The 56,144-nt window shown below is 73.4% G+C and carries 54 protein-coding genes and 1 pseudogene (1 of these 55 running past the window's edge); 29 read left to right on the forward strand and 26 right to left on the reverse strand.

Annotated features, from left to right (window positions below; all coding sequences use genetic code 11):
- Positions 1-212 precede the first annotated feature (212 nt).
- Positions 213-1,019: an MBL fold metallo-hydrolase gene (locus ABZ807_RS16045; RefSeq protein WP_357157542.1), complete on the reverse strand. Its 807-nt coding sequence runs from the start codon at positions 1,017-1,019 to the stop codon at positions 213-215.
- A 137-nt stretch (positions 1,020-1,156) separates the two neighbouring features.
- Between ABZ807_RS16045 and ABZ807_RS16050 the strand changes: the two genes are divergently transcribed.
- The gene (locus tag ABZ807_RS16050; protein ID WP_357157545.1) at positions 1,157-2,374 is read left to right on the forward strand and encodes an NADP-dependent isocitrate dehydrogenase; all 1,218 of its coding nucleotides are present in this window, start codon (positions 1,157-1,159) and stop codon (positions 2,372-2,374) included.
- Positions 2,375-2,781: 407 nt separating this feature from the next.
- On the opposite strand, the gene galT is transcribed toward ABZ807_RS16050, so the two are convergent.
- The 3 genes from galT to cysC all read right to left on the reverse strand — a co-directional run bounded on the left by galT (position 2,782) and on the right by cysC (position 6,345).
- The gene (gene galT / locus ABZ807_RS16055) at positions 2,782-3,855 is read right to left on the reverse strand and encodes a galactose-1-phosphate uridylyltransferase (RefSeq protein ID WP_357157548.1); all 1,074 of its coding nucleotides are present in this window, start codon (positions 3,853-3,855) and stop codon (positions 2,782-2,784) included.
- Positions 3,852-4,658 carry a DeoR/GlpR family DNA-binding transcription regulator gene (locus tag ABZ807_RS16060; protein ID WP_357157551.1) on the reverse strand — a complete coding sequence of 269 codons (807 nt, stop codon included), beginning with the start codon at positions 4,656-4,658 and terminating at the stop codon, positions 3,852-3,854. The genes galT and ABZ807_RS16060 overlap by 4 nt, the downstream gene beginning before the upstream one ends.
- Before the next feature lie 157 nt (positions 4,659-4,815).
- Entirely contained in the window at positions 4,816-6,345 is a 1,530-nt protein-coding gene (gene cysC / locus ABZ807_RS16065) for an adenylyl-sulfate kinase (protein ID WP_357157556.1), read from the reverse strand.
- Between the two features lie 210 nt (positions 6,346-6,555).
- Here cysC and ABZ807_RS16070 point away from each other — a divergent pair, with 210 nt between their 5' ends.
- The 4 genes from ABZ807_RS16070 to ABZ807_RS16085 are packed head-to-tail and all read left to right on the forward strand — an operon-like array spanning position 6,556 to position 10,010.
- Positions 6,556-7,470, forward strand: coding sequence for an ABC transporter ATP-binding protein (locus tag ABZ807_RS16070; RefSeq protein ID WP_357157559.1), 915 nt, complete (start codon positions 6,556-6,558; stop codon positions 7,468-7,470).
- The gene (locus ABZ807_RS16075; protein ID WP_357157562.1) at positions 7,463-8,344 is read left to right on the forward strand and encodes an ABC transporter permease subunit; all 882 of its coding nucleotides are present in this window, start codon (positions 7,463-7,465) and stop codon (positions 8,342-8,344) included. The genes ABZ807_RS16070 and ABZ807_RS16075 overlap by 8 nt, the downstream gene beginning before the upstream one ends.
- Positions 8,341-9,300 carry an ABC transporter ATP-binding protein gene (locus ABZ807_RS16080; protein WP_357157566.1) on the forward strand — a complete coding sequence of 320 codons (960 nt, stop codon included), beginning with the start codon at positions 8,341-8,343 and terminating at the stop codon, positions 9,298-9,300. Before ABZ807_RS16075 ends, ABZ807_RS16080 begins: the two co-directional genes overlap by 4 nt.
- Complete coding sequence (locus tag ABZ807_RS16085; protein WP_357157569.1) at positions 9,300-10,010, forward strand: ABC transporter permease subunit; 711 nt, start codon at positions 9,300-9,302, stop codon at positions 10,008-10,010. Before ABZ807_RS16080 ends, ABZ807_RS16085 begins: the two co-directional genes overlap by 1 nt.
- Before the next feature lie 127 nt (positions 10,011-10,137).
- Here the strand turns inward: ABZ807_RS16085 and valS are convergent, their stop codons facing one another.
- Both valS and ABZ807_RS16095 read right to left on the reverse strand, forming a co-directional pair.
- Positions 10,138-12,702 carry a valine--tRNA ligase gene (gene valS, locus ABZ807_RS16090; RefSeq protein WP_357157572.1) on the reverse strand — a complete coding sequence of 855 codons (2,565 nt, stop codon included), beginning with the start codon at positions 12,700-12,702 and terminating at the stop codon, positions 10,138-10,140.
- Positions 12,703-12,781: 79 nt separating this feature from the next.
- Positions 12,782-14,368, reverse strand: coding sequence for a trypsin-like serine protease (locus tag ABZ807_RS16095; RefSeq protein ID WP_357157575.1), 1,587 nt, complete (start codon positions 14,366-14,368; stop codon positions 12,782-12,784).
- A gap of 215 nt (positions 14,369-14,583) precedes the next feature.
- On the opposite strand from ABZ807_RS16095, the gene ABZ807_RS16100 reads away from it, so the two are divergent.
- Complete coding sequence (locus ABZ807_RS16100; protein WP_357157578.1) at positions 14,584-16,050, forward strand: hypothetical protein; 1,467 nt, start codon at positions 14,584-14,586, stop codon at positions 16,048-16,050.
- Here ABZ807_RS16100 and ABZ807_RS16105 read toward each other — a convergent pair.
- From ABZ807_RS16105 to ABZ807_RS16130, 6 genes are all read right to left on the reverse strand, one after another.
- The gene (locus tag ABZ807_RS16105) at positions 16,047-17,921 is read right to left on the reverse strand and encodes an ABC transporter ATP-binding protein (protein WP_357157581.1); all 1,875 of its coding nucleotides are present in this window, start codon (positions 17,919-17,921) and stop codon (positions 16,047-16,049) included. The genes ABZ807_RS16100 and ABZ807_RS16105 overlap by 4 nt on opposite strands.
- The gene (locus tag ABZ807_RS16110) at positions 17,918-19,723 is read right to left on the reverse strand and encodes an ABC transporter ATP-binding protein (protein ID WP_357157584.1); all 1,806 of its coding nucleotides are present in this window, start codon (positions 19,721-19,723) and stop codon (positions 17,918-17,920) included. Before ABZ807_RS16110 ends, ABZ807_RS16105 begins: the two co-directional genes overlap by 4 nt.
- A gap of 37 nt (positions 19,724-19,760) precedes the next feature.
- On the reverse strand, positions 19,761-20,270 hold the full coding sequence (locus ABZ807_RS16115; RefSeq protein WP_357157588.1) for a methylated-DNA--[protein]-cysteine S-methyltransferase: 510 nt from the start codon (positions 20,268-20,270) through the stop codon (positions 19,761-19,763).
- Positions 20,267-21,763, reverse strand: coding sequence for an AlkA N-terminal domain-containing protein (locus ABZ807_RS16120; RefSeq protein ID WP_357157591.1), 1,497 nt, complete (start codon positions 21,761-21,763; stop codon positions 20,267-20,269). Before ABZ807_RS16120 ends, ABZ807_RS16115 begins: the two co-directional genes overlap by 4 nt.
- Before the next feature lie 165 nt (positions 21,764-21,928).
- Positions 21,929-22,471, reverse strand: coding sequence for a hypothetical protein (locus ABZ807_RS16125; RefSeq protein WP_357157594.1), 543 nt, complete (start codon positions 22,469-22,471; stop codon positions 21,929-21,931).
- Positions 22,468-22,977 carry a SigE family RNA polymerase sigma factor gene (locus tag ABZ807_RS16130; RefSeq protein WP_357157597.1) on the reverse strand — a complete coding sequence of 170 codons (510 nt, stop codon included), beginning with the start codon at positions 22,975-22,977 and terminating at the stop codon, positions 22,468-22,470. Before ABZ807_RS16130 ends, ABZ807_RS16125 begins: the two co-directional genes overlap by 4 nt.
- 176 nt (positions 22,978-23,153) lie before the next feature.
- Between ABZ807_RS16130 and ABZ807_RS16135 the strand changes: the two genes are divergently transcribed.
- Complete coding sequence (locus ABZ807_RS16135; protein WP_357157600.1) at positions 23,154-23,603, forward strand: hypothetical protein; 450 nt, start codon at positions 23,154-23,156, stop codon at positions 23,601-23,603.
- A gap of 41 nt (positions 23,604-23,644) precedes the next feature.
- Here the strand turns inward: ABZ807_RS16135 and ABZ807_RS16140 are convergent.
- Positions 23,645-24,466 (reverse strand): annotated as a pseudogene (locus tag ABZ807_RS16140) (EamA family transporter); the annotation flags it as partial.
- A gap of 93 nt (positions 24,467-24,559) precedes the next feature.
- On the opposite strand from ABZ807_RS16140, the gene ABZ807_RS16145 reads away from it, so the two are divergent.
- The 3 genes from ABZ807_RS16145 to ychF all read left to right on the forward strand — a co-directional run bounded on the left by ABZ807_RS16145 (position 24,560) and on the right by ychF (position 27,075).
- A complete protein-coding gene (locus tag ABZ807_RS16145; protein ID WP_357157603.1) occupies positions 24,560-25,057 on the forward strand; it encodes a MarR family transcriptional regulator in 498 nt (165 codons plus the stop codon).
- Between the two features lie 69 nt (positions 25,058-25,126).
- Entirely contained in the window at positions 25,127-25,861 is a 735-nt protein-coding gene (locus ABZ807_RS16150) for a peptidase E (protein ID WP_357157606.1), read from the forward strand.
- Positions 25,862-25,989: 128 nt separating this feature from the next.
- Complete coding sequence (ychF, locus tag ABZ807_RS16155; protein ID WP_357157610.1) at positions 25,990-27,075, forward strand: redox-regulated ATPase YchF; 1,086 nt, start codon at positions 25,990-25,992, stop codon at positions 27,073-27,075.
- Positions 27,076-27,331: 256 nt separating this feature from the next.
- Here ychF and ABZ807_RS16160 read toward each other — a convergent pair whose 3' ends face one another.
- Together ABZ807_RS16160 and ABZ807_RS16165 are read right to left on the reverse strand one after the other, a co-directional pair.
- A complete protein-coding gene (locus ABZ807_RS16160) occupies positions 27,332-28,060 on the reverse strand; it encodes a DUF981 family protein (RefSeq protein ID WP_357157613.1) in 729 nt (242 codons plus the stop codon).
- Between the two features lie 234 nt (positions 28,061-28,294).
- Entirely contained in the window at positions 28,295-28,642 is a 348-nt protein-coding gene (locus ABZ807_RS16165) for a putative immunity protein (RefSeq protein WP_357157616.1), read from the reverse strand.
- A 189-nt stretch (positions 28,643-28,831) separates the two neighbouring features.
- Between ABZ807_RS16165 and ABZ807_RS16170 the strand changes: the two genes are divergently transcribed.
- Entirely contained in the window at positions 28,832-28,957 is a 126-nt protein-coding gene (locus tag ABZ807_RS16170; RefSeq protein ID WP_357157619.1) for a hypothetical protein, read from the forward strand.
- Positions 28,958-29,001: 44 nt separating this feature from the next.
- Here ABZ807_RS16170 and ABZ807_RS16175 read toward each other — a convergent pair whose 3' ends face one another.
- Entirely contained in the window at positions 29,002-29,415 is a 414-nt protein-coding gene (locus ABZ807_RS16175) for a GntR family transcriptional regulator (RefSeq protein WP_357157623.1), read from the reverse strand.
- Positions 29,416-29,771: 356 nt separating this feature from the next.
- Here ABZ807_RS16175 and ABZ807_RS16180 point away from each other — a divergent pair, with 356 nt between their 5' ends.
- Complete coding sequence (locus ABZ807_RS16180; protein WP_357157877.1) at positions 29,772-30,002, forward strand: DivIVA domain-containing protein; 231 nt, start codon at positions 29,772-29,774, stop codon at positions 30,000-30,002.
- Positions 30,002-30,262: a hypothetical protein gene (locus tag ABZ807_RS16185; RefSeq protein ID WP_357157627.1), complete on the forward strand. Its 261-nt coding sequence runs from the start codon at positions 30,002-30,004 to the stop codon at positions 30,260-30,262. Before ABZ807_RS16180 ends, ABZ807_RS16185 begins: the two co-directional genes overlap by 1 nt.
- A 96-nt stretch (positions 30,263-30,358) precedes the next feature.
- On the opposite strand, the gene ABZ807_RS16190 is transcribed toward ABZ807_RS16185, so the two are convergent.
- The 3 genes from ABZ807_RS16190 to ABZ807_RS16200 form a co-directional block, all read right to left on the reverse strand.
- Positions 30,359-30,883 (reverse strand): SMI1/KNR4 family protein, encoded by a 525-nt coding sequence (locus ABZ807_RS16190; protein WP_357157630.1) that lies wholly within the window; start codon positions 30,881-30,883, stop codon positions 30,359-30,361.
- Between the two features lie 68 nt (positions 30,884-30,951).
- On the reverse strand, positions 30,952-31,329 hold the full coding sequence (locus tag ABZ807_RS16195) for a DUF1801 domain-containing protein (RefSeq protein WP_357157633.1): 378 nt from the start codon (positions 31,327-31,329) through the stop codon (positions 30,952-30,954).
- Positions 31,330-31,348: 19 nt separating this feature from the next.
- On the reverse strand, positions 31,349-31,711 hold the full coding sequence (locus ABZ807_RS16200; protein ID WP_357157636.1) for a PH domain-containing protein: 363 nt from the start codon (positions 31,709-31,711) through the stop codon (positions 31,349-31,351).
- A gap of 88 nt (positions 31,712-31,799) precedes the next feature.
- Between ABZ807_RS16200 and ABZ807_RS16205 the strand changes: the two genes are divergently transcribed.
- Positions 31,800-32,879: a DUF4190 domain-containing protein gene (locus ABZ807_RS16205; protein WP_357157639.1), complete on the forward strand. Its 1,080-nt coding sequence runs from the start codon at positions 31,800-31,802 to the stop codon at positions 32,877-32,879.
- Between the two features lie 219 nt (positions 32,880-33,098).
- On the opposite strand, the gene ABZ807_RS16210 is transcribed toward ABZ807_RS16205, so the two are convergent.
- Complete coding sequence (locus ABZ807_RS16210; RefSeq protein WP_357157642.1) at positions 33,099-33,407, reverse strand: 4a-hydroxytetrahydrobiopterin dehydratase; 309 nt, start codon at positions 33,405-33,407, stop codon at positions 33,099-33,101.
- A gap of 183 nt (positions 33,408-33,590) precedes the next feature.
- Here ABZ807_RS16210 and ABZ807_RS16215 point away from each other — a divergent pair, with 183 nt between their 5' ends.
- Positions 33,591-34,037 (forward strand): (deoxy)nucleoside triphosphate pyrophosphohydrolase, encoded by a 447-nt coding sequence (locus ABZ807_RS16215; RefSeq protein ID WP_357157645.1) that lies wholly within the window; start codon positions 33,591-33,593, stop codon positions 34,035-34,037.
- Positions 34,038-34,218: 181 nt separating this feature from the next.
- Here ABZ807_RS16215 and ABZ807_RS16220 read toward each other — a convergent pair whose 3' ends face one another.
- From ABZ807_RS16220 to ABZ807_RS16230, 3 genes are read right to left on the reverse strand one after another with little or no spacing between them, the layout of a single operon-like run.
- Positions 34,219-35,286, reverse strand: coding sequence for a succinate dehydrogenase/fumarate reductase iron-sulfur subunit (locus ABZ807_RS16220; RefSeq protein ID WP_357157648.1), 1,068 nt, complete (start codon positions 35,284-35,286; stop codon positions 34,219-34,221).
- On the reverse strand, positions 35,286-37,202 hold the full coding sequence (locus ABZ807_RS16225; RefSeq protein ID WP_357157651.1) for a fumarate reductase/succinate dehydrogenase flavoprotein subunit: 1,917 nt from the start codon (positions 37,200-37,202) through the stop codon (positions 35,286-35,288). The genes ABZ807_RS16220 and ABZ807_RS16225 overlap by 1 nt, the downstream gene beginning before the upstream one ends.
- Positions 37,203-37,215: 13 nt before the next feature.
- Positions 37,216-38,016 (reverse strand): hypothetical protein, encoded by an 801-nt coding sequence (locus tag ABZ807_RS16230; RefSeq protein ID WP_357157654.1) that lies wholly within the window; start codon positions 38,014-38,016, stop codon positions 37,216-37,218.
- A 475-nt stretch (positions 38,017-38,491) separates the two neighbouring features.
- Between ABZ807_RS16230 and ABZ807_RS16235 the strand changes: the two genes are divergently transcribed.
- From ABZ807_RS16235 to ABZ807_RS16255, 5 genes are all read left to right on the forward strand, one after another.
- The gene (locus ABZ807_RS16235) at positions 38,492-39,547 is read left to right on the forward strand and encodes an ABC transporter ATP-binding protein (RefSeq protein ID WP_357157880.1); all 1,056 of its coding nucleotides are present in this window, start codon (positions 38,492-38,494) and stop codon (positions 39,545-39,547) included.
- Positions 39,544-40,698, forward strand: a complete 1,155-nt coding sequence (locus ABZ807_RS16240) for a dipeptide ABC transporter ATP-binding protein (protein ID WP_357157657.1) — start codon at positions 39,544-39,546, stop codon at positions 40,696-40,698. The genes ABZ807_RS16235 and ABZ807_RS16240 overlap by 4 nt, the downstream gene beginning before the upstream one ends.
- A complete protein-coding gene (locus ABZ807_RS16245) occupies positions 40,695-41,705 on the forward strand; it encodes an ABC transporter permease (protein ID WP_357157660.1) in 1,011 nt (336 codons plus the stop codon). Before ABZ807_RS16240 ends, ABZ807_RS16245 begins: the two co-directional genes overlap by 4 nt.
- An 11-nt stretch (positions 41,706-41,716) precedes the next feature.
- Entirely contained in the window at positions 41,717-42,703 is a 987-nt protein-coding gene (locus ABZ807_RS16250) for an ABC transporter permease (protein WP_357157663.1), read from the forward strand.
- Positions 42,704-42,859: 156 nt separating this feature from the next.
- On the forward strand, positions 42,860-44,602 hold the full coding sequence (locus tag ABZ807_RS16255; protein WP_357157666.1) for an ABC transporter substrate-binding protein: 1,743 nt from the start codon (positions 42,860-42,862) through the stop codon (positions 44,600-44,602).
- Between the two features lie 56 nt (positions 44,603-44,658).
- Here ABZ807_RS16255 and ABZ807_RS16260 read toward each other — a convergent pair whose 3' ends face one another.
- Positions 44,659-46,800, reverse strand: coding sequence for a prolyl oligopeptidase family serine peptidase (locus ABZ807_RS16260; RefSeq protein ID WP_357157669.1), 2,142 nt, complete (start codon positions 46,798-46,800; stop codon positions 44,659-44,661).
- Between the two features lie 87 nt (positions 46,801-46,887).
- Between ABZ807_RS16260 and mshB the strand changes: the two genes are divergently transcribed.
- From mshB to ABZ807_RS16275, 3 genes are all read left to right on the forward strand, one after another.
- Positions 46,888-47,811, forward strand: a complete 924-nt coding sequence (gene mshB / locus ABZ807_RS16265; RefSeq protein ID WP_357157672.1) for an N-acetyl-1-D-myo-inositol-2-amino-2-deoxy-alpha-D-glucopyranoside deacetylase — start codon at positions 46,888-46,890, stop codon at positions 47,809-47,811.
- A gap of 17 nt (positions 47,812-47,828) precedes the next feature.
- Complete coding sequence (locus ABZ807_RS16270; protein ID WP_357157883.1) at positions 47,829-48,269, forward strand: hypothetical protein; 441 nt, start codon at positions 47,829-47,831, stop codon at positions 48,267-48,269.
- Positions 48,270-48,350: 81 nt separating this feature from the next.
- On the forward strand, positions 48,351-48,815 hold the full coding sequence (locus ABZ807_RS16275) for a hypothetical protein (RefSeq protein WP_357157675.1): 465 nt from the start codon (positions 48,351-48,353) through the stop codon (positions 48,813-48,815).
- A 25-nt stretch (positions 48,816-48,840) separates the two neighbouring features.
- Here ABZ807_RS16275 and ABZ807_RS16280 read toward each other — a convergent pair whose 3' ends face one another.
- A complete protein-coding gene (locus ABZ807_RS16280; protein WP_357157678.1) occupies positions 48,841-49,803 on the reverse strand; it encodes a GNAT family N-acetyltransferase in 963 nt (320 codons plus the stop codon).
- A 79-nt stretch (positions 49,804-49,882) separates the two neighbouring features.
- Between ABZ807_RS16280 and fdxA the strand changes: the two genes are divergently transcribed.
- The 5 genes from fdxA to ABZ807_RS16305 are packed head-to-tail and all read left to right on the forward strand — an operon-like array spanning position 49,883 to position 53,482.
- Complete coding sequence (gene fdxA / locus ABZ807_RS16285) at positions 49,883-50,209, forward strand: ferredoxin (RefSeq protein ID WP_007464872.1); 327 nt, start codon at positions 49,883-49,885, stop codon at positions 50,207-50,209.
- Complete coding sequence (gene dapC, locus ABZ807_RS16290) at positions 50,206-51,321, forward strand: succinyldiaminopimelate transaminase (RefSeq protein WP_357157886.1); 1,116 nt, start codon at positions 50,206-50,208, stop codon at positions 51,319-51,321. The genes fdxA and dapC overlap by 4 nt, the downstream gene beginning before the upstream one ends.
- A 7-nt stretch (positions 51,322-51,328) precedes the next feature.
- Positions 51,329-52,375, forward strand: coding sequence for a prephenate dehydrogenase/arogenate dehydrogenase family protein (locus ABZ807_RS16295; RefSeq protein WP_357157681.1), 1,047 nt, complete (start codon positions 51,329-51,331; stop codon positions 52,373-52,375).
- 4 nt (positions 52,376-52,379) lie between these two features.
- Complete coding sequence (locus ABZ807_RS16300) at positions 52,380-52,829, forward strand: SIMPL domain-containing protein (RefSeq protein WP_357157684.1); 450 nt, start codon at positions 52,380-52,382, stop codon at positions 52,827-52,829.
- Positions 52,829-53,482, forward strand: a complete 654-nt coding sequence (locus ABZ807_RS16305) for a nucleoside/nucleotide kinase family protein (protein ID WP_357157687.1) — start codon at positions 52,829-52,831, stop codon at positions 53,480-53,482. The genes ABZ807_RS16300 and ABZ807_RS16305 overlap by 1 nt, the downstream gene beginning before the upstream one ends.
- A 106-nt stretch (positions 53,483-53,588) precedes the next feature.
- On the opposite strand, the gene ABZ807_RS16310 is transcribed toward ABZ807_RS16305, so the two are convergent.
- Positions 53,589-54,155, reverse strand: a complete 567-nt coding sequence (locus ABZ807_RS16310; protein WP_357157690.1) for a sugar O-acetyltransferase — start codon at positions 54,153-54,155, stop codon at positions 53,589-53,591.
- Between the two features lie 139 nt (positions 54,156-54,294).
- Here ABZ807_RS16310 and ABZ807_RS16315 point away from each other — a divergent pair, with 139 nt between their 5' ends.
- On the forward strand, positions 54,295-56,144 hold the 5' portion of the coding sequence (locus tag ABZ807_RS16315) for a S8 family serine peptidase (RefSeq protein WP_357157693.1). 1,522 nt of this gene lie beyond the right edge of the window; the window shows 1,850 of its 3,372 coding nt (coding positions 1-1,850); its start codon is at positions 54,295-54,297; its stop codon lies off the right edge, out of view.

A 56,144-nucleotide genomic window follows, 5' to 3' on the forward strand; every position in this document is an offset into this window, starting at 1 on the left:
ATACCTCAAGGCCCCCGGAGTGCCCCGCGGCCAAATTCAGGGCAAAACCCCCATTTGTTGACCCCCCGCACTCAGTTCGGGGCCCGCCGGCCCCGCCGGCGCGCCCCTTCGCGTTCCCCCCACCCCCTGCGCGTTGATCAAGAAGTTTGCGTCAGGACATCGTCCCGGGGATGACGCAAACCTCTTGATCAACTAGGCGGGGTGGGCGCGGGTCAGAGGGGGGTGAAGGGGGTGGGGAGGTGGGGGGTGGCCAGGGTGGTCGGGCCGGCGGTGGACAGGGCGCGGAGGAGGGTGGTGCGGGAGGTGCGGGCCGTGGCCGGGTCCTCCTCGTGGGCGTACGCGAGGTCGGGGTCGACCAGTTGCACGGCGTGCACCAGCAGGTCGCCGGTGAGCAGCAGCCGCTCGTCGCCGGAGTCGACCAGCACCGACTGGTGGCCGGGGGTGTGCCCGGGCGTGCTCAGCAGGCGTACCCCCGCAGTGAGCGGGGTGTCGCCGTCGACCACCCGGAGCTGGCCGGCGGCGCGCAACGGCGCGACCAGGCCGGCCGGCAACCCGGGGTTGATCGTCTCCATCGCCGCCAGCTCGGCCCGCTGCACCAGGTAGTCGGCGCGCGGAAAGTACGGGCGGCCGGGCGTGCCGGTGACCGCCCACCCGATGTGGTCACTGTGCAGGTGGGTGAGGACCACGGTGCCGACGTCGGCGGGATCGATGCCGGCGGCGGCCAGCTCGGCGGGGAGCCGCCCCGGCACCGGGGCCCAGCTCGCGGCGGGGGAGCCGGCCGGCCCGATGCCGGCGTCGACCAGCGTGACCGGTCCGTCCCCGCGGCGCAGCGCGAAGCTGCGGAACTGCAGCCACCAGCGGCCGTCGGCGGTGACCGAGGCGGGGGCGCGCTGGTCGGCCTCGCGCCAGTGCGCCGCGGTGGCGTCGGGGAACGCCTCGGCGCGGGGCTGGAAGAACGGCCCCTCGCCGTCGGTGAGCGCCGTGACCGTGATAGACCCGAGGGTGCGGCTCAGTGGCATCCGGTGATGATGCCAGCGATCTCCTGCGCCGTGCACCCCCGTTGTCCCGGCCAACCGAGGCCGGCTGGGGACTGCCGGCCAGTTTCCAGTACGCTCGTACTGCTTGAGCACGTGTCCCCCGAGAGGAGCGCCGGCCGATGGCGAAGATCAAGGTAAACAACCCGGTCGTGGAAATCGACGGCGACGAGATGACCCGGATCATCTGGAAGCAGATCCGGGAGCAGCTGATCCTGCCCTACCTCGACGTCGACCTGCACTACTACGACCTGTCGATCCAGCACCGCGACGAGACCGACGACCAGGTCACCGTCGACGCCGCCAACGCCATCAAGCAGCACGGCGTGGGCGTCAAGTGCGCGACCATCACCCCGGACGAGGCCCGGGTGGAGGAGTTCGGCCTGAAGAAGATGTGGCGGTCGCCGAACGGCACCATCCGCAACATCCTCGGCGGCGTCGTCTTCCGCGAGCCGATCATCATGTCCAACGTGCCGCGGTTGGTCCCCGGCTGGACCAAGCCGATCATCATCGGCCGGCACGCCCACGGTGACCAGTACAAGGCCACCGACTTCGTCGTCCCCGGCCCGGGCACGGTGACCATCACCTACACCCCGGCCGACGGCGGCGCCCCGATGGAGATGGAGGTCGCCAACTTCCCCGGCGGCGGCATCGCCATGGGCATGTACAACTTCGACGAGTCGATCCGGGACTTCGCCCGGGCCTCGTTCCGCTACGGCCTGGACCGCAACTACCCGGTCTACCTGTCCACCAAGAACACCATCCTCAAGGCGTACGACGGCCGGTTCAAGGACATCTTCGCCGAGGTCTTCGAGGCGGAGTTCAAGGCCGAGTTCGCCGCCGCCGGCATCACCTACGAGCACCGGCTGATCGACGACATGGTCGCCGCCGCGCTCAAGTGGGAGGGCGGCTACGTCTGGGCCTGCAAGAACTACGACGGTGACGTGCAGTCCGACACCGTCGCGCAGGGCTTCGGCTCGCTCGGCCTGATGACCTCCGTCCTGCTCTCCCCGGACGGCCGTACGGTCGAGGCCGAGGCCGCGCACGGCACGGTCACCCGGCACTACCGGCAGTGGCAGAAGGGCGAGAAGACCTCGACGAACCCGATCGCCTCGATCTACGCCTGGACCCGGGGCCTGGCCCACCGGGGCAAGCTGGACGGCACCCCGGCGGTCACCGAGTTCGCCAGCACGCTGGAGCGGGTCATCGTCGACACCGTCGAGGGTGGCCAGATGACCAAGGACCTCGCGCTGCTCATCTCGCGCGACGCCCCGTGGCTGACCACCGACGAGTTCATGAACGCGCTCGACGAGAACCTGGCCCGCAAGCTCGCCGCCTGATCCTCGTACCGCGTCACCGACCGAGCCCGCCGGCACCGCGCCGGCGGGCTCCGTCGTACCCGGGGGCGGCCCATGATCCACGCCGTTTGCGGCGTGTCGCGGTGTTCGGGCGACAGGGAGACCGCGACACGCCGCAAACCGCGTGGATCAAGCCGTGGCCCCCGGGGCGCGCGTCACCGGTGGGGGTGTGGGTCGTTGAAGTGGGTGGACGTGATGCCAGTCGCGTCCAGGAAGGTTGACCGCGGTCGCCTCGCGGCACGAGTGCCGATCAGCCAGCCTTCCCGGCTGTCGTGCACAGCCAGCCGTCCCTTCCCAGCGGGGGGCCCTGTCCCGGGCCCCCCGCGCCCTGTTCCCCGGCGGGCGTGTCCCTCCGCCAGGCGGCGGGCCGGGTCAGGCGGCGGGCCGGGTCAGGCGGCGCGGAGCAGCTCCGCGGCCCGCTCGGGCGCGATGTCGTTGATGAAGACCCCCATGCCCGACTCCGAGCCCGCCAGGTACTTCAGCTTGTCCTTCGCCCGCCGGATGCTGAACAGCTGAAGGTGCAGGTGGCCCAGCTCCCGGTCGATCCGCACCGGCGCCTGGTGCCAGGCCGCGATGTACGGCATGGGCAGGTCGAAGAGCCTGTCGAGGCGGCGCAGCACGTCCAGGTAGAGCGGGCCGAACGAGTCCCGCTCGGCACCGGTCAACGCCGGGATGTCGGGCACCGGCCGGTGCGGGGCCACGTGCACCTCGAACGGCCAGCGGGCCGCCGCCGGGACGTACGCCGTCCAGTGCGCGTTGCTGGTGACCACCCGATCCCCGGCGGCCCGCTCGGCGCCGAGCACGTCGGCGTAGAGGTTGCCGCCGGTGCGCTCGGCGTGCCGGCGGGCGGCGGCCAGCAGCGACCGGGTCCGCGGCGTCACGAACGGGTACGCGTAGATCTGCCCGTGCGGGTGGTGCAGGGTGACGCCGATCTCCACGCCCCGGTTCTCGAAGCAGAACACCTGCTCGACGCCGGGCAGCTCGGCCAGCGCCACGGTCCGGTCGGCGAGCGCGTCCAGCACGGTGCGCACCCGGCGCGGCGGCAGGCTGGCGAACGAGGCGGTGTGGTCGTCGGTGAAGCAGACCACCTCGCAGCGCCCCCGGCCGGGGCGTACCGGGGTGAACGGGGTGATCCCGGCCGGCTCGTCGGCCACCCGCTGGCTCAGCGAGGGGAAGCGGTTCTCGAACACGGCAACGTCGTAGTCGGGGGCCGGGATCTCGCTGAGCCGGCCGCCCCGGGAGGGGCAGAGCGGGCACTGGTCGACCGGGGGGAGGAAGGTGCGGGTCTGCCGGTGCACCGCCACCGCCACCCACTCGTCGGTCAGCGGGTCGTACCGCAGCTGGGAGGCGTGCGGGGGAGGGGGCAGCTCGCGCCGGTCCGGCTGGTCGCGGAGCGCGTCGTCCCGCTCGTCGAAGTAGATCAGCTCTCGGCCGTCTGCCAGCTCGATCGCCGTACGCTTCACCGCGCCGTCCCCTCCGCCGCCGTCCGGCCCGTGCTCGCCACCACCACCAGCTCGCCCACCTTCTCGTCGAGCACCCGGCGCGCCTCGGGCACCAGCCGGTCGTCGGTGACCAGCACGTCGGCGGCGTTGAGGCCGACGATCGAGGAGATGCCCACGGTGCCCCACTTGGTGTGGTCGGCCAGCACCACCAGCCGGTCGGCCGCAGCCACCAGGGCCCGGTCGGTCTCCGCCTCCATCAGGTTCGGGGTGGTGAAGCCCGCCCGCTCGGTGATCCCGTGCACGCCGAGGAAGAGCAGGTCCAGGTGGAGCGAGCGGATCGCCTCCACGGCCAGCGGGCCGACCAGCGCGTCGGACGGGGTGCGCATCCCGCCGGTGAGCACCACGGTCTGGTCGGGGCGGCCCTGCGCGTGCAGGATCTCGGCCACCGGCAGCGAGTTGGTCACCACGGTCAGCCCGGGCACGTCGACCAGCCGGCGGGCCAGCTCGGCGGTGGTGGTGCCGGCGGAGAGCGCGACCGCCGCACCGGGGTGGACCAGCTCGGCGGCCCGGCCTGCGATGGCGGCCTTCTCCGCGAGCTGCCGCACCGACTTGGCGTGGAATCCCGGCTCGTCGGTGGAGCCGGGGCCGGTGACCGTGGCGCCGCCGTGCACCTTGGCCAGCAGGCCCTGCTCGTGCAGCGTCTCCAGGTCACGGCGGATGGTCATGTCGGAGACGCCGAACTCGGCGGCCATTTCCGTGACGCGTACCCCACCGGCCGTGCGGACCCGGTCGAGGATGGCCGCCTGCCGTTGCCGCACCAGCATCCGCCCGCACCTCCGGCTCCCGCGTACTCTCACGCGCTCGAACGTGTTCCAACAAAGACGAACACTAGCGCGCAGGGGGCAACGACGGAAGGCGGCGCCGCAGGATCAGGCCGTGGGATCAGGCCGCAGGATCAGGCCGTGGGATCAGGCCGCGGGATCAGGTGGACTGGAGGCGGGGCTCCACCCAGCCGGTCTCGGTGAGGTGGTTCATCACCGACTGCACCGCCTCCTCGATGCTCAGGTCGGTGGTGTCGACCACGAACTCGGCGTCGGCCGGCTCCTCGTACGGGTCGTCGACGCCGGTCATCCCGGTGAGCAGGCCGGCGCGGGCCCGGGCGTACAGGCCCTTGCGGTCGCGCCGCTCGCAGACCTCCAGCGGGGTGGCCACGTGTACCAGCACGAAACCGGCCCCCGTCGCCAGCGCCATCTCCCGGGCGGCCGCCCGCGCCTGGGCGTACGGGGCGATCGGGCAGCAGATCCCCACCCCCCGGTGCCGGGCGATCTCGGCGGCCACCCAGCCGATCCGACGGACGTTGGCGTCCCGGTCGGCCCTGCTGAAGCCCAGCCCCGCGGACAGTTCCCGGCGCACCACGTCGCCGTCGAGCAGGGTCACCGTCCGGTCGCCCTGCTCGCGCAGCACGTCCGCCAGCCCCCCGGCGATGGTCGACTTGCCGGAGCCGGAGAGGCCGGTCAGGAAGACCACCAGGCCCCGGTGCCGACGCGGCGGGCGGGCCCGGCTCAGCTCCTTGGCCACCGCCGGCGGGGTGTGCCACTCGGGCAGCGGGAAGCCCCGGTCCAGCAGGTCGTCGATCTCCTCCTGGCTCAGCGCCAACCGCCGGTTGCGCGGCGGGATGTCCTCCCGCCAGCGCCACTGCCCGTCCCGGTTGTCGTAGGCCAGCTCGCGGGGGACCAGCACCCGCAGGCCGGCGCCGGAGAGCATCTCGCCGGTGGAGAGCAGGTGGGTCACCCCGTACGCGGCGGAGATCCGGGCCCGCAGCAGGGCGTCGCTGATCTCGTCGCGGCGGCGCGGCATCGGCACGGCGATCAGGGTCGCCGGGGGCATCCGGTCGCGGGCGGCGAATACGCTGCGCACCAGGGCCTCCGGCGGCAGCCCGCCGGTGCCGTCCTCACCGACCGGGATCATCACCAGCAGGTGCGCGCCGAGGGTGCGGGCGGCGTGCGCGATCTGGGCCAGCTGCGGCCGGTGCAGTGGCCGGTCGGCGATCACGCCCAGCACCCGGCCCGGCGGCAGCAGCGCGCGGACCTCCTCCGGGGTGCGGCGTAGCCGCTGGAACGGGCCGCGCCCGCCGTCGCCGAGCCGGCGGACCGGGCCACCCACCCCGGCCACGCCCTCGCGGGCCGCCCAGACGTCGACGACCTCCAGCGCGGCCACCGGCGCGCCCTCGCCGTCGCTGAGCACCAGCGTGCGGCGCCCCGGGTCGGCCGGGTCCAGCGCGTCGGCCAGCGTCGCCGGCACCTGGAGGGTCACCGGCACCGGCCACGGCGTGCCGTCGGCCAGCCGGCCGCGACGTTGCCGCGAGACCAGGTCGGCGCGGGTCATGAAGCCGGTCAGCGGCGCGTACGACCCGGTCAGCAACAGCTCCAGATCGGCCAGCTCACCCGGGCGCGGCGTGTACGCCGGCGCGTCCCGGAGCACCTCGTCGGGCAGCACCCACCCGTTGCTCATCCGTACCCCTTACTCGCTGGCCGGCACACAGTTTCGCAGCCGACCGGCGATCGGTCGAGAGCGCCACTCCACTGCCGCCCGCGAGGGTGGGGACGGGTCACCCTGTCGGCGTCAGTCTTACGGCCGTGCCGTCCCCCGGACGGGTTCTCAGGGGCGAGCCCGGGCGATTCCCGATACCCGTACGTGCGTCCCCTTCCTACGCTGACGGACGTGACACTGATAGCGACCGAGTCGCTGACCAAGACGTACGGAGGTCGGGTCACCGCGTTGGCCGACCTGACCGTGGCGGTGGAGCCCGGGATCATCGGCCTGGTCGGCGCGAACGGCGCCGGCAAGTCGACCCTGATCAAGATCCTGCTGGGCCTGCTCGCTCCGACCAGCGGCCGGGTCGCCGTGCTCGGCCTCGACCCGACCACCGACCCGGCGGCGGTGCGCGCCCGGGTCGGTTACATGCCCGAGCACGACGCGCTGCCGCCCGACCTCTCCGCCGCCGAGCTGGTCACCCACCTGGGCCGGATCAGCGGCCTGCCCGGCACGACGGCCCGCGAGCGGGCGTCGGAGGCGCTGCGGCACGTCGGCCTCTACGAGGAGCGCTACCGGCCCGTCGGCGGCTACTCCACCGGCATGAAGCAGCGGGTCAAGCTGGCCCAGGCCCTGGTGCACGACCCGGACCTGCTCCTCCTCGACGAGCCGACCAACGGCCTCGACCCGGCCGGCCGGGACGACATGCTGGCGCTGGTGCACCGGATCGGCACCGAGTTCGGCATCTCCGTGCTGGTCTGCTCGCACCTGCTCGGCGAGGTGGAGCGGATCTGCGACACCCTGGTCGCCATCGACGGCGGCCGGCTGCTCCGCGCCGGCCCGATCGCCGCGATGACCTCGGCCACCGACGTGCTCGCCGTCGAGGTCAGCGAGGGTACGGAGGAACTGGCCACCCGGCTCGCCGCGCTCGACCTGCCGGTCACCCGGGACGGCCGGATGCTGCTCGTCCCGCTCGCCGACGAGGCCACCTATGACCTGATTCTCGGCGCGGTCGCCGAGCTGGACCTGCCGCTGCACCGGCTCGACCAGCGGCGGCACCGGGTGGCCGAACTCTTCGCCACGAGGGAGCCCAGCCATGTCTGAGCCGACCGGCGTCATCCACGACATCGGCTACCAGCGCTACACCGGCCCCCGGCTCGGTCGCTGGCACGTCTTCGGTGCGCTCTACCTGCACGGCCTGCGGACCGCCTTCGGGTTGGGCCGCAGCGCCAAGGCCAAGATCTTCCCCTGGCTGGTGGTCGGCATCGTCACGCTGGTGGCCGCCGGCGCCACCGCGGTCCGCAGCCAGATCGGCGAGGTGGTGATGACGTACGCCCAGTTCGCCGACGCGATGAGCTGGCTGGTCATCTTCTTCGCCGCGGTGGCCGCGCCGGAGCTGGTCTCCCGCGACCTGCGCAGCGGCGTGCTGCCGCTGTACTTCTCCCGGCCGCTGCCGCGCGGCGACTACGCCCTGGCCAAGCTGCTGGCTCTGGTGAGCGCGCTCTGGCTGCTGCTCGGTGCGCCGCAGCTGGTGATGTTCCTCGGCGCGGCGTTCACCACCGGCGACGGGATGCGCGGCGTCTGGAACGAACTGCTCGACCTGCTGCCGGGGCTGCTCTACGCGGGCCTCTGGGCGGTCGTCTTCGCCTCGGTCGGGCTGCTGGTCGCCTCGCTCACCGGCAAGCGGGCGTTCGCGGCCGGCGGGATCGTGGCGGTCTTCCTGATGACCACCCCGATCGTCGCCACCCTGTCCATCCTGCCCTCCCGCACGGTCAACGAGCTGGCCGGACTCGGCTCGCCGTCCACCATCGTGCAGGGGATCGGCATGTGGTCGCTGGGCGACCTGCTGGTCACCGAGGAACAGGGCGGGCCGGGCATCGGCGACTTCGGCCCGGTCTACGCCCTCGCCGCCGTGCTGCTGGTGGCCGGCTGCGTCGCCCTGCTGCTGCTGCGATACCGGAAGGTGGCCGCCCGATGACCACGATCAGCGCCGAACCCACGGCGGGCGCCCCGACCGCCGCCGCCAGCACCCTCGACCTGGCCGGCGTGTCCCGTTGGTACGGCAACGTGGTGGCGGTCAACGACGTCACCATGCGGCTGGGCCCCGGGGTGACCGGCCTGCTCGGCCCGAACGGCGCCGGCAAGACCACCCTGCTGCACATGATGGCCGGCTTCCTCGCCCCGTCGCGGGGCGCGGTGACCCTGGACGGCGAGCCGACCTGGCGCCACCCGCAGGTCTACCGCCGGCTCGGGCTGGTCAGCGAGCGGGAGGCGGTGCACACCTTCCTCACCGCGTACGAGTTCGTGCTGGCCAGCGCGAAGCTGCACCGGCTGCCCGACCCGGCCGCGGCAGCCCGGCGGGCGATCTCCCTGGTCGAGCTGGAGGGGGCGCAGGACCGGCGGATCGGGACGTACTCCAAGGGCATGCGGCAGCGCGCCCGGGTCGCCGCGGCGCTGGTGCACGACCCGCAGGTGCTGCTGCTCGACGAGCCGTTCAACGGGATGGACCCGCGCCAGCGGCTGCACATGATGGGGCTGCTGCACTCCCTCGGCGACGCCGGCCGGACGGTCCTGTTCAGCTCGCACATCCTGGAGGAGGTCGAACAGGTCTCCGGCACCGTGCAGGTGATGGTGGCCGGCCGCCTCGCCGCGTCCGGGGACTTCCGGACCATCCGCCGGCTGATGACCAACCGGCCGCACATGTTCGCCGTCCGCTCCACCGACGACCGGGCGTTGGCCGTCGCGCTGATGGCTGAGCCCTCGGTCACCGGCGTCGAGCTGGACCGCACCGGCCTGACCGTCAAGGCCGGCGACTACGGTGCCTTCACCCGGGCGCTGCCGAAGATCGCGCTGGCCCACGGCGTCCGGGTCCGGCAGTTGCTGCCCGAGGACGAGTCCCTGGAGAGCGTCTTCTCCTACCTGGTGGAGGCCTGATGTCGACCATTTCCTGGATCACCGCGCGCGGACTGTTCGGCCGGCGTCGGTTCCTGATCCTGCTGCCGTTGCCGGTCCTGCTGCTGGGGCTGGCCCTGCTCTGCCGGTCGCTGGGGGTGGAGCCGGGTGACTGGGGGCCGCCGGTGCTGGTCGGCCTCGGCCTGGCCGTGGTGCTGCCGGTGGTCGCCCTGATCGTGGGCACCGGCGTGCTGGGAGCCGAGATCGACGACGGCACGGTGGTGCACATCCTCACCAAGCCGCTGCCGCGCTGGCAGATCGTGTTGCCGAAGCTCGCGGTGGCCACCGCGGTCAGCGCGGCCACCGTCGCCGTGCCGCTCTTCGTCGCGGGTGTGCTCGCCGATTCGGTACGCCTCGGACTGGCCCTCGCCGCCGCCTCGACGCTCGGCGCGCTGGCGTACTCGGCGCTGTTCCTGGCGCTCAGCCTGCTCACCCGGCGTCCGGTCCTGCTCGGACTGGTCTACGTGCTGATCTGGGAGGGGCTGCTGGGCAACTTCGTCGGCGGCACCAAGGTGCTCTCGGTGCAGCAGTGGGTGATCGCCCTCGCCGACCGGATGGCCCCCACCGAGCTGCTGTCGACCACGGTGTCGGTGTCGGTCGCGGCGGTGCTGACCGCCGTCGTCGCCATCGGCTTCACCGCCCTGGCGATCGACCGCCTCCGCTCCCTCTCCCTCACCGGCGAAACGAGCTGACCCCCCACCCCCACCCCCTCCCCGCCGAGACCGCACTTTCAGAGAACGAGTGGCCTCGACGGCGCGGACAGCCACTCTTTCGCTGAAAGTGTGCGGATCTCGCGGCGGGGTGGGGTGGGGGCGGGGGTCAGAAGGCGCAGGCTATGACCAGGTCGGGGGCGCGGTTGGGGAGGAGGTCGAGCTTGGCGATGCGGCCCGCCGCCCGGACGTCGTCGGCGATCACGGTGAGCTGCTCCAGCAGGGCGGCCGGGCCGAGCGCCTCGGCCAGCGGCACCTCCGCCTTCATGGACAGCTTCCGCTCCGACTTGGCCCGGCGCACCTGGCCCAGCGCGTCCCCGGCCAGTCGCAGCAGTGCCGGGTCACCCGTGCCGGTGATCGCCCCGCCCACCTCGTACGTGGTGGGCCAGGTGGCCCGGTGCACCGAGCCGTACCGCCACCAGGACCAGACCTCCTCGGCCACGTACGGCAGGACCGGGGCGAAGAGCCGCAACTGCACCGACAGCGCGGTGGCCAACGCCGCCCGCGCCGAGTCGGCCCCCGGCCCGGAGCCGTAGGCGCGCTCCTTCACCAGCTCGATGTAGTCGTCGCAGAACCGCCAGAAGAACGCCTCGGTGGCCTGCAACGCCGCCGTGTGGTCGTACCCGTCGAAGGCGGACGTCGCGGTGGCGACCACGCCGGAGAGTTCGGTGAGCATGGCGGTGTCCAGCGGCTCGGTCGCCGGGGCGCGCAACGCGTCCGCGGCACCCAGCCCCAGGGCGAACCGGGAGGCGTTGAGCAGCTTGGTGGCGAGCCGCCGGCCCACCTTGATCTGGGCCGGGTCGAAGGCCAGGTCCATGCCGGGCTTGCCGTTGGCCGCCCAGTACCGCACCGCGTCGGAGCCGTGCTGCTCCAGCAGCCCCATCGGGGTGACCACGTTCCCCTTGGACTTGGACATCTTCTTCCGGTCCGGGTCGAGGATCCAGCCGGAGAGGACCGCGTCGCGCCAGGGCAGCACGCCGTGCTCCAGGTGGGCGCGGACCACGCTGGCGAAGAGCCAGGTCCGGATGATCTCCTGCCCCTGCGGACGCAGGTCCATCGGGAAGACCCGGCGGAACAGGTCCGGGTCGGTCTCCCAACCGCCGACGATCTGCGGGGTCAGCGAGGAGGTGGCCCAGGTGTCCAGCACGTCCGGGTCGCCGACGAAGCCACCAGGCACCCCGCGCTGCGACTCGGAGAACCCGGGCGCCGGATCGCTGGACGGATCGACCGGCAGCATCGACTCATCCGGTGTGAGAGGGTGGGACCAGTCCGGCTCGCCAACGTCGTCGAGCCGGTACCACACCGGCACCGGCACGCCGAAGAAGCGCTGCCGACTGACCAGCCAGTCACCGGTCAGCCCGCCCACCCAGTGGTCGTACCGGTGCTTCATGTGCTCCGGCACCCAGCGCAGCTCCGCGCCGCGGGCCAGCAGCGCCTCCCGCAGGCGTGCGTCCCGTCCCCCGTTGCGCAGGTACCACTGCCGGGTCGAGACGATCTCCAGTGGCCGGTCGCCGCGCTCGTAGAACTTCACCGGGTGGGTGATCTCGCGCGGCTCGCCGACCAGGTCGCCGGCGTCGGCGAGCATGCCGACCAGCGTCCGCCGGGCGCCGCCGACGGTCTGCCCGGCCAGCGCCGCGTAGGGCTCCGCCGGCACCCCGGCCGGCGGCTCCGGCAGCAGCCGACCGTCCCGGCCGATCACCACCCGGGTGTCCAGCTGGAGCTCCCGCCACCAGGTCACGTCCGTCAGGTCGCCGAAGGTGCAGACCATCGCGATGCCGGTGCCCTTGGCCGGGTCCGCCAGCGGGTGCGCGCGCACTGGCACCTCGACCCCGAAGACCGGGGTACGCACCGACGCGCCGACCAGGTCCGCATACCGCTCGTCGTCGGGGTGGCAGACCAGCGCCACGCAGGCCGGCAGCAGCTCCGGTCGAGTGGTGTCGATCAGCACCTCGCGCCCGGCCGGACCGGTGAACCGCAGCCGGTGGTACGCCCCCGGCCGCTCCCGGTCCTCCAGCTCGGCCTGGGCCACCGCGGTGGCGAAGCCGACGTCCCAGAGCGTCGGCGCCTCCGCCTGGTACGCCTCACCCCGGGCCAGGTTGCGCAGGAACGCCCGCTGGCTGGTCGCCCGCGCCACCCGCCCGATCGTGGTGTACGTCAGGGACCAGTCCACCGACAGCCCGAGCCGCCGCCACAGCGCCTCGAAGACCTGCTCGTCGGAGGCGGTCAGCTGCTCGCACAGCGCCACGAAGCTGCGCCGGGAGATCGGCGTCGGGTCCTTCCGGGCCGCCTCGGTGACCGGGGTGGCCGGCGGCCGCCAGTCCGGGTCGTACGGCAGGGACGGGTCGCAGCGCACGCCGTACACGTTCTGCACCCGACGCTCGGTGGGCAGGCCGTTGTCGTCCCAGCCCATCGGGTAGAAGACCGTCCGGCCGCGCATCCGCTGGAACCGGGCCACCAGGTCGGTGTGGGTGTACGAGAAGACGTGCCCCATGTGCAGCTCGCCCGATACGGTCGGCGGCGGGGTGTCGATCGCGTACACGTCCGACCGCTGCTTCGAGCGGTCGAACGCGTACGTGCCCTCCTCCTGCCAGCGGTGCGCCCAGGTCTCCTCGAGCCCGTCCAGGGTCGGACGCTCGGGGACGCCGGCGCGGGCCGTCCTCGCCGTATCAGTCATCCGTCGATCGTAGGCAGCCCGCGTGGCCGTGACCACGGCTTATCCGGGTGGCCGTGACCACGGCTCATCCGGGTGTCGCCTAACGGGTCGAGGATCCGATCGGGTCGAGCGTCGGGCCGCGGGTGGCGATCTGGATGCCGAGGCCGGTGCGGGAGTTCACCCGGTCCAGGATGGTGGAGACCGGGGTGTAGGTGTTCTTCTCGTTCGGGCTGGTGCACGCGCCCGTGCCCGGGTCGCCGTCGTGCAGGATGCCCAGCGCCCGGCCGTCGGACTCGGTGAAGAGTGGCCCTCCGCTGTCGCCCGGTCGGGCGCAGATCCGCACGTCGATGCCGCCGCTGGCCTTCCCGATGACCTCGCCGCAGCGGGTGCCCGGGACGTAGCCGACGCCGGCGCCCGAGTCGACGTACTGTTCGCCGGCCTTCGGCGTGTACGCCGAGCCGGTGGCGCAGACGACCCAGCCGGCCTGCACCGCGCTGTACGCCGTGTACCCGGTGACCTTCACGTCGTGGCTGCCCTTCGTGGCGCACGCCGGGTTGTCCGCCACGCACCAGTAGTTGACCAGGCTGGCCTGGTCGCCGCCGCCCCGCCGCGGGTACGCCCACCGGTCGATCGCGCGGTCCTGGTACGGCATCACCGCGTAGTCGTACGGGAACGCGTTCTCGGCCAGCACCGGGCTGGTCGACTCGACCCCCACCGGCACCTTCGGTCCGAGGTACTGGTGCCAGGTCCGGTCCACCAGCTGGTGCCGCCCGCCGACCACGCAGTGCCCGGCGGTCAGCACGTAGTAGCGCCCGGACTTCGCCCGCAGGTTGAACCCGGTGGTGCAGCCGCCGACCGTGCCGTCGTCGCGGGGCACGTCCAGCCGGATACCGCCGCGCATCGGCGCGGTGGGGCAGTAGCGCGGGTCGCACGCCTTGAGGATCGAGGAGCCCGACTTCCGGGCCTGTGCCCGGGCCGGCGCCCCGGCCGTGTCGAGCGCCCCCGCCAGCCGGGCGTCGTCCGCGGCGACCACGTCGCCGGTGAGCACCACGACCTCGTTGGCCTGCTCGTCGACCACCACGTCGGTGCCGACGGTCACGCCGAGGGCGCCGGCCACCCGGGCCGCCGCCTCGGTGAGCTGGCGCAGCGAGTGGCGTACCGGCACGACCTTGACGTGCGTGGCGTCGGGCACCCCGGCCACCGCCGGGCGCAGCGTCTCCGGGCTGGTCGCCGCGATGGTCAGGATGCCGCCGGCGGCCTGGTCCAGCCACATGCCGGCGTACTCGGCGGGGTACTTCGCGGCGAGCGTCTCGGCCAGCGGCGCGGAGAGTTCCTGGAGGGCGACCCGGCGGGCGGCCTCGCTCTGCGGCACCTGATAGCGGTCGCTCAGGTACGTCACCGAGGCGGGAGCGTCCTGCGCCACCTGCCCGGCGGGCCGGCCGGTGACCGCGACCGGGCGGGCGTCCACCGTGGATCCACGCGCGCCGGTGGGGCTGCCGATGCCGCTGGCCGTGCCGGGCGGCGCGTCCGCCGGGGCCGGTGGCGCGTCGGCCGACCAGTCTCCGCCGGTCGTCGCGGCGGCCGGCACCGGATCGGCGTCGACCTCCCAGGTCAGGGCGACCGTCGCCGCGCCGACCGTGCTGACCACCAACGCTGCCGCGACAACCACTCGTCGTCGGATCCGCACGCCGCAACCTCCCCGTGTATTCGGCTGTGCCCGACCGGCCGGACGTCGCGTGAGGCGACGGGCCGAGGCCGATCGACGAGCGGCAGTCTAGTCGGACGGATGATCCGGATGGTGCCCGTGCCGGGGCAGCGCGCCGGCCGGTGCCCGTGACAGCATCGACCACCACGCATGGGGAGGTCAGGATCTCCGGGTCCTGGCGGCGGGGGAGGCGGTCGATGGACGAGGCGGACGTACGCCGGGCGTGGTGGGACTGGCCCGCGCTGGTGGAGGCGGTGGCGGCGTTGGCCGTCGGCATGGCCTTCGTGTTCCCCGGGTTGGAGCTCCCGGCACTGGTCGGGTTCGCCGACCTGGTCCATGGCCCACCGATCGAACCGGCCGCGCTCGCCTGCGCACTGCTGGTGCTCGGGGTGTCGACGGTTGCGTTGCTCCCGCGCCTGCCGGCGTGGCCGTTGGTCGTCGCGGCCCTGCTGGTAGCCTTGGCCACCGACGGGATCGCCCGGGGTGCCGAGCTGGTGCTCACCGACGACCGTCCCCTGTGGCGGGTCGTCACGGCGGTGCTCGCCGCCGTCGCGGTCGGGTTGGCGCTGGGCGGCGTGCTGCTGGCCGTCGCGCAGGCCCCCCGGTCGGTCCGCTGGCTGCTCAGCGGCGGGCTGGCCGCCGGTCTGGTGCTGCAACCGGCGAGCGTGGAAATGGTCCGTGGCCTGGTGCGCGGTCGCGAGTCCGGGTCGCCGGTGACGGCGCAGCTCGGGTTCGCCGCGCTCGCGGCGGTCGTCGCGGCCATTTCCGCGCACCGGCGGGTTCGGGACGCGTCGCTGCCCGCGCCGGGTCGACCGGCGGTCGCCCCGGTGGTCGTGGTGTGCGCGGCGGGTGGGCTGGTCGTGGCCGTCCTGGCCGTCCGGTCCTCGCTGGTGCGGGAGTACCGGTTCAGCCCCGACAGCCTGTCCGACCACCCCGAACGGCATGCGGTGCAGGGGTTCGGGCACTGGTCCCTGGTGCTGCTGGCGGTGGCCGTCGGCGTGGTGCTCCTCGGCCACGCGTACCGGGTCGGTGGGGTGGTCGCCGCCCGCTGGGTGCTGCTCTGCCTCGGCGCCGGCCCGGTCGCCCTCTTCGCGGAGCAGACGATCAGGGCTCCGCAGGCCGAGCCCCGGTACCCGATCGTCCTCGCGGTGGTCGCCGCCGTCGCCGCGGGCGCCGCGTTCGGCCGGTACGCCGCGGGCCGGGCCGTGCCGTGGGACGTCCTCGGCCTGCTGGTGGCCGCGGTCGCCGTGACACTGGCCACCCTGGCGGTCCGAACCGGGTCGCCGTCCCTGCATCCCGTTCCGCAGCTGCTGACCGTCGCCGGTCTCGGCCTCGCCCTCGCGTTCGGGCTGAGTCAGGCCGCTTGCGGGCTGCCCGGGCCGGACACCGACACCGGCGTGGTGCTCCGGCTCCTGCTCACCGGTCCGGCCGCTCTCGTGCTCTCCGCGCTGGCGCTGGCGCCGATCGTGACCTGGTCGATCTCGGGCGCTTCCGATGCCGAGCCGGTGCTCACGATCCCGGGTTTCGTGGCGGCGACGGCGGTGCTGCTGGTGCTGCTCCTCGGGTTCAGCCGGGCGGTGGAGCGGTTCGGTCGCGACCTGGCTGCCGGTCCGACGTCGTCCCCACCGCTCTCCCCGGGCGACGCCGACGGACCGACCCCCTAGACCAGCGAGTCGCGCCACTGCCGGTGCAGGGCGGCGTACCGGCCGCCGGTGGCGGCGAGGCGCGCGGGCGGCCCGTCCTCCACCACCCGGCCGCCGTCGAGGACCAGCACCCGGTCGGCGGTCTCCACGGTGGAGAGCCGGTGCGCGATCACCAGCGCGGTCCGGTCCCGCAGCACGGTGGCGAGGGCCCGCTGCACCAGCCGCTCGGTCGGCACGTCCAGCGACGAGGTCGCCTCGTCGAGGATCAGCACCCGTGGGTCGGCCAGGAACGCCCGGGCGAACGCGACGAGCTGCCGCTGCCCGGCGGAGAGCCGGCCGCCGCGCCGGTGCACCTCGGTGGCGTACCCGTCGGGGAGCGCGGCGATGAAGTCGTGCGCGCCGATCGCCCGTGCGGCGGCCTCCACCGCCGCGTCGTCGGCGCCGGGCCGGCCGAACCGGATGTTCTCCGCCACCGTGCCGCTGAACAGGTGGTTCTCCTGGGTCACCAGCACCACCGCCCGGCGCAGCTCCGGGTCGGCCAGGTCGCGCAGGTCGACCCCGTCCAGCTCGACCCTGCCGCTGTTTGGGTCGTGGAAGCGGGCCAGCAGCTTGGCGACGGTGGACTTGCCGGCCCCGGTCGGCCCGATCAGCGCGACTGTCTGCCCGGCCGGCACGGACAGGTCCAGCGCGACCAGGATCGGGCTGGTCGGCCGGTAGCCGAAGGAGACCGACCGGAACGCCACCGCCCCGCGCCCCGGCCCGGCGGGCAGCGGCACCGGCTGCGCCGGCTCGGGCACGCCGGGCCGCTCGTCGAGCACCCCGGCGAGCTTCTCCAGGGCCGCCGTCGCCGACTGCAACGAGTTGTAGAACTGGCTCAGCTCCTGCATCGGCTCGAAGAAGCGGCGCAGGTAGAGCAGGAACGCGGCGAGTACGCCCACCTCCGTCGCGCCGCCGAGCACCCGCCAGCCGCCGTAGCCGAGCACCACCGCCACGGTGACGTTGCCGATCACCTTGATCCCCGGCGAGTACGTCGCGATCAGCCGGAACGCCCGCAGGTTGGCCCGCCGGTACCCGTCGTTGACCGCCCCGAAGATCTGCTGGTTGCGCGGCTCGCGCCGGTACGCCTGCACGGCGCGGATGCCGCGCAGCGACTCCACGAAGTGGACGATGACCAGGGCCACCGCCTCCCGGCTGCGCCGGTACGCCTCGCCCGAGGCGCGGGCGAACCAGCGGGACAGCAGGTAGAGGAACGGGAAGGCCAGCAGGGTCACCGCGGCCAGCGGCAGGTCCAGCCAGAGCAGGATGGCGGCCACGGAGAGGACCGACAGCGCGGCGGTCACCAGGCTGTCGACGCCCCCGTCGACCAGTTCGGCGATGGAGTCCAGGTCGCTGGTGAGCCGGGCGACCACCCGACCGGAGGTGTAGCGCTCGTGGAAGCCGACGCAGAGACGGAGGAAGTGGCCGTACACCCGCCGGCGCAGCTCCAGCAGGACGGCCTGCCCGATCCGCGCGGAGAGGGTGAGGAAGCCGCGCCGGGCCGCGTACTCGGTGCCGGCCGCGACGGCGAAGGCGCCGGCGACGGCGGCCAGCGGGCGCGGGTCGCCGGCCCGCAGCGGCGCGATGGCCCGGTCGATGCCGAGCATGACCAGGTACGGCCCGGACATGGCGGCGGCGTTCTGGGCGAGCAGCAGGGCCACGGCCAGGCCCAGCCGACCCCGGTGTGGGCGCAGCAGCTCGCGGAGCAGCACCCGGCTGCGGGCGCGCAGCCGGGCCACCGCCTCGGGTGAGGTGTCCTCGGCGCGGCTGCGGTCGGCGTCCGGGTCGGTGGCCTGTCCCCGCCAGCGCGACAGGTCGGGCGGCTCCGTCCGCTGCCGGGGCAGGTGAGGTCTCACGAGTGCACCAGGCCGGGCGCGGCCGCCGGCTCGGCGGAGAGCACCGCCCGGTACGCCGGCACCGTGGCCAGCAGGTCGGAGTGCCGCCCCACCGCGACGATCCGGCCGCCGTCGAGCAGCGCCACCCGGTCGGCCAGCGCGACGGTCGACGGCCGGTGCACCACCAGCAGCGTCGTGCTGCCCCGCAGCACCCGTTTGAGTGCCGTCTCGACCAGCGCCTCGGTGTGCACGTCCAGGGCGGAGAGCGGGTCGTCCAGCACGAGCAGCGCGGGCCGGCCGAGCACCGCCCGGGCCAGCGCCAGCCGCTGCCGCTGCCCACCGGAGAGCGACAGCCCCTGCTCGCCGACCCGGGTGGCCAGCCCCCACGGCAGGTCGTACGCGAAGTCGGCCTGGGCCAGCGCCAGCGCGGCCCGGATCTCCTGCTCGTCCGCGTCCGGCCGGCCCAGGGTGAGGTTCTCCCAGACCGACATGGAGAACAGCGTCGGCTCCTCGAAGGCAACCCCGACCAGCCGGCGCAGCGAGGCCAGCCGCAGGTCGCGCAGGTCGTGCCCGTCCAGGGTGATCCGCCCGCGGGTCACCTCGTGCAGCCGGGGCACCAGGGCGAGCAGCGTGCTCTTGCCGGCGCCGGTCGCGCCCACCAGCGCCAGCGTCTCGCCCGGCTCGACGGTCAGCTCGATCTCCCGCAGCACTGGCGCGGGGGCGCCGGGGTAGCGGAACGAGACGCCCTCGAAGCGCAGCCGGCCGCGTACCGCCGCCGGGGCGAGCGCAACCGCGTGCGGGGCGTCCACGATCGACGGCGGAGTGTCCAGGACCTCCTGGATCCGGTCGGCCGCGGTCGCCGCCTCCTGGGCGTTGGCGATGATCCAGCCCAGCGACTGCACCGGCCAGATCAGCATCAGTTGCAGGCTGACGAAGGCGACCAGCTCGCCGATGGTGAGGGTGCCCCGGGCGGCGAGCGCCGCCCCGCAGACCAGCACCACGCCGAGGGTCAGGTTGGGCACCAGGTCGAAGAGCGCGGAGGTGCGGGCGAGCAGCCGGGCCTTGTCGACGCCGGTGTCGTGCAGCGCCCGGGCCCGCTCGCCGAACCGGGCGGCCAGCTCCGGTCCCCGCCCGTACGCCTTCATGGTGCGCAGGCCCTGGGCGGTCTCCTCGACCAGGGTGGCCACGTCGCCCTGCTGGTCCTGCATGCGGCGGGACGCGGCGTGGTAGTGCCGGGCGAACCGGCGGCTGATCAGGAACAGCGGCACCGCGCTGGCCGCCACCAGCAGGCCCAGCGGGCCGTGCAGCCGGATCAGCAGCGCCACCACCGCGAGGTAGGTGACCAGGTTGAGCACCAGGAAGAGCAGGCCGAAGGAGAGGAACCGGCGGATCACCGACAGATCGCTGGTGACCCGGGAGAGCAGCTGGCCGGACTGCCACCGGTCGTGGAAGCCGGCCGGCAGCCGTTGCAGGTGGGCGTAGATGTCGGCGCGGATGGCCGCCTCCATGCCCACCGAGGAGGAGGACTGGGTCCACCGCCGGATGAAGATCAGCACCGCCTCGGCGAGCCCGAGCACCAGGGCCAGTCCGCCGAGGCGGAGCAGGCCGTCCGCGTCGTGCCGGGCGATCGGGCCGTCGACCACCCGCTGCACGACCAGCGGCACCGCCAGGCCAGCCGCGGTGGCAGCCAGCGCCGCGAGCAGCAGCCAGCAGTACTCGCCCGCGTACGGGCGTAGGTAGGGGCGCAGCCGCCGGAGGTTGTGCAGCGGGCGCGGCTGGTCGTCCGCCCGGTGGGGCGGGTCGCCGTCGCGCTGCGCGGGCACTATCCGACGGTAGCGGCAGATGACGGCCGCGCCGGTGTCAGCTTGCTGTCAGTGGCCGCTCGTGACCGAGGAGCCACTCCTTCACGGGCAGCCCCCAGCGGTAGCCGCCGAGAGTCCCGTCGGTGCGCAGCACCCGGTGGCAGGGGACGAAGAGGGCGGCGGCGTTGCGGGCGCAGGCGGCGGCGGCCGCCCGTACGGCGGCGGGCCGCCCGGCCAGCCCGGCGAACCCGGTGTACGTCACCGGCTCGCCCGGCTTCACCTCGCGCAGCACCTCCCAGGCGTGGGTCATGAACGCCCCGCCGCTGTGCTGCCGCACCGGTACGCCGTCGATGGCCGTCAGGTCGCCGTCCAGGTAGGACCGGACGGCGACGGTGACCGGGCCGAGGTCGGCGCGGTGCCGCAGCGTCCCGCGCAGGCTCGGGTGCACCAGCGGGAGCAGGGTCTCCGGTGCGGGGGTGAAGCCGGCCGCCCGGACGGCCCCGTCCGGGCCGGCCAGGACGCTCAACGGGCCGACGGGGGTGTCGATGACGGTGCTGTCGATGCTCATGCTGCTCTCCAGAGTCGGATCACCGCGTACGAGCGCCAGGGGCGCCAGCGCTCGGCGTGCGTTTCGAGGGTCTTCGGGTCGGTGGGCAGGCCGAGGGCGGCGGCGCCCCGGCGGACCGCGAGGTCGGTGGGGAGCAGGACGTCCGGGTCGCCGAGGGCGCGCATGGCCACGTAGCCGGCGGTCCACGCCCCGATCCCGGGCACCGCCGTCAGCCGCCGGACGACCTCCTCCCGGTCCCCACCCGGGTCGAGGTCGATCTCGCCCGCGGCGACGGCCCGTGCCAGCGCCCGCACCGTCTCCCGCCGTCCGGCCGGCATCCCGAACGCCGAATCCGCCAACCCCGCCACCACCTCCGCACTCGGAAACCCCCGCAACCCGTCGCGTCGATCATGAAGTTGACGGCAGTCATGGAGATCCACATCGCCGTCACCTTCATGATCGACGGGGGCCTGCGGGGTGGAGGTGGACTGGAGGAGGCGGGTGAGGGTGGTGCGGGCGGAGCGGACGGAGATCTGCTGGCCGACCACGGCGCGCAGGGCCGCCTCGAAGCCGTCCACGGCGCGGGGGAGGCGGATGCCGGGTTCGGCCGCGACCGTGGGGGCCAGGGCGGGATCGGCGGCAAGGGTCTCGTCGATGGCCTGCGGGTCCGCGTCGAGGTCGAGCAGGCGGCGGCAGCGGGCCACCGCGGGGGCCAGGTCGCGCATGTCGGCCAGGCGCAGGGTCGCCGAGACGTGGCCGTCCGCCGGGGTCAGCGCCACCTCCGCGGCGCCGTGCGGCAGCCGCAACCCCCGGCGGTACGTCCCGTCGCGTACCTCCTCCACGCCCGGCAGCGCGCGGACGGCGAGGAAGTCCAGCAGCGCGGCGGCGTGCAACGGCGGCCGGTACGCCAGCCGTAGCGTGATCGTCCCCGCGCCGCCGGGCGCCGGCCGGCCGCCTCGCGCCGTCCGCAGCTCGGACGGGGCGGTGCCGTAGACCTCCCGGACCGTGTCGTTGAACTGCCGGACGCTGCCGAAGCCGGCCGCGAAGGCGATCTCGGCCATGCCCAGCCCGGTGGTCTCGATCAGCGTGCGGGCGGTCTGCGCCCGCTGGGCCCGGGCCAGCGCGAGCGGGCCGGCACCCAGCTCGGCACGGAGCATCCGGTGCAGGTGCCGCTCGGTGTAGCCGAGCCGGGTGGCCAGCCCCGGTACGCCGTCCCGGTCGACCACCCCGTCGGCGATCAGCCGGACGGCCCGGCCCACCACGTCGGCCCGTACGTCCCACTGGGGCGAGCCGGGCGCGGCGTCCGGGCGGCAGCGGCGGCAGGCGCGCAGCCCGGCGCCCTGCGCGGCGGCGGCCGACGGGAAGAACCGGACGTTCTGCCGCTTCGGCGTCATCGCCGGGCAGGACGGCCGGCAGTAGATCCCGGTCGACGTCACGCCGGTGTAGAACCAGCCGTCGAAGCGCTGGTCACGGCTGTCCACGGCCCGGTAGCACCGTTCGAAGTCCAACTCCACGCCACCGATGATGCCCGCTGGTCAGGGCCGGTGGCTCGCGGGAATCGGACCTGAGCGTGGTGACGCCCGGCGCCCCGGACGGGAGTCGTCCTGGGCGCCGGGCGCGGGTCGCCTGAGCGCGGGACGCAGGTCGTCCGGGCCGCCGGGCGCGGGATCAGCGCGGGATCAGCGCGGGGACGGGCTGGGCCGCGGCGGCCGGGGCCAGACCGTGGAGTCGGGGGTGGAAGAGTGGGCCGGGCCGGGGCTGGGTACCACCGGCGGGCACGTCTCCGGGGCGGACGGGCTGGCCCTGACCGTGGTGTCGGGGGTGGAAGAGTGGGCCGGGCCGGGGCTGGGTACCACCGGCGGGCACGTCTCCGGGGCGGACGGGCTGGGCCGCGGCGGCCGGGGCTTGACCGTGGAGTCGGGGGTGGAAGAGGGGCCCGGGCCGGGGGTGGAAGAGGGGGGCGGCCCGTCCGGGCTCGCCGACGGGGTCGGCGGCGCGGTGGGGGCGGCCGGACGCGGGGCGTCCGAGCCGGTCTGGGCGATCGCGAGCGGGGCGGCGATCAGGACGGCGGCGAGCGTGCCCACCGCGCCCATCGTCATCGTGGCGCGGCGTCGGGTCCGGGCCCGTCGTTCCGCCGGCTGCAACTGGTCCTGCACTGTCGGTGCCTCCTCGGCCAGGTCGGTCAGGGTGGTGCGGATCAGGTTTTCGAGGGGGGACGTCATCGCCGCACCTCCAGGAGTTCGACGTCCGGCAGGAGCTCGCGCAGCCGGACGACGGCGCGATGGGTCCGGCTGCGGACCGTGCCGATGGAGCAGCCCAGCGCCTGGGCGACCTGGGTCTCGGTGAGGTCCTCGTAGTAGCGCAGGACCACCACGGTCCGCTGTGCCGGCGGCAGGTGATGCAGCGCCGCCCGCATGGCCAGCCGCAGGTCGGTGCCGCCGCTCGGATCGGCGCCGGCCACCTCGTGCGCGCCGGTGAGCAGCGACTCCCGGTACCGGCGCAGCCGCCGCCACCAGCTGACCTGCTCCCGGTACATGACCGCGCGCAGGTAGCCCTCCGGGTCCGCGTTGCGCAGCGTCCGCCAGCGCGGGATCGTCCGCGCCAGCGCCGACTGGAACAGGTCCTCCGCGGCGTGCCGGTCGCCGGTGAGCAGGTACGCGACCCGCATCAGCGCCGGCGTACGGCTGGCCACGAACTCGGCCAGCCGGGCCCGTTCGTCCTCGTCCACCCACCCTCCCCGTTCCGCTTCTCACCAATACAGACGCCGCAGGTCGGGCCAGCTATCCCCGATGCGGCAAGGAATTCGGACGCGAGAAAGTGTCGGTAGTGGTCGGTACGGTCCCGCCACCAACTCAAGAAGGGTGCGGGGGCGATGGCGAGCGTGGCCGGGCGAGGTGCCCGCTGATGCGGTCGGGGCGGGCACGGCTCGGCCGCGCGGTGGTGCAGGGCTTCTACGACCGGATGCGGGCGGTCGCGCCGGCGGCGTACGGGGCGATCGAGCGGGACCGGGTCGGTGAGCCGGGGCGTCCCTTCGGGGAGACCGCGTGCGGCCGGCTCGCCGCGTCGCTGGATCCGGCCGGCCTGCGTGCGCTGGGCATGTGGGCGCACCACTGGTGCATGCGCTTCTACGACGACGACACCCGGCCCGGCCTGCGGCTGGTCCGCGAGATCGCCGGCCGGCGTGGGCTGGGCTGGACGGTCGACGAGGTGCGCTGGATGCTCGGCGAGTCGTACGCGTCGGGCCCGGCCGCCGCGCACCGGTTCACCCTGCCGCTCGCCGCGGCGGCCGAACTGCCCGCCGGGGCGCTGCCGGAGGCCGACGCGCTCGGGGCGGACTGGCGGCTGGCCGGCTGACCCTCACCCGGTCGGGCGGGCAGCTGCGCCACCACCATCGCCGCCACGGCCAGGGCGAAGCCGGCGAGCTGGGTCGGGCTGAGCGCCTGGTCCAGCACGATCCAGCCGAGCGCGGCGGCGGTCAGCGGGCTCAGCGCGCCGAGCACCGAGACCTGCGTCAACGGCAGCCGGCCCGCGCCCCGGAACCACAGCACGTACGCCAGCGCGGTGCCGACCAGCCCGAGCCAGGCGTACCCGAGCAGGGCCGGGGCGTCCGGTACCGGCGGCGTGCCCTCGACCACGACCGCGAGCGGCGTGACCAGCAGGCCGCCGGCGGTGAGCTGCCAGCTCGTCGCGGCGAGGGTGCTGACCCCGGCCGGGCGGCCCCAGCGGCGGGTGAGCACCAGGCCGGTGGCCATCGCGGCGGTGCCGGCGAGCCCGGCGGCCACGCCGAGCGGGTCGGTGCCGGCGTCCGGCCGGAGCACGACCAGCGTGACGCCGAGCGGGGCGGTCGCGGCGGCCAGCAGGGCGAGCCGGTGTGGCCGGTCCCGCAGCACCAGCACGGTGAGGCCGGCGACGAGCAGTGGCTGCGCGGCGCCGAGCACGGCGGCGGTGCCGCCCGGCAGCCGGTACGCCGCGAGGAAGAGCAGCGGGAAGAACGCGCCGATGTTCAGCGCGCCGAGCAGGGTGGCCCGCCACCACCAGGAGCCGTGCGGCCGGTGGCGGGTCAGCGCGAGCAGCAGCAGCCCGGCGGGCAGCGCCCGTAGCGCACCGGACCACAGTGGCCGATCGGGTGGCAGCAGCTCGGAGGTGACCAGGTAGGTGGTGCCCCAGACGGTGGGCGCGAGGGCGGTCAGCGCGATGTCGGTGCGGCGACGGCTCATCGGGCACTCGATTCTCTTAGCAGTAAGTAGATTAGTGCTAAGCTAATCATCCGTGAGGAAAAAGGGGAAGGCGACGTGGGGCACAATCCGGGGGTGACCGAGCGGGACGATGTCGACCTCATCGTCGAGCAGTGGCGACGCGAGCGCGCCGGGATGCGGCCCGAGCCGATGGCGGTCTTCGGCCGGATCTACCGGCTGGCCCGGATCGTCGGCGACGCGCAGGAGAAGGTGTACGCGGACTGGGGCATCGGCCGTGGCGAGTTCGACGTGCTGGCCGCGCTGCGGCGCAGCGGCGAGCCGTACACGCTGGCGCCGAAGGAACTGAGCGCCGCGCTGATGCTCACCTCCGGCGGGATGACCGGCCGGCTCGACCGGCTGGAACGGGCGGGGCTGGTCCGCCGCGCCCCCGACCCGGCCGACCGGCGGGGCCTGCGGGTGACGCTGACCGACGCCGGCCGCCGCGCGGTCGAGGAGGCCGCCGAGGCGGGCCTGGCGGTGCAGCGACGGATCCTCGACGCCCTGCCCCCGGCGGACCAGACCCGCCTGGGCGACCTGCTCCGCGCGCTGCTCGCCGCCGCCGAAGTGGGCTGACCGGGTCGGCGGCCGGGCCGGCGATGGCGCAGGATGGGGACGCCACCCCGTCCGACGGAAGGATCTGCCGTGCCCGCCAGCGAACCCACCATCGTCGCGACCAGCATGGGCTTCACCCGTCGCGACCGCGGCCCGTGGGACGCGAAGCCCGGCCCGGTCTTCGACCTGATGGCCGAGCTGGCTGGGGCCGACGAGCCGCGGATCTGCTACCTCAACCAGGCGGTCGGCGACCAGCCCACGTCGTTCACCCTCTTCTACGGCGCCTTCGCCGGCACCCGGTTCCGCCCGTCCCACCTGGCCCTGTTCCCGATGCCGACCGTCGAGGACATCCGCGCCCACCTGCTCGCCCAGGACGTCATCTGGGTCGGCGGCGGCAGCGTCGCCAACCTCTGCGCGGTCTGGCGGGTGCACGGCCTGCCAGAGATCCTGCGCGAGTGCTGGGAGGCCGGCGTGGTGCTCGGCGGCGTCTCCGCCGGCTCGATCTGCTGGCACCTCGGCGGCGCCACCGACAGCTTCGGCCGCACCCTGCGCGGCTTCACCGACGGCCTGGGCTGGCTGCCGTACGGCAACGGGGTGCACTACGACAGCGAGGAGCAGCGCCGCCCGCTGATGCACCGGCTGGTCGGCGACGGCACGCTGCCGGTCAGCCACTGCACCGACGACGGGGTCGGACTCGTCTACCGGGGCACCCGGCTGGCCGAGGCGGTCGCCGACCGCGCGGGAGTCGCCGCGTACGAGGTCGCCCCGGACGGCGCGGGCGGTGCCCGGGAGACCCGGATCGAGCCCCGGCTGCTCACGGCCTGATCGTCGGCCGCCCGACCCTTCGGGTACGCGGACGGCGCGGCCCGGTGACGCGTACCCCGCTGCCTTTTCGCCCGGCGGTCGGGCCTGCCTGCCGGGTGCCGGCGGGCAGCGGCGTAAGCTGGCTCGTCGTGAGTCTCTCCATCGGCATCGTCGGCCTGCCCAACGTCGGCAAGAGCACCCTGTTCAACGCGCTCACCAAGAACGACGTGCTCGCCGCGAACTACCCGTTCGCCACGATCGAGCCCAACGTCGGCGTGGTCGGGCTGCCGGACGAGCGGCTGGACAAGCTCGCCGAGATCTTCTCCTCGCAGAAGCTGCTGCCGGCGCCGGTGTCGTTCGTCGACATCGCCGGCCTGGTGCGGGGCGCCTCCAAGGGGCAGGGCCGGGGCAACGCGTTCCTGGCCAACATCCGCGACGCCTCGGCGATCTGCCAGGTGGTGCGCGCGTTCTCCGACCCGAACGTGGTGCACGTCGACGGCAAGGTCTCCCCGGCCGACGACATCGAGACGATCAACACCGAGCTGATCCTCGCCGACCTCCAGACCCTGGAGAAGGCGTTGCCGCGGCTGGAGAAGGAGGCCAAGCTCCGCAAGGACCGGGCCGCCGCGGTCGCCGCTGCCAAAGCCGCCGTCGAGGTGCTCGACGGCGGCATCACGCTCTACGCCGGCGCCGCCGCCGCGAAGATCGAGCTGGAGCACCTGCGCGAGCTGCACCTGCTCACCACCAAGCCCTTCCTGTACGTCTTCAACGTCGACGAGGCCGAGCTGGCCAACGCCGAGTTCCTCGACGAGCTGCGCGCACTGGTCGCGCCCGCCGAGGCGGTCTTCATGGACGCCAAGATCGAGTCCGAGCTGGTGGACCTGCCCGAGGAGGAGGCCCGCGAGCTGCTGGAGTCGATCGGGCAGAACGAGCCGGGCCTCAACCAGCTCGTCCGGGTCGGCTTCCGCACGCTCGGGCTCCAGACGTACCTGACGGCGGGCCCCAAGGAGGCGCGCGCCTGGACCGTCCCGGTCGGCGCGACCGCGCCGGAGGCCGCGGGCGTCATCCACAGCGACTTCCAGCGCGGCTTCATCAAGGCCGAGGTCGTCTCCTACGCCGACCTGGTCGAGGCCGGATCGATGGCGGCGGCCAAGGCCGCCGGCAAGGTCCGGATCGAGGGCAAGGAGTACGTCATGCAGGACGGCGACGTGGTGGAGTTCCGCTTCAACGTCTGAGTCAGGGCTTTCCCGCAGCACAGGCGGTTGCGCCTTCGTTCTGGGGCACCCGGGGGGCACAACCCGGGGCGTCGCCGACGGGGCGATCTCCGGTGTCGTACCCTGGCCAACTTTGATTCCTTCGGAGGTTGAGTTGGAGCACCACCCGCATCACCGCTGAGGCGCCGACGGGCTTCGTCGACCAGTCGGCGGTAGTGCGGCCTGCGTCGAAGTGTCCAGGTGAGTGGGTAGTGGAGCCACGCCAGGTCCACCCGCCTCACATCGTGTTGACGATCAGCCCGATGTGGGTGAAGTAGTTCAGCGCTCCGAAGAGCGTGAAGACGGCACCGGCGATCGCCCACGCCACGCCGATGATCCACAGCAGCGCGCGGTTCAGCCTGAGCAGGGCGAACGGGGTGAGGACCGAGCCGATCCCCACCAGGACGTACAGGCCGGAGATGAAGGTGGCCTCGATCTTCGGGTACTCCGCGAACGCCCCCGAGATCGGCTCCTGGGGTGGTGCCGCGAAGAGCGTGTACGTCCAGCCGGCCGCCGCGATGCCGAAACAGGCCAGGCCGAGCGCGAACACGAAGATCGAGATCGGCCAGAGCAACCGTCGCGCCTGCTCCGTCCGGAGGCCGCCGTTCTCCGGCGACGCCGCCGCGAAAAGATGGCTCCGCCGCCACAGGACGATCGCCGCGCCGAGCATCAGCACCCCGAAGGCCAGGGACGGCTCGCCGAAGATGATGTTGTCGAAGGCGAAACCCCCGGGTGCCAGCGGCCACGTCAGCGTCATGTGCAGACCCGTGACGGCCAGGATCGCACCCAGGATCCCGAAGGCGACCGCCCATCCTTCGGTGGCGATCGGTTTGTCCGTCACCATCTGCCAGCCGAGGGCCACGACGAGCAGCAGGCCGACGCCTGCGGCGAGCGCCATGATGGTGTTGTAGGTCGGCATCTGCGCCCAGTCGATCTTCAGGTCCCCTTGGGCCAATACCTCGGACATGGCGCCTCCATCCGTTCGCCGGCCCTGGGCGGGTCGGCACGACCGCACGGGCCGAGCGGCGCGGCTGCGTTCCCCTTGTCGGCGCACAGAAACATCACGGCGGAGGTCGCGGACAACGGCGGTAGCCGGGTGCCGCCGTCATCGTCTCCGTACGCCGCGACATCACCTGACCGGGCCCGGCAGCGGCCGGCCCCCGATGGCGTGGACAGCGTGTGCGACGCCGGGTGGGTCCGATCAGCCGAGCGCAACCGCCAGCAGCTCGTCGAACTCGGCCGGGCCGGTGGCCTCGGAGTTGCTGAACAGCACGACCCGTCGGTCGGACCCGGGTAGGCAGGCGTCGAACGCGCGGAATCGTCCCCGGGTGGCGGCGTGACCCGCCGCAGCGAGCTGGCGCGCGGCGCCGACGCGCAGTTCGCCACGGGCGAAGGCCAGCCCGCCGGTGAGCGCCTCGCGTGGCCGGGGGTCGTCGGGTGCCGCCGCTGCGAACACGGGCAGCACCTGCTCGGCGCAGGCGACCGTCCAGGCGATGAGGGCCCGCCGGTCGTCCTCGCTGCGGGTCAGCGGGCTCCGCTCGGTGGCCATGGCGGGAGCCTACGTGCCCGCCACCCCTGCCGTCGGGCCGACAGTGGGCGGTCCCGAGGTGATCCACTCCGTTTGCGGCATGTCGCGGTGTCCGTGGTACTGCGACACCGCGACATGCCGCAAACCGGGTCGAGCCGCAGCTCAGAGGGTGCAGCGGCGGGCCGGCGTGGGCGCCTTCTCGACGGCTGCGTGCCTACCGTCGACCCGTCGGTCCTGGTGGACGCGACGTCATGGCTGGCCGACCCGGTGATCTGGCCGGCGCTGTTCGGAGAGGAGGCCGGGAACTGCCATCCCGGCAGGTTACTGCTCCTGTGACGCGACGGTGGGTGGGCGGGAGGAGGTGGGCGCGGGTTGGTCGGTCAGGTCGGCGGACGGGTCAGCTCGACCTCGTCGCCCGCCAGGATCTCGACGTCGCCTTGATGGCCACGGATCTCCAGGACGGGTACGCCTTCGTCGAGCTGCATCGTGCGGCGCTCGGTCCCGCTCGGCATCCGCGCGATCACCGTGGCCCCGGGAGACAGCTCCACCGGTCGGCGCTGAGGCGTCTCACGAACGCGGGTGCCTTGGCTGCGGCTGGTCGAGACGAGTCCCTCGGATCGCAGGAGCGAGATCGCCATGCGGACGGCATCCCGCCCGATGCCGTACTCCTGCATCAGCCGGGTCTCGCTACCCACGGTCGAGCCAGCGGGCAGGGCCCCCGACTCGATCCGCTCGCGCAGCAGGTCGGCGAGCTGCACGTAGACGGGTGTGTGCGAGCGCGGATCGAGGGTCATGGTGTCAGCGTGGTGGCCTCGTGGCCAGGGCCCATCGTGGCTATATGGCTACAAGGCCTTGTTGCCTTGTTGCCCTGTTGGTATGGTTTCAGTCACGGTCGGTGCGCGGGCGGAAACGCTGATCTGCGCCGACTCTGCTGAGCGGCCCTGCTGCCGTACCGCTGATCTGAGCTGCGGTGGTGGGGCGGGGTGGTCCGCCCGTGCGCGGCGGGCGGGTGCGGCCACCCCTTCCATTCCTCGTGCACAGCGAGCAGAGAGGTGAGGCGATCGTGCGTGCCTTCTTCCGGCGGCCCGGCCACAACGAGCGACCTGCGCGGACGCGCGGGCCGGGCGCCAACTACCGCTCCTCGGCGTACCTGCCGTTGCTGCCCTGGCAGGTGCGCGAGCGGCGGTTCCGGCCGACCCGGTTCGGCCGGCGGGGCCTCGACCCGGACGAGGTGCAGCTCTTCCTCGACCGCGTGGCCAGCGACCTCGACGTGGCCTACCGGGCGCTGCGGGAGAGCCGGTCGGAAACGGCCCGGATCAAGGACGCGCTGCGCCGCTGGCAGTCCGAGCAGGCGCAGCGGGCCGACGCCGGCCGGCACTGATGGCGGATCGGGAGCGCTTCGTCGTACACCTGCCGGTGCTCGCCGCCGACCTGGCCGGCGCGGTCCGACTGGCCCGGGTGGTGGCCCGGTGGGCGAGCCTGCTCTCCCCGGCCGACCAGGGGGAGACCACCGTGTCCGCCGAGGACGAGCAGGGCGTACGCCATCGGGTCTTCTGCGACCTGCGAATGCCGGGCGGCCGGCGCTGCCTGCTCCGGGCCGGCCACGACGGGCCCTGCGCCCGGCGGCTGACCCGGCGTTGACCGCCGGCCACCGTCAGCAGGACGCGAGGGCCTCCTGCGTCCGGTGCTCGGGCAGCTGCTGGGCCACGCCCGGGTACGCCTACCGGGCTGACCCGGTCAGTTGCAGAGGGAGTCGATGAACGGCTCGAAGTCGGGGAACTCGGCGCGTGCCGCCTCGATCACCTCGGGCGGGGCCTGTCGCGCCTGCGGCGCGTATCGCCCGGCGATCGCGGTGCGGTGGGCGTCTGGGCGGGGCCGGTGCTCGTGGCGCGGCCACATGGTCGCCTCCACCGGGCCGAAACCGCCCGCGAGCAGCCAGAGGTAGGCCGCCAGGTTGCGGGCGACCACGGACATCTCACCCTCGGAGCCGAGGAACACCACCGGTTGGTGCTCGACCGGCTCGCCGGGGCGGACCAGCCAGAAGGCCGCCAGCCCGCCCGTGCCGTCCTGGCCGAAAATCCGGAAGTCCACCCCGTCCATCGTGCGGCTGCCGCTCCACGCCTGCCACCACTCGGCGGTCTCGGCGAGGGTGAGGAAGGCGTCGTACGGCTCGAAGTCGATGCCGTCGCCGCCGTCGTAGTCGAAGCCGCCGTCCTGGGCCTCCCGCAGCGGGGCGGGAAGCGTGAGCTGTCCTCCGGTCACCGGCGCACTCTAACCAGGCCCCACGACAGCCCGGTCAGCGCCGGGAAACCTGGTCGACCGCCGAGCTGTCAGGTCGGACAGGTCAGCCGGATGAGTTCGCGGACCACCCGCTCCAGCTCCGCCCGCTTGGCCTCGACGTCGGCCAGGTCGGTGAGGTACGCCATCCGCCGGTCCGGGTAGTCACCGGCCAGCAGCGGGCTGGCGACCCGGGCGACGTGCGGGTTGTGGAAGACGAGGTGCACGTGCTGCGTGGCGCGCAGGTTGAAGGTGACCAGGTAGTCCCCGCAGCTGAACGACGGCGCCTTCCGCTTGACCTGCTCGGTGATCCGGTCGTCCACGCCGAGGATGACGGCCCGCAGTGCCGCCACCTCGGCGGCGAGCGGATGGTCGAGGTCGGCCATGAAACGGTCGACGTCCTGCGGCCGGTGCGGGTGCAAGTTCGCCACGAAGGACCAGGTTAGATGGTCAGGAGATGTAGTGCAGGATCACGTTGTGCACGTGGTGGCTCTTCTGTGCACCCCGGAACTCCACCTCGTAGGTGTGCGTGCCGACGTGGATGGCGATCGAGCCGGTGGAGAAGAACGACCCGCCCCAGGACTTGTTGCTCACCACGCTCACGCTGGTGATCTTCGAGTACGGGATGCTGGTGATGGCGTACCGCTTGCCGATGAACGAGCGGTCCTGGATGATCACGCGGCGGTCGGTGAGGCCGATGAACCCGGTGCCGGTGCCGACGGCGTCGTAGACGGCGATGATCTGCTCTCCGTCGAGCAGTCCACTCTGGACCTGTTGGAACTGCTCCTTGCGGTCGTACGTCGCATTGGCCATGGACCACACGGTAGAAAGCGGACGCCAGCCGCCCGGTCGACTAGTCTGCACGCCACGCGGCACGGGGGAACGCGGGAGGGAACAGGACATGACCACGGACGACACCAGGTCGAGGCGACCGGCGCCGCCCGGCCTCCCCGAGGTGGCCGAGGGCGAATGGGAGCCGTGGGAGGGGACCGGGCCGTCGCGCGGCCGGATGAACCGGCTGGCGGTCGCCGCCTTCGTCTTCGGCCTGCTCGGCGGCGTGCTGGGGGCGATCTTCGGGGTCGTCGCGCTGCGCCGGATCAGACGGACCGGGGAACGGGGCCGGGGCTTCGCGGTCGCCGGCCTGGTGCTCTTCGGCGGCTGGGCGCTCGCGCTCGCGCTGGTGCTGGTCCTCACCGTGGCAACGCCCCGGTCCGACCCCGAGGCCGGTGTCCGGGGGCTGCGGGCGGGTGACTGCTTCCGCGTCGACGACACCCCCACGGGTACGCGCACCGCGCCGGAGGAGGTCACCACGGTGCCCTGCACCGCACCGCACGACGCCGAGCTGGTCGACCGCCTGCCCGCGTACGAGCGGTACGCCGACGAGGCGTACCCGGGCACGGCCGCGCTCTCGGCGCGGGCGGAGACGGTCTGCGGGCAGCGGCAGCGCAGCTACGTCCTCGACCCGCTCTCGCTTCCGGCGGACGTGCGGCTGCGCTGGTACGTCCCGTCGCGGGTCGAGTGGCGGACGTACCCGCAGATCACCTGCTATCTCGCCGCCGGGCCGGCGCCGCTGACCCGGCAGCTCCGCCAGGACGCGACGGTGGTCCGCCCCGAGCAGCTCGCCTACCTGACGGCGACCCGTGAACTCGACGAGGCCCGGGCCGTCCTCGCCGCCCAGAGCCCGACCGCCGCGCCGGCCGAGCTGCGCGCCCTGGTCGAGCGGACGGCGACCGCCAATGCCAGGTTCTGGCTGGCGCTCAGCGGGCAGACCTGGCCGGCGCAGGTCAAGGAGCCGATGGAGAAGCTGATCGCCGAGGCGCAGGAGGCCGCGACGTACTGGCGGGACGCCGAGAAGGCCACCGACCGCGACCAGGTGCTCCGGCTGGTGGCGCAGGCGGAGCAGCGTCGCCAGGCGCAGACGGCGCTGGCCGTACGCGGGGCGCTGAATCTGTCCACGGTGCAGGGCGAACCGGCCCGCTGACCGGCGGGGCCGGGTACGTCTGATCCGTCTCGGCGGGACGTCACTGATCGTCACCCAACGACCACTCGACCGGCCCGGTCCCGCACGTTTCGGGGAGACCGTGCGGCGCCACCCGGCCCTAGGCTGGGTGAGACGCCGCCGGTGCGCCGGCAGTCGCGGAGACGGGGGCCGCCGGATGGACACCGGGCATGGGGCTGCGGGGGTGCTGAGGCGCGCCGCTCAGGGGCCGGTGACCGCCCGGTACGCGTCCTCGATGCGGGCCGCCAGCAGGACCTCACCCTCGGTCAGCGGCTCGCCGTCGCCGTGCCCGACCCGGATCTGGGTCTCGGAGTCCCGGCGGCTGATCTCGGGACGCAGCCGGAGGGCGTCCGCGACCACCTTGACCCGCTCGGTCAGTGCGGCGTGCTGGGTGTCGTCCATGACGAGGGTCCGCCGGATCTGCTCACCCTCCCGGGTCCACCCGGTGAGGAGCGTCAGCGCGTCGCTGAGATAGTCGCGCTTCGCCCGGCTGTTGAACAGCCCGCGCATCACCGCACCTCCCAGGCGTCGTTGCCGGCTTGTGGCCAAATCGTCGCCGTCTCGTGTCCTCGCTATGTTCTCTAGTTTGTCGCCGGCTGAATGGTGTGTCCACGCCCACACTTCCGGGTTATGTTGGCCTACCGGTCGGGCACGGTACCCAAACCGACGATTGATCTGGCACCCTGGACGCCCGTGCGGACCGAACGGGTAAGCGGGAACGGGCAGGCCGAGCGGCGTGAGCCGAAGGTGATTGTCGGAGCGGCGATCATTCGCGACGGGCGGGTGCTGGCCTGCGCGCGATCCGCGCCGCCCGAGGTGGCCGGTATGTACGAGTTCCCCGGCGGCAAGGTCGAGCCGGGCGAGACCGAGACCGCCGCGCTGGCCCGCGAGTGCGCCGAGGAACTGGCCGTACGCGTGGAGATCGGCGACCGCGTCGGCCGCGACGTGCGGATGGCCCACGGCCGCTCGGTGCTCAAGGTGTACGCGGCCCGGCTGCTGCACGACGACCAGCCGAAGGCGCTGGAGCACCAGGCGATGCGCTGGCTCTCCGCCGCCGAGCTGGACACCGTCACCTGGCTGCCCGCCGACGCTCCCATCGTGGCAGCCCTCCGTCCCCTCCTGACTTCCCCCGCCGACTGAACCCCGCGCGGCCCCGACCCGCCCTGGCCGCCGATCAGGAAGTCGTTGTCACCACCCGCCGTCGGCGCCGGAGACCACCTCATGATCAACAAGGGGTCGGCGGGGCGGGAAAGCGACAGGGGGGCGGAAAGGGGACGGGGGCCGGCGGCTGACGCCGCGGCCCCCGTCGATGCTGTCGTGCTCAGTGCTTCTCGTCCTGGCCCGGGTGGGCGAAGTTGAGGTGCTCCGGCGGCAGCGGGAAGGTGATGTCGTCGCCGAACGGCGACGGGGCCGCCGCCCGGTCGAAGGTCAGCTCCGTCAGCGGCAGCTTGCCGGTGGCGTCGACCGCCGGGGCGGTCGGGTGCGGGACCTCGCGGTGCCAGTTCACGCCCTGCTGGGCCTCTACCTCGGCGCTGGGGTCGTGCGACCCGCCCGCGTGCGAGTGGATCCCAGCCTGACGAACGCCGCTGTGCACCACGGACTCCTTCCCCGCGCTGCCCGCGGTGCTCTGGGGCGTGTCACCCCGACGGAAGATCTTGCTACCAAGCCACACAAGGGGATCGTACCTGCGGTCGACGACCCGCTCCTTCATGGGGATGATCCCATTGTCGGTGATCTTGATGTGCTCGGGGCAGACCTCGGTGCAGCACTTGGTGATGTTGCAGAATCCGAGCCCCTGCTCGGCGTGCGCGTAGTCCTTGCGGTCGGTCTTCGCGTCCAGCGGGTGCATGTCCAGCTCCGCCGCCCGGATGAAGAACCGCGGGCCGGAGAAGGCCTGCTTGTTCTCCTCGTGGTCGCGGATCACGTGGCAGACGTTCTGGCACAGGAAGCACTCGATGCACTTGCGGAACTCCTGCGAGCGCTCCACGTCGACCTGCTGCATCCGGTAGTCCCCGGGCGCCACCCCGGCCGGCGGTGCGAAGGCCGGCGTCTCCCGGGCCTTCTCGTAGTTGAAGGAGACGTCGGTGACCAGGTCCCGGATGACCGGGAAGGTACGCAGCGGGGTGACCGTGACCGTCTCGCCCTCCTCGAAGGTGGACATCCGGGTCATGCAGCTCAGCCGCGGCTTGCCGTTGATCTCCATGGAGCAGGAGCCGCACTTGCCCGCCTTGCAGTTCCACCGGCAGGCGAGGTCGGGCGCGTCGGTGGCCTGGAGCCGGTGGATGACGTCGAGGACCACCTCGCCCTCGTTCACCTCGACCATGTAGTCCTGCAGGTCGCCGCCGGTCTCGTCGCCCCGCCAGATCCGGAACTGTCGCTTGGTGCCCATTACTTGCCCGCCTCCTCAGCGAGGGCGTCGAACTCCGCGAGCTCCTCGTCGGTCAGGTACTTGGCCAGCTCCGTACGGTCGAACAGGCCGATCAGCTCGCCGCGCATCTTCGGCAACGGCTTGTGGTCCAGGCGTACGGTGTCGCCGTCCAGGGAGCAGACCAGGTTCACCCGCCGCCACTTCGGGTCCATCGCCGGGAAGTCCTCCCGGGTGTGCCCGCCGCGGGACTCCTGCCGCTCCAGCGCCGCCTTCGCGGTGCACTCCGACACCACCAGCATGTTGCGCAGGTCCAGGGCCAGATGCCAGCCCGGGTTGTAGCGCCGGCCGCCGCTGGCGCTGACCTTGGCCACCCGCTCCCGCAGCTCCGCCAGCCTGCCCAGCGCGTCCTCAAGCTCGCCTTGCCGGCGGATGATTCCTACCAGATCTCCCATCACCGCCTGGAGGTCCTGCTGGAGGGTGTAAGGGCTCTCGCCGGTGTCCCGCTGCAGGGGCGCCAGCGCCGTCTCCACCGCCGCCTCGACCGCGCCGATCGACACCTTCGGCCGCGAGCTGAGCTGCTCGGCGTACGACGCCGCGTGCCCGCCGGCCCGTTTGCCGAAGACCAGCAGGTCGGACAGGGAGTTGCCGCCGAGCCGGTTGGAGCCGTGCATGCCGCCGGAGACCTCGCCCGCGGCGAAGAGCCCGCGCACGGTGCCGTACGCGGCGCCCGAGTCCGGGTCCACCTCGACGCCGCCCATCACGTAGTGGCAGGTCGGGCCGACCTCCATCGGCTCCTTGGTGATGTCGACGTCGGCCAACTCCTTGAACTGGTGGTACATCGACGGCAGCCGGCGACGGATCTCCTCGGCCGAGCGCCGGGAGGCGATGTCCAGGTAGACGCCGCCGGCGGGGGTGCCCCGGCCGGCCTTGACCTCGCTGTTGATCGCGCGGGCGACCTCGTCGCGGGGGAGCAGCTCCGGCGGGCGGCGGTTGTTGTCCGGGTCGGTGTACCAGCGGTCCGCCTCCTCCTCGGTCTCCGCGTACTGCTTGCGGAAGACGTCGGGGACGTAGTCGAACATGAACCGCTTGCCGTCGGAGTTCTTCAGCACGCCGCCGTCGCCGCGGACCGACTCGGTGACCAAAATGCCCTTCACCGAGGGCGGCCAGACCATCCCGGTGGGGTGGAACTGGAGGAACTCCATGTTGATCAGCGTGGCCCCGGCGCGCAGCGCCAGCGCGTGACCGTCCCCGGTGTACTCCCAGGAGTTCGAGGTGACCTTGTACGACCGGCCGACCCCGCCGGTGGCCAGCACCACCGACGGGGCCTCGAAGAGGACGAACTCGCCGGACTCCCGGTAGTAGCCGAACGCGCCGGCGACCCGGTCCCCGTCGAGCAGCAGCTCGGTGACGGTGGTCTCGGCGAAGACCTTGATCCGGGCCTCGTAGTCGCCGTGGTCGCGCTTGTCCTCCTGCTGGAGGGAGACGATCTTCTGCTGGAGGGTGCGGATCAGCTCCAGGCCCGTGCGGTCGCCGACGTGCGCCAGCCGCGGGTACTCGTGGCCGCCGAAGTTGCGCTGGGAGATCTTCCCGTCCTTGGTGCGGTCGAAGAGCGCCCCGTACGTCTCCAGCTCCCAGATCCGCTGCGGCGACTCCTTCGCGTGCAGCTCGGCCATCCGGAAGTTGTTGAGGAACTTGCCGCCGCGCATGGTGTCGCGGAAGTGCACCTGCCAGTTGTCCCGGCTGTTCACGTTCCCCATGGCGGCCGCCGCGCCGCCCTCGGCCATCACCGTGTGCGCCTTGCCGAAGAGCGACTTGGAGATGATCGCGGTCTTCTTGCCGGCCAGCCGGGCCTCGATCGCCGCGCGCAGGCCGGCGCCGCCGGCTCCGATCACGACGACGTCGTAGTGGTGTCGTTCGATGCGAGTGGTAGTGGTCATGTCCAGGCGCCCTCTAGTTGATGAACCGCAGGTCGTTGAACCAGCCGGCCGCGACCGCCATGACGTAGAAGTCGGTGAGGGCGAGAGTGCCGAGGGTGATCCAGGCGAGCTGCATGTGCCGGGTGTTCAGGGTGGACACGAACGTCCACGCCCTGTACCGCACGGGGTGCGCGGAGAAGTGCTTCAGCCGCCCGCCGATGATGTGCCGGCAGGAGTGGCAGGAGATGGTGTACGCCCAGAGCATCACCACGTTGCCGATCAGGATGAGGTTGCCCAGCCCGAAGCCGAAGCCCTTGGGCGAGTGGAAGGCGTAGATCGCGTCGTACGTGTTGATCAGCGAGATGATCGCGGCGGCGTAGAAGAAGTACCGGTGCAGGTTCTGCCCGAGCAGCGGGAACCGCGTCTCGCCGCCGTACGACTGGTGCCCGTCCGGCACCGCGCAGGCCGGCGGCGACAGCCAGAACGAGCGGTAGTACGCCTTGCGGTAGTAGTAGCAGGTCAGCCGGAACAGCAGCAGGAACGGCAGGGTCAGCGTCGCGTCCGGGATGATCCACCAGCCGGGCAGGAAGCTGCCGAAGTGCGAGGCGCCCTCGACGCACCGGTTCGTCACACAGGGGGAGTAGAACGGGGTCAGGTAGTGGAACTCGTCCACCCAGTACCACTTGTGCATGAAGACCCGGACCGTCGCGTAGGCGATCCAGGCGGTGAGCCCGACGACGGTGATGAGTGGGGCAAACCACCAGCGGTCGGTCCGCAACGTCTTGGCCGCGATGGCGGCGCGCGCCCGCGCTCCCCGCGGCGTCGTTGATGTCATTCGAGTCGTCTCCCTGACGGGGCCCTCGCGGGCGGCGGATCACGTTCCGATCGGTCAGCGGACCGGCGAGACCGCGTCCACTGCCACGTCTTGCGCACGCAGGCGACCGCACCGGCAGATCGGCGCAGCCAAGTGACACACGTTACGCCGATCTCCACGGCCCGGCCGCGCAACGCAGTGTCCCGTGTGTCCCGCAGGTTGGAAAGACCCGAAGCATGATCAATCTCGGGTGGCCGGAAAAGACCGCCCCCGGCCGAGCTCCACGGCTGCGGCCGTCGAGTTGCGGTGGTGGATGTCCTGGTGAGGACTGTCCGGGCCCGTTGCCGACTCGTTACGCTGTGGGCCGCTGACAGCTCCGCCTTTGTAGCTTATTTTCACCCTCGGAAGCTTGTTGTAGGTTCTCTACAACCTGAGGGAGGCGGTCGTGGACAGTCCGGAACCCGTGTCGTCCGGGCAGTCGGACGACCGCCCCGGCGTGCCGGAGCAGCGCGCCGGTGAGGCGCCCCACCTGCGGGTCGACGACCTGCGGGTCCGGTTCGACACCACCGACGGCGTGGTGCGCGCGGTCGACGGGGTGTCCTTCTCCGTGGCCCGCGGGCGGACGCTCGGCATCGTCGGCGAGTCCGGATCGGGCAAGAGCGTCACCTCGCTGGCCATCCTGGGCCTGCACGACCCCAAGCGGACCACCATCACCGGGGAGATCACCCTCGGCGGTCGCCAACTGGTCGGCCTCCCCGAGGAGGAGGTGCGTCGGCTGCGCGGCCGGGACCTGGCGATGATCTTCCAGGACCCGCTGTCGGCGCTGCACCCGTACTACACGGTCGGCCGGCAGATCGCCGAGGCGTACCGGGTGCACCACCCGTCGGCGGGCCGGCGGGAGGCCCGCACCCGGGCGGTCGACATGCTCGGCCGGGTCGGCATCCCGCAACCGGCCCGCCGCTTCGACCAGTACCCGCACGAGTTCTCCGGCGGCATGCGGCAACGGGCGATGATCGCGATGGCGCTGGTCAACGACCCGGACCTGCTGATCGCCGACGAGCCGACCACCGCCCTCGACGTGACCGTGCAGGCGCAGATCCTGGACCTGCTCACCGACCTGCAGGCCGAGTTCCACTCGGCGATCATCCTGATCACCCACGACCTGGGCGTGGTCTCCCAGATCGCCGACGACGTGCTGGTCATGTACGGCGGCCGGGCGGTCGAGCGGGGCACGGTCGAGCAGGTGCTGCGGCGCCCGCAGCACCCGTACACCTGGGGGTTGCTGTCGAGCGTGCCCTCGCTGCACGGCGACGCGGACGCGGACCTGGTGCCGATCCCCGGCGCGCCGCCCTCGCTGATCAACCTCCCGTCGGGCTGCGCCTTCCACCCGCGCTGCCGGTACGCCGGCCGCAACGGCGACCGCTCCCGCAGCGAGGTGCCCGAGCTGGGCCCGGCGGGCGAGGCCGGGCACCTGGTCGCCTGCCACCTCCCGGCGGAGGAACGCACCCGGCTCTACCGGGAGGACGTGGCACACGTGGGGGTTGCCCGATGAGTGAGACCGAACCGCTGCTGCGGGTACGCGGGCTGGCCAAGCACTTCCCGGTGCGCACCGGACTGCGCAGCAAGGGGCTGGTGCGGGCGGTCGACGGGCTGGACTTCGACGTGCGGGCGGGGGAGACGCTGGGCCTGGTCGGGGAGTCCGGCTGCGGCAAGACCACCACCGGCCGGATGCTGGTGCGACTGTTGGCGCCCAGCGCCGGGACCATCGAGTTCGCCGGCCGGGACATCACCCACGCCCGGCGGCGGGAGCTGCGGCCGCTGCGGCAGGACCTCCAGATCATCTTCCAGGATCCGTACGCCTCGCTGAACCCGCGGCACACGGTCGGCCGGATCGTGGCGATGCCGTTGCAGGTCAACGGCATCGACCCGCCCGGCGGGGTACGCAAGCGGGTGCAGGAGCTGCTGGAGCTGGTCGGGCTCAACCCGGAGCACTACAACCGGTACCCGCACGAGTTCTCCGGCGGGCAGCGGCAGCGCGTCGGCATCGCCCGCGCGCTGGCGCTGCGGCCGAAGCTGATCGTCGCCGACGAGCCGGTCTCCGCGCTGGACGTGTCGATCCAGGCGCAGGTGATCAACCTGCTCCGGGACCTGCAACGCGACCTCGATCTGGCGTTCGTGTTCATCGCCCACGACCTGGCCGTGGTGCGGCACTTCTGCCAGCGGGTCGCCGTCATGTACCTCGGCAGGATCGTCGAGATCGGCGACCGGGCGGACATCTATGAGCGGCCCCAGCACCCGTACACCCGGGCCCTGCTGTCGGCGATCCCGGACGTGACGGCGCTCGGCCCGGCCGGGCGGATCCGGCTGGCCGGCGACGTCCCGACGCCGTTGGACCCGCCCTCGGGCTGCCGGTTCCGGACCCGGTGCTGGAAGGCGCAGGACATCTGCGCAACCGAGGAGCCGGCCCTGGTGGCCCGCGACGGCGGCCGGCAGGCCACCGCCTGCCACTTCCCGGAGTCCGGCCCGGTGGCCGCCGGCGGGCCGGCGGTCCCGGCGGAGTCGGCTGACCCGGCCGGGCCGGCGGTCCCGGCGGTCCCGGCGGTCCCGGCGGTCCCGGCGGTCCCGGCGGGGTCGGCGGCCCCGGCGGAATCGGTGGCCCCGGCGGGGTCGGTGGGCGCGAGCGGCGAGGAGGTGGCGAAGTGAGCCTGTCCCCGATCGAGGGCGTGGCGCTGGCCGAGATCGAGTCCGGCGGCGACGGCGACGCGCCGAAGCGCAGGGGCGTCGTCGGCCGGTCGCCCGGGCAGCTCGCCGTGGCCCGGCTGCGCCGGGACCGGACCGCCCGGGTCAGCGGGGCGCTGCTGGTCTTCTTCGTGGTGGTGGCGCTGATCGCGCCGCTGCTCTCCATGCTGTACGGCGTCGGTCCCGGCGAGGATTTCAAGGGCAAGCTGGACCGGTGCTGCGGCATGCCGCTGGGCTACCTGGGCGGCATCTCCGGCGACCACTGGTTCGGGCTGGAGCCCGGCACCGGCCGGGACATCTTCATCCGGATGGTCTACGGCCTGCGGACCTCCCTGCTGATCGCCTTCTCGGCGGCGCTGCTCAGCACCGCGCTCGGAGTGACGCTCGGTGTCGTCGCCGGCTACCTGGGCGGCTGGGTCGACGCGGTGGTCACCTGGATCACCGACCTGGTCCTGGCCATGCCGTTCCTGATCATCGCGCTGGCCCTGATGCCGACGCTGGTGCTGCGCTTCTACGGCGAACGCGACGCGGTGCCCGAGGCGTTCGGTGTGGCGATGCTGATCGCGATCTTCGCGGTCTTCGGCTGGACCAGCACGGCCCGGCTGGTCCGCGGTCAGGTGATCACGCTGCGCGAGCGGGAGTTCGTGGAGGCGGCCCGGGCCAGCGGCGCCGGCCTGGGGCACATGCTCTTCCGGCAGCTGCTGCCGAACATCTGGGCGCCGATCCTGGTCGCCTTCTCGCTGGCGGTGCCGCAGTTCATCACCAGCGAGGCGGCGCTGGCCTTCATCGGCGTCGGCCTGACCGACGAGACGCCGAGCTTCGGCCGGATGATCTACCGGAGCCTGGACTACCTCCAGACCGACCCGGCGTACGTCTTCTTTCCCGGTGTCACGATCTTCGCGCTGGTGCTGGCCTTCAACCTCTTCGGGGACGCGCTGCGCGACGCGCTCGACCCGAAGTCGTCGCGGTAGGGGTGCCGAACATGGCCCGTTTCCTGATCAAGCGGATCTTCTCCGCCACCCTCACCCTCTTCGTGGTGAGCGTGCTGACCTTCCTGATGTTCTTCGCGCTGCCCCGGGACCCGGTCAGCGGCATGTGCCCGAAGAACTGCAACCCGGAGCGGCTGGAGCGGGTCCGCCAGGAGTTGGGGCTGCGCGATCCGCTGGTCACCCAGTACGCCGGCTACATGAAGGGCATCGTCACCGGCCGGGACCTCGGCAGCGCCCAGGGCGGCCGGTGCGACGCGCCCTGCCTGGGCTGGTCGTACGTGGCCAACGAGGCGGTCTCCGACACCATCGCCCGGGTGCTGCCGGTGACCCTGAGCATCGTGATCCCGGCGGCGGTCCTCTGGTTGCTGCTCGGGGTGGGCCTCGGCATGGTGTCCGCGCTGCGCCGGGGCACCTGGGTGGACCGGGCCGCGATCGGCTTCTCGCTGACCGGCGCCTCGTTGCAGCTCTACTTCGTCGGCGCGGTGCTGCTGCTGGTCTTCGTCTACACGACGCGCCTGCTGCCGGTGCCCAGCTACACGTCGATCTTCGACAATCCGCTGAAGTGGGCGAGCGGGCTGGTGCTCGCCTGGGTCGCGCTGGCCTTCCTCTTCTCCGCCATCTACGCCCGGTTGTCCCGGGCCCAGATGCTGGAGACGCTGTCGGAGGACTTCGTCCGGACCGCGCGGGCCAAGGGCCTGGCCAAACCCCAGGTGTACGGGCGGCACGCGCTGCGCGCGGCGATCACCCCGGTGGTGACCATCGCCGGCCTGGACGTCGGCGGGGCGCTGGGCGGCACGGTCATCACCGAGCTGACCTTTGGCCTGACCGGGTTGGGGCGTACCGCGGTGGATGCCGTCAAGGCCGGTGACCTGCCCACCATCATGGCCACCGTGTTGATCGCGGCCTTCTTCGTGGTGGTGGCCAACCTGGTGGTGGACCTGCTCTACGCCGCCATCGACCCCCGGGTCCGGCTGGGCTGACACGGTCGTGGCGTCGGGGCCGGACACCTGGCCCGCCCGGCGTCAAAATTTATCGACAACTGTTACACAACTCGAAGGTTTTCTTCTTTACGATCCTCGGGACGTCGGCGGGTCCCCGCCCGGCGCCCGCAGAGCACACGGTGATGGAGGTACGACATGCGACCACGGGTGGCGGCAGCCGCATCCGGCGCTATCGCACTGGTTGTGGCGTTGGGCGCGTGCACGAAGAACACGGACGACGGCCCGGTGGTGGACAACAACCGGAAGCAGACCGGGGTGATCGCGACCGACCCCAAGGACTCCCAGGGGCCGGCGGCCGAGGTGGCCGGGGCGCAGAAGGGCGGCACCTTCACCATCATCCGGGAGACCCCCATCTCCCACCTGGACCCGCAGCGGACGTACTCGTTCGCCGGCCTGATGGCCAACCCGCTCTTCGCCCGCTACCTGACCACCTGGAAGGACGACGGCAAGGGCGGCCTGGTGCTCGTCGGTGACCTGGCCGAGACGCCCGGCACCAATGTCAACAACGACTGCAAGGTCTGGGAATTCAAGATCAAGGACGGGGTGAAGTTCGAGGACGGCAGCCCGATCACCGCCAAGGAGATCGCGTACGGCATCGCCCGCTCCTTCGACCCGGACCTCTCCGGCGGCCCGACCTACCTGCAGGAGTGGCTGGCCGACACCGCGCAGTTCGACACCAAGTGGGACTTCAAGAAGAACAAGACCGGGCTGCCGCCGGGCCTGACCACGCCGGACCCGAAGACGCTGCGCTTCGAGTTCGCCAAGGCCCGCTGCGACCTGCCGTTCGCCGTCTCGCTGCCGACCACCGCGCCGCTCAAGCCGGAGATGGACACCGGCGTCAACCTGGACCAGAAGCCGTTCTCGTCCGGGCCGTACAAGGTCGCCAAGAACCAGGTCGGCGTGCAGCTGACCCTGGACCGCAACCCGAACTGGGACCCGAAGACCGACCCGGTGCGCCACCAGTACCCGGACCAGTTCGTCTGGTCCTTCGGCCCGACCGCCGACGCCGCCAACAACCGGGTGATCGCCGACAACGGCGCCGACCAGAGCGCCGTCGCCTGGAACTTCGTGCCCGCCTCGCTGGTCGCCAAGGTCGCCGGTGACGCCGGCCTGAAGTCGCGGACCATCCTCTCCCCGACGCCGAGCGCCAACCAGCTGGTCATCAACAACCAGCGGGTCACCGACCTCAAGATCCGGCAGGCGCTCAACTACGCCATCGACCGGGACGGCCTGATCAAGACCGTCGGCGGCGCCACCGTGGCGGCCCCGCTGACCACGCTGATGCCGCCGGCCACGATCGGCTACCAGGCGTACGACGCGTACCCGGCGGGCGCCAGCGGCGACATCGACAAGGCCAAGGAGCTGCTCGCCGGCCAGACCCCGCAGCTGGTCCTCGGCGCCTCCGACGACTCGCAGGAACAGGAGATGGCCACCCAGCTCAAGAGCAACCTGGAGAAGGCCGGCTTCAAGATCACGATCCGGAACATCCCGGACGACGCGAAGCTCGACGAGATCAAGAAGAAGGCCAACCCCTGGGACCTCTACATCGGTAACTGGGCGGCGGACTGGCCGAGCGGCGCGTCCATCCTGCCGGTGCTCTACGACGGCCGGTCGATCAAGGCCGAGGGCAACAGCAACCAGTCCTACTTCAACGACTCGGCGATCAACGCCGAGTTCGACCGGATCCTGGCCATGTCCCCGGCCGACCAGGGCCCGGAGTGGGGCAAGCTCGATGAGCGGATCATGAAGGAGCAGGCCCCGGTGGTGCCGCTCTACGTCGACGTGGCCTACGTCGTGCACGGCTCCAAGGCCGGCGGGGTCTTCATCTCCAGCGTCTTCGGTTACCCCTCCTTCGTGAACGCGCACGTCAAGCAGTAACCCGCGGTGAAGACGGGCCCCGGTCGACAACGGTGTCGGCCGGGGCCTCCGTACGTCTAGAGGTGGGTACGGAGGAAGTCCAGCTCCAGCCGGAGCAGCCGCTCGGACAGCCCGTCCGCGGCCAGGTGGCTCGCCCCGGTCAGCGGCAGCACCGCGTGCGGGCGGCCGGTGGCCAGCAGCGCCGCCGACAGCCGCAGCGTGTGCGCGGCCACCACGTTGTCGTCCACCAGGCCGTGCACCAGCAGCAGCGGCCGGGCCTGTTCCGCCGCGAGCAGCGGCTCGGCGGCCAGCTCCACCAGCGAGTGGTGGCCGTACACGTCGATCCCGTCGTCCGGCAGGCCCAGGTAGCGCTCGGTGTAGGCGGTGTCGTACAGGTGCCAGTCGGTGACCGGGGCGCCGGCGATGCCACACCGGAAGAGCTCCGGGTGGCGTAGCACGGCCAACCCGGCCAGCCAACCGCCGAACGACCAGCCCCGGATCGCCACCCGCTCGAGGTCCAGGTCCGGGTGCTTGCCGGCCAGCGCGGTCAGCGCGTCCACCTGATCGGCGAGGATCACGTCGGCCAGCCGGCGGTGCACCGCCTTCTCGAACGAGGGCGCCACCCCCGGGGTGCCCCGGTTGTCGACGGTCACCACCGCGAAACCCGAGTCGGCCCACCACTGCCGTTCCAGCCAGGCCGCCCGCGCGGCCACCACCTCCTGGTGCCCCGGGCCGCCGTACACGTCCAGCAGCACCGGCAGCCGGGTGTCCTTGACGTGGTCGCTCGGGTACAGCACTGCGGACGGCAGCCGCCGGTCGGTCACCCGGACCAGCGTCGGGCGCGGGGCGTACGGCGGGGTGGCGGCCAGCGAACGCAACCGGGCCACCTCGCGGTCGCCGCACCAGACCGACCAGCTCGTCCCGGCCTCGTCCAGCGAGGCGGTGCCGACCACCAGCACGTCCCCGCCGACCGCGGCGGTGTGCCAGCCGGGGGTGCCGCTCATCCGCCGGGTGTCCATCCCGCCGCCGATCACCGTGCGGACCCGGTACAGGTGGCGCTGGCTCGGCTCGCCCTCGCTCGCCTCGACCAGCAGGTCCGCCGGGCCGTTGCCGGTGGGCAGCCGCCCCACCACCCGGCGTACGTAGAGCGAGGGCGGGGTGAGCAGGGTGCCGTCGGCGAAGAGGCAGCGGGCGTCGTACCCGTCGTGGGCCAGCTCCCCGCCGACCAGCACCCGGCCGTCCGGCAGGTGCGCCGGGGTGCCCGGGATCGGCTCCACCCAGCGCGGGTCGGCCAGTTCGGCGTGCACCTGCGTCTCCCCGGTACGCGGGTCGACGGCCAGCACCAGGCCGTGCTGCTGCGAGCGGCGCAGCACCGTGATCAGCGGCCCCCCGTCGGCCCACTGCACGGAGGCCAGGTAGGGATAGGTCTCGCGGTCCCAGTGCACGTCGACCCAGCCGCCGTCGAGGTCGAGCAGGTGCAGGCTGACCTCGGCGTTCGGCCCGCCCGCCCGGGGGTACGCGACGGTCGTCGGCGGGCTCGTCGGGTCGGCCGGGTCGTGCAGGTACCAGCGCGGCAGCCGGGACTCGTCCACCCGGGCGGCCAGCACCGACCGGCCGTCCGGCGCCCACCAGTAGCCGCGGAACCGGCCGAACTCCTCGGCCGCGATGTGCTCGGCCAGCCCCCAGGTCACGCCGGAGTCCTCGCCGGCCAGCAGGGTGTCGGCGCCGTCGGACTCGACCACCCGCAGCTGGCCCCGGCGGACCCCCTCGGCGGCGTCGGTGACGTACGCCAGCCGCTCGCCGGTCGGGTCCGGCCGCGGATCGATCACCGGCCCGACGGTGCTCACCTCGACCACGTCGCCGTGCACCAGGTCGGCCCGGAACAGCCGCCCGACCAACGGGAAGACCGCCACCCGGCCGGCCGCGTCCAGGGCGTACGAGCCGATGCCGGCACTGCTCAGCCGCAGCCGTTCGCGCAGCGCCCGCTCGCCGGGGGCGAGCACGCCCGGGTCGGCCCCGGCGCCGAGCAGCACGGCCGGTTCGGCGATCAGCCGTTCCTCGCCGCTGGCGACCTCGAGCGACCAGAGCGCGTCGGCCGGGTCCTCGGGACCGCCCGAGCGGAGGAAGACCACCCGGGAGCCGTCGTCGGCCACGGAGACGGCGCGCGGCGCCCCGTGGCTGAACCGACGGGTGCGGGCGGCCAGCTCGGGAAAGTCCACAGCTGTAGATCGTAGGGCGGCGTCAGGCGTGATGTGGCCGACCTGGGCGGACGCGTCAGGCTCGGCGGACGGAGACCGCCGGTTAGAGTGACGGTCGTGACGAACCTGCCCGATCGGCGCCTCCTGCTGGTCCACGCGCACCCCGACGACGAGTCGATCGGCACCGGGTCGACGATGGCGTGGTACGCCGACGCCGGCGCCCACGTCACGCTCGTGACCTGCACTCTCGGCGAGGAGGGCGAGATCCACGTCCCGGAGCTGGCGCAGCTCGGCGCGGCCGAGGCCGACCAGCTCGGCGGCTACCGGATCGGCGAGCTGGTGGCCGCCTGTGCCGCGCTCGGCGTCACCGACCACCGCTTCCTCGGCGGCGCGGGCCGCTACCGCGACTCCGGCATGATGGGGCTGGCCACCAACGAGCACCCCCGGGCCTTCTGGCAGGCCGACCTCGACGAGGCCGCCGGGCACCTGGTGGAGATCATGCGCGAGGTCCGCCCGCAGGTCATGATCACGTACGACCCGAACGGCTTCTACGGCCACCCCGACCACATCCAGGCCCACCGGGTGGCGATGCGGGCGCACGAGCTGGCCGCCGCCGAGGGCTGCGCCCCGGCCAAGGTCTACTGGACGGCCATGCCGCGCAGCGTGCTGGAGGCCGGGCTGACCCACTTCATCGAGGCGTCCGACAACCCCTTCGCCGGCATCGGGAGCGCCGACGAGCTGCCCTTCGGCACCCCGGACCCGCAGATCGCCGCCCGGATCGACGCCACCGACCAGCACGCCGCCAAGGAGGCGGCGATGCGCGCGCACGCCACCCAGATCCCGGCCACCTCGTGGCTGTACTCGATCGCCGGCAACTTCGGCGCGGAGTTCATGGGCGTGGAGTACTTCACCCTCGCGGTGGGCGAGAAGGGCCCCGGCAACGGCCCGTACGGCTGGGAGGACGACCTCTTCGCCGGACTGGCCACCGACGGCACGGACCGCTCCCCGGTCGCGGTGGCCGGGCTCCGGTGACCCTGCCCGCCACGCCGATGCCGGTCATCGAGGAGCAGATCACGCCACCGCCGCCCCCGGGCCGGTCCGCGCGGCTGCTCGACCTCGCCCTGCGGATCGCCGGCGGGCTGGTCTCGGTGGTCGGCGGGGTGCTCGTGGCCCTGCTCGGGCTGCTGCTGTCCACCGTCCGGGTGGGCGGCCACCTGATCGGCGTGTCGGTGCTGGTCACCATCGGCGCGGCGATCGCGGTGAGCTGGTTCGCGTACGCGACGGTCGGCCGGAAGTGGGCGGTGGCGCTGCCCGCGCTGCCGTGGTTCGGGCTGATGGCCGTGGCGGCGGTCCGCACCGCCGAGGGCGACCTGCTCCTCTCCGGGGACAACTGGGTGGGGCTGGCCATGATCACCGCCGGGGCGATGACCTTCGCGGTGATGGCGTTCCGGCAGATCCTCGGCCCGCCGCAGCGACGTCACGACGGGTGATGACGCCACCCCGGCTGTGGTGGTAGACATTCCTGCCAGAGGGCCCGCCGGTGGGGCGGGCGGTACGGCGGGAGGCGTGCGATGGGGAAACGGTGGCGCGTGGTCGGCGTGCTCGCGGGGGCATTGTTCGCGGTCAACGTGGTGGCTCGGGTGCTCATCAAGCTCGGCTTCGACGGGAGCGACACCGCCGCCGACCGGGTCTCGCTGGGCATGTTCGTGGTGATCGGGCTGATCCTCGCCGGGGTGGTCTTCATCCAGGGCCGGGACCGTCCGGCCGGGCACTGGGGCGCCGACGTGGGCGCGGCGGTGCTGGTGGCGCTGCTGCTGACCGTGCTGGTCGGGCCGCTGCTGGTCGGCGACAACCCGTTCGGCGGGGGCGCCGGCCTGTTCTTCGCCCAGATCTGGCTCTACCTGCTGGCTGCCGGGGCCGGCGTGGCGGTCGGCTACCTGGTGCTCACCGCGCTCGGCCTCGACCACCGCTCGCGGTTGCTCAAGCGGTACGCCGAGGTCAAGTCGGCCAAGCCGCGCCGGGTCGTCCGCCGCTGACCCCGCGGGCCGGCAGCGTCGGCGGTCAGGTGGGTGGCGCGACGCGCGTGCGGTAGGTGTGGTGGGTGGTGAAGCCCAGCCTCCGGTAGAGCGCCACCGCCGGCGTGTTGCGCTGCTCCACCTGGAGGAAGGCGTGCGTCGCGCCCTCCGTCACCGCCCAGTCGACCAGGGCCCGGACCACCCGGCCCGCCAGCCCCCGCCGCCGGGCCTCGGGCAGCACCTCGATCAGGCTGAGCCCGAGCCAGCGTCCCTGCCCGGTGACGGTGCCCCGGCCGATCGCGACCAGCGTGCCGTCGGCGTACACGTGGGCGAAACGGACCCGGCCCACGGCGGTGAGCACGTGCCGCGCGGCGTCCGGGAGGCCACCCTTGCGGCCGGCGGCGATCTCGAGCCAACCGTCCGACGGCGCGGCGGCCAGCTCGACCAGCGGCGAGCCGGCAGCGGCCGGCGCGGCCGGCGGCACCGCGGCGAGCGCGACGGTCTGCACCAGCACCGGGGGCCGGCTGCCCCAGCCCCGGGCGTCCAGCTCCGCGCCGACCGGCGCGGCCAGCGGGAGCGGGGTGTTCACCAGCGCCGGTTGGCCCCGGTCGGCGTACCAGCGTTCCACCGCGTCCAGCGCGGCCGGCAGCGGCCGGTCCGGGTCGCCGACCGGCAACGCCGAGTTGGCCCGGCCGGACCAGCCGGCGGCGGCGCGCAGCAGCCAGTCACCCAACCGGCCCCGGTCGGCGGCGGGCCAGGCCTCGTCGGAGGCCAGCTCCAGCTCGATCACCGCCGGGGCGGTCGGCCGGCGGGCCGGCGGCACCCGCTTGGCCCGGTGCACCTCGGCCACCGGCACCCGCAGCCGGCCCTGCCCGGTGGCGAGAGTGAGATGAGTCTCGGTCAGCTCGACCAGCTCGCCCAGAGCGTCCGAGAAGAGGGGGCGGCCGTCGCGAATCCCCACAATGCGGCGCACCACGATCCGGTGGCCCACGTCCTGCTGTCGGAGCACGATCGACCTCCTCCCCGGCGAGATACTAGGCTCTAACCGTCGCGGGTGATCGCGGCGAGTCTTGCGGAGGAGAAGACCGGTGACCTACATCATCGCCGAGCCGTGCGTGGATGTGCTCGACAAGGCATGCATCGAGGAGTGCCCGGTCGACTGCATTTACGAGGGCAATCGGATGCTCTACATCCACCCCGACGAGTGCGTCGACTGTGGTGCCTGTGAGCCGGTCTGCCCGGTCGAAGCCATCTTCTACGAGGACGACGTCCCGGAGCAGTGGAAGGACTACACCGGGGCCAACTACGAGTTCTTCGAGGACCTGGGCTCGCCGGGTGGCGCGTCGAAAATCGGCAAGGTGGAGAAGGACGCGACGTTCGTCGCCGCCCAGCCGCCGCGCGGAGAAGGCCACTGAACCGGCCCGCGCCGGTCTCGTCGCGGCTGCCCGAGTTCACCTGGGACACGCTGGAAGCCGCGGCCACCCTGGCCGCGGCGCACCCGGACGGTCTGATCAACCTTTCGATGGGCACGCCCGTCGACCCGGTGCCCCCGGTGATCCGGCAGGCGCTGGCGGACGCGGCCGACGCGCCGGGCTACCCGCTGACCGCGGGCAGCCCGGCGCTGCGGGACGCCATCGCGGCCTGGGTGGCGCGGTCCTGCGGCGCCGGCGTCGACGGGCTCGGGGTGCTGCCGACGATCGGCTCGAAGGAGCTGGTCGCCTGGCTGCCCACCCTGCTCGGCCTCGGCCCCGGTGACGTGGTCGTGGTGCCGTCGATCGCCTACCCGACGTACTCCGACGGGGTCCGGCTGGCCGGCGCCACCACCGTCCGCGCCGACTCGCTGACCGCGGTCGGTCCGACCTCCCGGGTACGCCTGGTCTGGATCAACTCGCCCGGCAACCCGACCGGTCGGGTGCTGCCCGCCGCCCATCTGCGCAAGGTGGTCGACTGGGCCCGCGAGCGGGGCGCCGTGGTGGCGAGCGACGAGTGCTACCTGCCGCTGGGCTGGACGGCCGACGCCGAGCCGGTCTCGGTGCTCTCGCCCGAGGTCTGCGGCGGGTCGTACGACTCGGTGCTGGCCGTGCACTCGCTCTCCAAGCGCTCCAACCTCGCCGGATACCGGGCCGGGTTCGTCGCCGGTGACCCGGCGCTGGTGGCCGAGCTACTCAAGATCCGTAAGCACGCCGGCATGATCGTGCCCGCGCCGGTGCAGGCCGCCATGGTGGCCGCGCTGTCGGACCAGGCGCACGCCGACGAGCAGCGGGAACGCTACCGGGCCCGGCGGGAGACGCTGCTCGCCGCGTTCACCGGGGCCGGCTTCACGGTGGAGCACTCCGAGGCCGGGCTCTACCTGTGGATGACCCGGGGCGAGGACTGCTGGGCCACCGTCGACTGGCTGGCCCGCCGGGGCATCCTGGTCGCCGCCGGCGCCTTCTACGGCCCCGGCGGGGCGCAGCACGTCCGGGCCGCGCTGACCGAGTCCGACGCGCACGTCGCCGCCGTCGCCGCCCGGCTCGCGCAGGCCTGACGCGCCGATGGGCGGGGCCGGCGCGGTGGTCCGGGCGGCGGTGGTCGGCACCGGGCTGATCGGCGGTTCGGTGCTGCTCCGGCTGCACGCCGCCGGTCTGGACGTGGCCGGCTGGGACCCGGACGAGTCGACCCGGCGGCAGGCCCGGCGGGTCGGCGTACCCGCGCCGGAGCGCCTGGTCGACGCGGTGGCCGACCGGGACGTGGTCTTCCTCTGCGGGCCGCTGCCCACCCTGCCGCAGACCCTGGTGCAGGTGGCGGCCGTGACCGGCGAGGACTGCCTGCTGACCGACGTCGGGAGCACCAAGGCGGAGCTGGCCGCGTTCGCCGCCGCGCGGGGGCTGACCCACCGCTTCGTGCCCGGTCACCCGATGGCCGGCACCGACCGGGCGGGCCTCACCGCGGCGGTGCCGGGGCTGTTCGACGACGCGGCCTGGGTGCTCTGCCCCGCCCCGGGGCCCGGCCTGGCCGCGTTCCGCCGGCTCACCGCGCTGGTCATGGAGGTGTTCGCCGCCCGGGTGGTGCCGATGGCGGCCGACCGGCACGACGCGGTCGTCGCGCTCGCCTCGCACGTGCCGCACCTGCTCGCCGGCGCCCTCGCCGGCGCGGCCGAGCGCTCCCCGCTGCGCGACGCGGTCCTCGGCCTCGCCGCGGGCAGCTTCCGCGACGGCACCCGGGTCGCCGGCACGCCGCCGGAGCGGACGGCGAACATGCTGCTCTCCAACCGGGCGCAGGTGCTGGCCGCGCTGGCCTCGGTCACCTCCTTCCTCGACGAGTTGGCCGCCGCGCTGCGCGACGGCGACCGGCCAGCGCTCACCGCCCGGCACCGGGAGGGCCGGGACGCCCGGTCCGCGCTGGCCGCCCGCCCGACGGACGGGCTGCGGCGCGCCTTCCCGCTGGCCGGCGGCGGGGACGCGGAGCTGCGCTTCCTGCACGAGCTCGGCGCGGCCGGCGGCTACCTCGACGGGTGCCGGACGACCGGCGACGAGGTCGAGTACTCGGCCCGCCGGTTGGCCGTGGAACCGGGCGGCCCTGCGGGCCCGCCGCTAGGGTGAGGGCGTGACGGACGGACCGGTCGTGGCGGTGTGCGGCGAGGCGTACCGCGAGGTCGCGCCCGAGCTGGCCCGCTTCCAGGTGACCGCGACCGCCCGCGAGCGGGACCGCGAGGCCACCCTGACCCGGCTCGCCGAGCGGGCCGCCGCCGTGCGGGTGCTGCTCGACGAGCACGCCGCCGCGCTTGACCGCCGGGAGACCGGCGACCTGCGGGTACGCCCCGAGACGAACCGCCCCGGCGAGCGGGTGGTCGGCTACCACGGCAGCGTCACCACCGGCGTCATCGTCACCGACTTCACCGTCCTCGCCGAGCTGATGCTCCGCCTGGCCGACCAGGAGCAGGTCGAGCTGGCCGGCCCCTGGTGGTCGCTGCGACCGGACAGCCCGGCCCGCCGGGAGGCCCGGCATGCCGTGGTGCGGGCCAGGTTCACCATCAGCGACCCGGTCCTGCCCTGATGCCCGAGGCCAGCCCGCTTCCGCTCGACGACCTGGTGGCGCGGGCCCGTGCCCTGGCCGAGGCCGGTCCCCGGCAGCTGCTCGGCATCGCCGGTGCGCCCGGCGCGGGCAAGTCCACCCTCGCCGAGCGGATCGTCGCGGCGGTCGGCCCGAGCGCCCGCCTGGTGTCGATGGACGGCTTCCACCTGGCCCAGGCGGAGCTGGAGCGGCTGGGCCGTGCCGCGCGCAAGGGCGCGGTGGACACCTTCGACGCCAACGGGTACGTCTCGCTGCTGCGCCGCCTGCGCCGGCTGGAGCCGTCCGCGGTCTACGCCCCGCTGTTCCGCCGGGACCTGGAGGAGCCGGTGGCCGGGGCGGTCGAGGTGCCGCCCTCGGTCCGGCTGGTGGTGACCGAGGGCAACTACCTGCTGCTCACCGACCCGCCCTGGGACGAGGTGCGGCAGTTGCTGCACGAGGCGTGGTTCCTCGACCTGGACGCGGCGTCGCGGCTGCGCCGGCTCGTCGCCCGGCACGAGGCGTACGGGCGGACGCCGGCGCAGGCGGCGGCCTGGGCGCACGGCAGCGACGAGACCAACGCCGCCCTGGTCACCGGCACCGCGCAGCACGCCGACCTGGTGGTCCGCCTGACCGACCCCCTGCCCGTGCACCCGTAGTTCGAGTACCCGTTCGCCCGCCCGTGCCCCCTGGTGCCGCGCTCACTACCCGCAGTGCACCCTGTCGCCGGCTCTGCCCACCCCCACGGACCGCTGTTTCAGCAGCTCAGCGCGGTTGTTCCAGGGTGCGTACCGGTCGGGCGGGGTTGCCGACAGCGACCACGTCGGGTGGCAGGTCCCGGGTCACCACGGCGCCGGCGCCGACCACGGTGTTCGCGCCGACGGTGACCCCGGCGAGCACGATGGCCCCGCCGCCGAGCCAGACGTTGTCGCCGATGGTGATCGGCTTCGCCGCCTCCCACTTGTCCCGGCGGGGCCCCGGCTCGATCGGGTGGGTGGGGGTGAGCAGCTGCACGTTGGGTCCGATCTGGACGTCCGCGCCGATGGTGATCCGGGCGACGTCGAGGAAGACGGCATTGAAGTTCACGAAGCAGCGCGGGCCGATGTGGATCTGCCAGCCGTAGTCGCAGTGGAACGGCGGGCGGATCCAGGTGCCCTCGCCGAGCGAGCCGAGCAGCTCGCGCAGCGCGGTCAGCCGCCCCTGCGGGTCGGTGGCGGAGCTGGTGTTGAAGCGCTCCATCAGCTGGGCCGCGCGGTCGAGGTCGGCGATGATGTCGGGCTCGTTGGCGATGTACGGCTCGCCGGCGAGCATTCGTTCCCGCATGGACGTCACCGGCCGATCATGCCTGGCCGGGTGTCCATGTTGTGCGCGGACGGTCATGTTCCGGACTTCACTTTACATACCAGGTATGCAATTCTGATCGCTGCCAATGTGACTCCCGTCTATGACGACGCTCTACGAGGAGGATCCGTTGCACAGAACCAGAAGGAAGACAGCCGCGCTCGGTCTCGTGCTCGGTCTGGCGCTCGGCGCCCCGGCCACCGCCTCGGCCGCCGCACCGACCGCCCCGACCGCCCCGGCCGGCCTCGCCGGGGCGTCCCGGCCGGCCGCGCCGCCCCGGACGACGACCGGGGGGTCGGCCACGGTCACCCTGCTCACCGGGGACCGGGTCACCGTCACCGCCTCCGGTGACGCCGCCGTCCGGCCCGCCGCCGGCCGGGGCGACCTGCGATTCCTGGTACGCCGGGAGCGGGGGCACCTCACCGTGGTGCCGCAGGACGCGCTGCCGCTGATCCGCTCCGGCCGGGTGGACCGGCGACTCTTCGACGTCACCGAGCTGATCTCCGCGGGCTACGACGACGCCCGCCGCGACGACCTGCCGCTGCTGGTGTCGTACGCCGCCGGGGAGGCTCGGCGCGGGGTGGCCGCACTGCCCGGCGCCCGGGTGACCCGGGACCTGCCGGCGATCCGCGGCGCGGCCCTGACCGCCGGCAAGTCCACCGCCGGCGCGGTCTGGGCCGCGGTCGCCACCGGCTCCACCACCCGGCTCGGCGCGGCGGGGGGCGTCGAGCGGATCTGGCTCGACGGCCGCCGCCGGGTCACCCTGGACCACAGCGTCCCCCAGATCGGGGCGCCCACCGCCTGGTCGGCCGGTTTCACCGGCAAGGGCGTGACCGTCGCGGTGCTGGACACCGGCGTCGACACGGCCCACCCTGACCTGACCGGCAAGGTGGCCGAGTCGCGCAACTTCACCGAGGTCACCGACGACCGGGACACGGTCGGTCACGGCACCCACGTCGCCTCGACCATCGCCGGCAGCGGCGCCGCCTCCGGCGGCCGGTACAAGGGCGTGGCGCCGGACGCGACGCTGCTCAACGGCAAGGTCTGCGAGGACGTCGGGTGCACCGACTCGGCCATCCTGGCCGGCATGCAGTGGGCCGCCGTCGACAAGCGGGCCACGGTGGTCAACATGAGCCTCAGCGGCTGGGACTACCCCGAGGTCGACCCGCTGGAGGAGGCGGTGCAGACGCTGACCGCGCAGACCGGCACCCTCTTCGTCACCGCCGCCGGCAACGTCGGGTCGGACGCCTCCGTCGGCTCCCCGGCCAGCGCCGACGCGGCGCTCGCCGTGGGCGCGGTGGACCGCGACGACCAGCTCGCCGAGTTCTCCAGCCGCGGGCCGCGGGTCGGTGACGACGCGGTGAAGCCCGACATCACCGCGCCCGGCGTCGAGATCGTCGCCGCCCGGGCCGCCGACGGCTTCATCGGCGACCCCGTGGGGGAGAAGTACGTCAGCCTCTCCGGCACCTCGATGGCCACCCCGCACGTGGCCGGCTCGGTGGCGCTGCTCGCCCAGCAGCACCCGGGCTGGAAGGCCGGCCAGTTCAAGGCGACCCTGATGGCCGCCGCCAGGCCGCACCCGGCGCAGACCGCGTACGAGCAGGGGGCCGGCCGGGTCGACCTGACGCGCGCGATCGGCCAGCAGGTGACCAGCGACCCGGTCAGCGTCTCGTTCGGGCGGGCGCTCTGGCCGCACGGCGACGACGCGCCGATCACCCGCACGGTGGCCTGGCGCAACGCCGGCCCGACCGCCGTCACCCTCGACCTGACCACCGAGGTCACCGGGCCGGGCGGCCAGCCGGCGCCGGCCGGCATGTTCCGGCTCGGCGCGACGCGGCTGACCGTGCCGGCGGGCGGCCGGGCGGAGACCACCGTCACCGCCGACACCCGGCTCGGCGACGCCGACGGCTACTGGACCGGCCGGGTCGTCGCCCGTTCCGGAGCCACGGTCGCGGTGACCCCGGTGGCGGTCAACCGGGA

The organism is Micromonospora sp. NPDC047548, from assembly GCF_040642975.1.
Lineage (GTDB): Bacteria > Actinomycetota > Actinomycetes > Mycobacteriales > Micromonosporaceae > Micromonospora.

Bases quoted from the DNA above. Each gene is read 5' to 3' on its own strand.
- ABZ807_RS16045 (WP_357157542.1), bottom strand. From the start codon at position 1,019: ATGCCACTGAGCCGCACCCTCGGGTCTATCACGGTCACGGCGCTCACC.
- ABZ807_RS16050 (WP_357157545.1), top strand. From the start codon at position 1,157: ATGGCGAAGATCAAGGTAAACAACCCGGTCGTGGAAATCGACGGCGAC.
- ABZ807_RS16060 (WP_357157551.1), bottom strand. From the start codon at position 4,658: ATGCTGGTGCGGCAACGGCAGGCGGCCATCCTCGACCGGGTCCGCACG.
- cysC (WP_357157556.1), bottom strand. From the start codon at position 6,345: ATGAGCAACGGGTGGGTGCTGCCCGACGAGGTGCTCCGGGACGCGCCG.
- ABZ807_RS16075 (WP_357157562.1), top strand. From the start codon at position 7,463: ATGTCTGAGCCGACCGGCGTCATCCACGACATCGGCTACCAGCGCTAC.
- ABZ807_RS16080 (WP_357157566.1), top strand. From the start codon at position 8,341: ATGACCACGATCAGCGCCGAACCCACGGCGGGCGCCCCGACCGCCGCC.
- ABZ807_RS16085 (WP_357157569.1), top strand. From the start codon at position 9,300: ATGTCGACCATTTCCTGGATCACCGCGCGCGGACTGTTCGGCCGGCGT.
- valS (WP_357157572.1), bottom strand. From the start codon at position 12,702: ATGACTGATACGGCGAGGACGGCCCGCGCCGGCGTCCCCGAGCGTCCG.
- ABZ807_RS16100 (WP_357157578.1), top strand. From the start codon at position 14,584: ATGGACGAGGCGGACGTACGCCGGGCGTGGTGGGACTGGCCCGCGCTG.
- ABZ807_RS16115 (WP_357157588.1), bottom strand. From the start codon at position 20,270: ATGAGCATCGACAGCACCGTCATCGACACCCCCGTCGGCCCGTTGAGC.
- ABZ807_RS16125 (WP_357157594.1), bottom strand. From the start codon at position 22,471: ATGACGTCCCCCCTCGAAAACCTGATCCGCACCACCCTGACCGACCTG.
- ABZ807_RS16135 (WP_357157600.1), top strand. From the start codon at position 23,154: ATGCGGTCGGGGCGGGCACGGCTCGGCCGCGCGGTGGTGCAGGGCTTC.
- ABZ807_RS16160 (WP_357157613.1), bottom strand. From the start codon at position 28,060: ATGTCCGAGGTATTGGCCCAAGGGGACCTGAAGATCGACTGGGCGCAG.
- ABZ807_RS16165 (WP_357157616.1), bottom strand. From the start codon at position 28,642: ATGGCCACCGAGCGGAGCCCGCTGACCCGCAGCGAGGACGACCGGCGG.
- ABZ807_RS16175 (WP_357157623.1), bottom strand. From the start codon at position 29,415: ATGACCCTCGATCCGCGCTCGCACACACCCGTCTACGTGCAGCTCGCC.
- ABZ807_RS16185 (WP_357157627.1), top strand. From the start codon at position 30,002: ATGGCGGATCGGGAGCGCTTCGTCGTACACCTGCCGGTGCTCGCCGCC.
- ABZ807_RS16200 (WP_357157636.1), bottom strand. From the start codon at position 31,711: ATGGCCAATGCGACGTACGACCGCAAGGAGCAGTTCCAACAGGTCCAG.
- ABZ807_RS16205 (WP_357157639.1), top strand. From the start codon at position 31,800: ATGACCACGGACGACACCAGGTCGAGGCGACCGGCGCCGCCCGGCCTC.
- ABZ807_RS16210 (WP_357157642.1), bottom strand. From the start codon at position 33,407: ATGCGCGGGCTGTTCAACAGCCGGGCGAAGCGCGACTATCTCAGCGAC.
- ABZ807_RS16220 (WP_357157648.1), bottom strand. From the start codon at position 35,286: ATGGGCACCAAGCGACAGTTCCGGATCTGGCGGGGCGACGAGACCGGC.
- ABZ807_RS16225 (WP_357157651.1), bottom strand. From the start codon at position 37,202: ATGACCACTACCACTCGCATCGAACGACACCACTACGACGTCGTCGTG.
- ABZ807_RS16230 (WP_357157654.1), bottom strand. From the start codon at position 38,016: ATGACATCAACGACGCCGCGGGGAGCGCGGGCGCGCGCCGCCATCGCG.
- ABZ807_RS16240 (WP_357157657.1), top strand. From the start codon at position 39,544: ATGAGTGAGACCGAACCGCTGCTGCGGGTACGCGGGCTGGCCAAGCAC.
- ABZ807_RS16250 (WP_357157663.1), top strand. From the start codon at position 41,717: ATGGCCCGTTTCCTGATCAAGCGGATCTTCTCCGCCACCCTCACCCTC.
- ABZ807_RS16255 (WP_357157666.1), top strand. From the start codon at position 42,860: ATGCGACCACGGGTGGCGGCAGCCGCATCCGGCGCTATCGCACTGGTT.
- ABZ807_RS16270 (WP_357157883.1), top strand. From the start codon at position 47,829: ATGCCGGTCATCGAGGAGCAGATCACGCCACCGCCGCCCCCGGGCCGG.
- ABZ807_RS16275 (WP_357157675.1), top strand. From the start codon at position 48,351: ATGGGGAAACGGTGGCGCGTGGTCGGCGTGCTCGCGGGGGCATTGTTC.
- ABZ807_RS16295 (WP_357157681.1), top strand. From the start codon at position 51,329: ATGGGCGGGGCCGGCGCGGTGGTCCGGGCGGCGGTGGTCGGCACCGGG.
- ABZ807_RS16305 (WP_357157687.1), top strand. From the start codon at position 52,829: ATGCCCGAGGCCAGCCCGCTTCCGCTCGACGACCTGGTGGCGCGGGCC.